Genomic DNA, 57,671 nt, shown 5'->3' with positions numbered 1-57,671 from the left:
ACAGGAGCCCGTCCAGCCATCGTCCTGGCAGTCGCCATAGTTCCGAATGCAGCGGCGCTTCCATTCGGGCAGTGCCGCGTTGTGGGAGTCGTCCGATTCGGCGGATGCATTGTCCGCTGCTTCCATGGCCATCTTGACGCCCGCCATGTGTGAGGCGGCTTCGCCCGCCGTGAGGCCGCACGCTTCGGGCATGCCCGGGTTGCGCTGGATGCAGCACGTGACGGTGTCAGTGCAGGTTGCCATCGCGTAGGCGTCGCGACGGCCCGCCGCTCCGGTGGCGCTGCTGGAGCAGCCCAGCATGGCAACCGCCAGGAGGCACCATAGGGAAAGGACATTGCTCAGCTTTGGCATGCCTGGGCTTGCCCCGGCTTCATGGACGAGCTCCACCTTAACACTGCTGTGTCAGGGGGAGGCCGAAGGGGAGTGTGCAACGAAGGGCTGGGCGGGCGGGGGCAAGTGCCGAATCGTGTGTAGGAGTCGGTCCGGATGCGTGCGGCCTCTCCGTTGCGCACGGGGCCACCGGTGCGCGAGGGTGTTGCCCGGGGGACATGGTGCAGGGCGGGCCAAGGAGCGACGGCTTGTTCCGGGCCGCCCCCACCTCCCGGGGCCGGTCGTTCGAGCCCCCAGGGGCTGGGGGACGCTCTCGCCTTGAGTGCGCTGTTGCACCCTGGTATCCGCAGGGCCCGCAGAGCCCTCACTCCACCTTAAGCAGGAAGGCCCAGATGGCCCAGAATTTCATCTTCACGATGCAGGACCTGCGCAAGGTCAAGAACGGCAAGGAGATCCTCAAGGGCATCTACCTCTCGTTCTTCCCCGGCGCGAAGATTGGCGTCATTGGCCCCAACGGCTCCGGTAAGTCGACGCTGCTGCGCATCATGGCGGGCGTGGACACGGAGTTCTTCGGGGTCGCCAAGCCGGACCCCAGCGCCAAGGTCGGCTACCTGGCGCAGGAGCCACAGCTCGACGCCTCGCTCGACGTGAAGGGCAACGTGGAGCTGGGCCTGAAGGAGATTCGCGCCACGCTGGACCGCTTCAACGAGGTCAGCGCGAAGTTCGCCGAGCCCATGAGCGACGCGGAGATGGAGAAGCTGCTGGCCGAGCAGGGCCGGCTGCAGGACGCCATCGACGCGGTGAATGGCTGGGAGCTGGACCGCACCATCGAGATGGCCATGGACGCGCTGCGCCTGCCGCCGGGCGACGCGGACGTGACGAAGCTGTCCGGTGGTGAGAAGCGCCGCGTGGCGCTGTGCCGCATCCTGCTGGAGAAGCCGGACCTGCTCCTCCTGGACGAGCCCACCAACCACCTGGACGCGGAGAGCGTCGCGTGGCTGGAGCAGGCGCTCAAGGAGTACAAGGGCACCATCGTCTGCATCACCCACGACCGGTACTTCCTGGACAACGCGGCCGAGTGGATTCTGGAGCTGGACCGCGGCGAGGGTGTGCCCTGGAAGGGCAACTACTCCAGCTGGCTGGAGCAGAAGCAGAAGCGCCTGGAGCTGGAGGAGAAGTCGGAGAGCCACCGCCAGAAGACGCTCAAGCGCGAGCTGGAGTGGGTGCGTGCCTCCCCGAAGGCCCGTCAGGCCAAGAGCAAGGCGCGCATCGCGGCCTACGAGGAGCTGCTCAACCAGACGCAGGACAAGCGCGACGCGACGGGCGAGGTCATCATCCCGCCCGGCCCGCAGCTCGGGGGGCTGGTGGTCGAGGCCAAGGGGCTGCGCAAGGCGTACGGCGACCGGCTGCTCATCGAGGACCTGAACTTCAAGCTTCCGCGCGGTGGCATCGTGGGCGTCATCGGTCCCAACGGCGCGGGCAAGACGACGCTGTTCCGGATGATGACGGGCGTGGAGAAGCCGGACGAGGGCGAGCTGAACATCGGCGAGACGGTGAAGCTGGCCTACGTGGACCAGAGCCGCGACGCGCTGGACGGCGACAACTCGGTGTTCCAGGAGGTGAGCGGCGGGCTGGACCACCTGGACCTGGGCAAGGCGGGGCAGGTGCCCAGCCGCGCGTACCTGGCGGGCTTCGCCTTCAAGGGACAGGACCAGCAGAAGCGGGTGAAGGACCTGTCCGGTGGTGAGCGCAACCGCGTGCACCTGGCGAAGATGCTCAAGAGCGGCGGCAACCTCCTGCTGCTCGACGAGCCCACCAACGACCTGGACGTGGAGACGCTGCGCAGCCTGGAGGACGCGCTGCTCGGCTTCGCGGGGTGCGCCGTGGTCATCAGCCACGACCGCTGGTTCCTCGACCGCATCGCCACGCACATCCTGGCGTTCGAGGGCGACAGCAAGGTGTTCTTCTTCGAGGGCAACTTCGAGGACTACGAAGCGGACAAGAAGAAGCGCCTGGGCCCCGAGGCCCTGGAGCCGCACCGCATCCGCTACCGCCCGATTACGAAGAGCTGAGCCGCTGACAGTCCGGAGCCACCGTACCGGCAAGGTGCGGTGGCTCGACGGCACTTCACCTCAGCAGGCGTCGATGCACTCCACCGTGAAGAACGGCGTCACGTCCTCGGTGGCGTGGCAGTCCGGGTTCGCGCAGGAGCAGTGCAGCGTCATCACGTACTCCGTGAGCGCCTCGTCATTGTAATACGTGTATGTACACGCCAGCCGGGACGACTGTGCCTCGGCCGTGGGCGTGTAGCCCAGACCGCCGACGACAACGCCAGCGGGGGCCGCCAGCACCGCGAACGTCAAGAGCAGCTTCTTCATGTCACTCTCCTGTGTCAGGGCCGGTATTCCCAGTGCCAGGGCTCGGACGGGACGGTGCGCACGAAGCCGAAGTTCTTCGCGTTGTTGGCCAGCCACCGGTACGTCGAGGTGCCCGTGCCGCCCGTGTTGATGTCCACCGCGATGCCGCCCTGGTGGTTGGAGTAGCCCGGAGCCGCGGCCAGGTTGCCCGTGCCGTTCTTGTACGCGCGGTACAGCGCTTCCTGCTCCGCCATGCTGCGGAAGCCGCTGTTCACCTTCAGGGTGATGCCCTGCGCCCGCGCCGCCGCGTGCATGCGGTTGAACGCCGCCGCCGCGTCCGAGCGCATCTCCTTGCCGTTCGGGACCGGCGAGAGCGAAATCTGCCGCGGCTTCCCGTTCACATAGCCCGTGACGACCCGACCGCCACCGCCACCGCCCGGGTTGGTGACAGGGCCCTTCACGTTGATGCCCAGCTTGTCCCACGTCTTGGGACCGACGATGCCGTCCGCCACCAGACCGCGGGACTGCTGGAAGGCCTTCACCGCCGACTGGGTCTTCGGACCGAACACGCCATCCGCCGTGCCCGACTTGAAGCCCAGCACGTTGAGCCGCTGCTGGAGCGCACGCACCGGCTCACCCCGCGCGCCATTGCGCAGCGTGGGACCCGAGCCGCCCGTTCCGCCCGCCGAGTTGAGCGCGTTCCACGTCTTGGGACCGACGATGCCGTCCACCTGGAGCCCACGCGCACGCTGGAAGGCCTGCACCGCCGACTGCGTCTTCGGACCGAACACGCCATCCGAGGCGCCTGGATTGAAGCCCGCGGCCCTGAGCTTGTTCTGGAGTTGCGTCACGGCCGCGCCGCGAGCGCCGCTGCGCAGCGTGGGCGAGGCGGAGCGAGACGCGCTGCTGGACGCAGCCGCGGAGGTGCGGGCAATGGCTACCATGGGGGGCTCTTCCCTTGAAAGAAGAATGGAGTTGGAGCCATTTTCCCAACCGCTCAGAGAAAGTTGCCTGGGATTCCGTCAAAAACGCGTGTCAATCCAAGCGCGCGCTCATGATTGAGCTGTGTTTCGTGGCGTGACAGAAAATTTGCGCCAAGGTGACAGTGGACAGATGGGATTTGTGGCATTCATTGTTGTGGAAATATTCTGCCTTCGCCGTCTTGTTTGTGATTGGCTGACGCGTCAGGGGGGCGGTGGAGTCGCATGTTGGGCGCCCGGGACGCACCCCTGGTGTGGCGCCGCATGCGCAAGCCCCAGGCACCCAACCCGGCGGCCGAGCGAGCCCTGGGGAAACCCCCGTCACGGCCGTTTCATAGAGAAAATCTCAGGTTCCTGAAGGAACAACCTTGGGAAGTGCCCCGTCGGAAGGCTGTTCTAGTCGGGTCGGGACAAGAAGTGGCCGACGAAGCTTGCATTCGTCCCACCCTGCTGAATGTTGTCCCCAAGGTTTTTTCTAGGGAGAGAGAGACTCATGAAGGGAAGCTTCGCCAAGCGCATCACACTTTTCGTCCTGACCAACCTCGCGGTGGTCGCGATGCTGGCGATCGTCGGACAGCTCATCGGGGTGGAGAACCTGCTCGCCCGCCGCGGCGTGGGGCTGAACCTTCCGGGCCTGCTCATCATGGCGGCGGTGATGGGCTTCGGCGGCGCCATCTTCTCGCTGCTCATCTCCAAGCCCATGGCCAAGTGGAGCACGGGGGCGCAGGTCATCACGTCGCCGCGTTCGGAGGACGAGCGCTGGCTGGTGGAGACGGTGCACCGGCTGGCCCGCGACGCGGGCATTGGCATGCCCGACGTGGCCATCTACGACAGCCCGGACATGAACGCCTTCGCCACGGGCGCCAGGCGCAACAGCGCCCTGGTCGCGGTGTCCACCGGCCTGCTCCATGGCATGAAGCGGGACGAGGTGGAGGCCGTGCTCGGTCACGAGGTGGCCCACGTGGCCAACGGTGACATGGTGACGCTCACGCTGCTCCAGGGCGTGCTCAACACCTTCGTCATCTTCCTCAGCCGCGTGGTGGGCTTCTTCGTGGACCGCTTCCTCAGCCGCTCCGAGGATGGCGAGGAGAGCGGCGGCTCGGGGCCGGCCTACTTCATCACCAGCATCGTGCTCCAAATCGTGTTTGGCATTGGCGCCAGCATGATCGTGGCCTGGTACAGCCGCCGGCGTGAGTTCCGCGCGGATGACGGGGGCGCGCAGCTGGTGGACCCGGGCGCCATGGCGCGGGCGCTGAACCGGCTGCGCATGCAGCAGGGGGAGCCGGCCATGCTGCCGTCCAACATGCAGGCGTTCGGCATCCGGGGCGGCGGGATGATGGCGCTCTTCTCCAGCCACCCGCCGCTGGAGCTGCGCATCCAGCGCCTGATGGACGGCAGCTGGAAGCGCTGACGCGAGCGCGGTGGTCGTCACCCCGGCGCATGTCACGAACAGGTGACATGCGCCGGGCTGTTCTGTGACGCGGCGACGGGGCCTGTGACGGTGAGGCAAAAACGAGGGCCCGTGCGTTGCGGTCGTTCATTCCGTCCTGTAACGGGACTGCAAACTCGAGTTCGTGCGCGCTTTCGCGCGCTGCTGGCAGTTCCGCGCCGTCATGACCCCCACTGCTTCGTTCCGCGCTGCTCTCCAGGTCTTGTTGTCCGGCTCCGCGCTGCTTCTGGCGCCCCTTGCCCACGCGCAGCAGGACGAGGCCGCGCCCTCGTCCGCCACCGAGCAGCCTCCCGCGTCAGCGTCCACGCCGACGCCGGTTCCCGAGGCGGCGATGCCCGAGTCGGAGGCGAAGCCCGAGGCGAAGAAGGAGGAACGGGCCTGGTACGACCGCATCCGCATCCGGGGCTATACGCAGTTCCGCTACAACCGGCTGCCCAGCTTCCGGGTGAATGACGAGCTGATCAACGACCAGGGCGACCGCTTCCTCGGCAAGAACACCGGCTTTGGCATCCGGCGCGCGCGCCTCGTGCTGTTCGGTGACGTCCACGACCGCGTGTCCATCTACCTCCAGCCGGACTTCGCGTCGGTCATCGGGGACCAGTACAACGTCACCATCATGCGGGACTGGTACGCGGACATCTTCCTGGACGCGAAGAAGGAGTTCCGTCTGCGCGTGGGCCAGTCGAAGGTGCCGTTCGGCTTCGAGAACCTCCAGTCCAGCCAGAACCGCCTCGCGCTGGACCGCAACGACGCCATCAACAGCGGGCTCAAGGACGAGCGCGACCTGGGCGTCTTCTTCTACTGGGCGCCCGACGAAATCCGGAAGCGCTTCAAGTTCCTCGTGGACAACAACCTGAAGGGCTCCGGCGACTACGGCGTGGTCGGCCTCGGCGTCTTCAACGGTCAGACGGCCAACCGCGCCGAGCGCAACGACACGCCGCATGGTGTCGTTCGCGTCACGTGGCCCTTCCTGTTCGGCTCGCAGTACGTGGAAGCGGGCGTGGGCGGCTATTACGGCCGCTTCAATCTCAATGCCTCGCCGCGTGACGGCGCGCCCTACGCGCTCGCCCGGGGCTCCGACATGGTGGACGCGCGCGCCATCGTCAGCCTGGTCATCTACCCGCAGCCGCTGGGCCTCCTGGCCGAGTTCAACCTGGGCCGCGGTCCCTCGCTGGGCGAGGGGCCCGTCGAGGGCCTGCTCATCGACAGCCGCCGGCTCCGGGGCGGCTATGCGCAGCTCATGTACAAGCTGGACGGCGTGCTGGGCGTGTCCCTCATCCCCTACATCCGGGGCACCCTCTACGACGGCGGCAAGAAGTTCGAGACGAACGCGCCGCTCTACGACGTGCGGGAGCTGGAGATGGGCGCCGAGTGGCAGCTCAACAAGGCCCTGGAGCTGACGGGCACCTACCTCATCTCGGACCGCACCTCGTCCCGCTATCCGTATATCCAGGAGCAGGGACACGTGACGCGCATCCAGCTCCAAGTCAATTATTGAGCAAAGCTGGATGCTGCCGGGGGACTGTCACAGTCCTGTGACTGGTGCGGCGCGTCAGGGTTTGTTCATGCGTGCTGGATTTGAACACCCTGGCTGTTGTTTGGCGGCTTGCGCAACTTTCGGATATTGATCCGGAAAATCATGGAGGCGTCTGACTTACTTCGCCCCCATGGAGCCGCTGATGACGGGTAGCAACTCCTATCGAATCCGCCAGGGTGATTCGCTCAGCGCCATCGCCCGGCGCAACAACACGACGGTTGATGCGCTGGCGCGAGCGAACAACCTCCAGAGCCCGGACCGCATCATCGCCGGGAAGACCCTGATCATTCCGGGCGCCAACGATGGTTTCGAGGCCCATGCGCCGCGCCCGGCCAACCGGCAGACGGGGACGTCACAGAGCCGTGACAGCTTTGAGCCTGGCACCGCGCAGGGCACCGTGGCGCAGGGCGTCACGCCGGCGGGGACCGCTGGGGTGTCTGGCACCCAGAATGGCTATCGCAACGTCGACCTGACGGCCTTCCGCCAGGGCGGGTCCAACTCCGAGTCCGCCATTGTCGTTGGCACCTCGGAAGGCAACCGCACGCCGAACGGCGGCTTCACGGAGAGCTACGGGGGCCACACCGACCCGGGCAATGCCAAGCACAACCGGGGCTCGTTCTCCTACCAGGGGGGCGGCGCGAGCTCTCCGTCGCACGCGGACGAAATCTGGAACCGCGAGCTGGGCCGCGTCACGCCGCAGTACCAGCGCGCCGCCGAGCGCGCGGGCCTGGACCCGAACAACGCGCTGCTGGCCTCCACCTTCTACGACCTGCACACGCAGTCGCCCCGCGCGGCGCAGAACTTCCTCAAGCGCGAGCTGCCCAGGCTGGCGCAGGACCCGCGTGGCGTGACGCCCGAGGCGCTCGTCGACGCGCGCGTGAATGCGTACCGCACGGACAACGGGCAGATCAGCGCCTCCGGCTTCGACCACAACGAGCAGCGCCTGCGCGCCGACCAGACGCGGCGTGAGACGGCGCTGGTCCGGGCCCTGGACGCGCGCGGCTACCGCGACGGTGGTGGTGCGGTCGAGAACGCGCCCATCCCGCGCCCGCGCCCGGAGAACCTCACGTCGGGCACCACGGCGCTGCCCGCCGAGGTCCCCATCCCGCGCCCGCGCCCGGAGAACCTCACGTCGGGCACCACGGCGCTGCCCGCCGAGGTCCCCATCCCGCGTCCGCGCCCGGAGAACCTCCAGGCCTCCAACACCACCGGGGGCGCGACGCCCACGGACTTGAACGACACGGCGGAGATTGCCCCCGCGGCGGACCGCCCGGCGGTGCAGACGGCCACGCCGTGGGTCAGCCAGTACAACGCGTCGAAGGTGGAGCGCGCCGGTGACAAGGCCTGCTTCCGCGCCGCGGTGGTGATGGCCGCGGGCGCCGGGGCCACCGTGACGGGGCCGGACAACCGCATCCAGGTGGCCACCGGGGATGACCCGAACGGCGGCGTCACGGTGAACGCCGCGGCGGCGCGCCGGGGTCGTGAGTACATCGATGGCCAGCTCGACGCGGGCAAGCCCGTCGTCGTGGGCGTGGACCACCGCTCGGGCCAGAACTCGGACAACGTGGACGGCATCACCGACCACTTCGTGGTGATTACGGGCCGCGGCACGGACGAGCAGGGCCGCACGTACTACACGTTCCACGACCCGGCGACGAACCACCAGCAGCGCGGCGCGGACACCAACCCGAACAACCGCTTCTACGTGGACCAGGACACGGGCAACCTCTACCGGGAGGGGCCCACCACGGGCAACGTTGTCCAGCGGCACTTCGAGGTGTCGATGGTCCGGCCGAACGCCTAGTCGTTCCGCTGAGTGATGGGCAGGGGGTTGGGGAGCCCGGATTCCAGGCGCACCCGGGGCGGGGAGGAGTGACTTCCCGCCTCCGGGCGTTCAGTCAGGAACTGGGCGCGGGCGCGCGGCGCGATATGGTCGCCTGTGCCCCGAGGAGCCATGAACTTCGTCTTCATCTCCCCCCACTTCCCTCCGCATTACCTTCACTTCATCTCTGCGCTGCGGGAGCGGGGCGTCACGGTCCTGGGCATCGGTGACGCGTCCTACGAGTCGCTCCGTCCCGAGTTGAAGGCGTCCCTGCGCGAGTACTACTTCGTCCCCAGCCTCATGGACGAGGATGCGCTCACCCGCGCGGCGGGCTACCTCACGTGGCGGCACGGCCGCATCCACCGCATCGACTCGCTCAACGAGTCCTGGCTGGAGGTGGAGGCGCGCTTGCGTGGGGACTTCAACGTGCCGGGCCTGCAGCCGGAGGACATCCACCGGCTGCGCTCCAAGTCCGGCATGGCGGAGGTGTTCCACGAAGCGGGCGTGCCGCACCCGGACCTCATCCGCGTCCGGGACGCCGCGCAGGTGAAGGCGTTCGCCGCGCGCGTGGGCTACCCGCTGGTGCTCAAGCCGGACGTGGGCGTGGGCGCCGCCAACACCTTCAAGGTGGCCAGCGACGCGGAGGTGGACGCGGCCCTGTCCCATCCGCTGCCCACCACCTACGTGGCGCAGCCCTTCGTGCGCGGCACCATCGTCACCTACGACGGCATCGTGGACCGGCACGGCGTCATCGTCTTCAACCTCAGTCACGAGTACAGCGACGGAGGCATGGAGACGGTGGTGGAGCAGCGCGACATCTCCTTCTGGAGCCACAAGGAGATTCCCCCCGCGCTGGACGTGCTGGGCCGGCAGGTGGTGGCCGCCTTCGGCCTGCGCGAGCGCTGGTTCCACCTGGAGTTCTTCCGTCTGCCGGATGGCCGCTTCATGGTGCTGGAGGCCAACCTGCGGCCGCCCGGCGGCTTCATGGTGGACATGATGAACTACACGTGTGACATCGACGTGTACCGGCTCTGGGCGCGCGTGGTGACGGGCGACCCGGTGGCGGACTTTCGCTTCACGCCGCGCTACCACGTCTGTCACAGCGCGCGCCGCAAGTCCCGCCGCTACCGGCACCCGCACGCGGACGTGGAGCAGAAGCTGGGCACGTCGCTCATCCTCCACCGCGAGCTGCCGAGCATCTACCACAGCCTCCTGGGCGAGGAGATGTACCTCACCCGCCACGCGGACATGGACGCCCTGCGGGACACGGTGCGCTTCATCCAGGACAAGGCGTAGCGCGCTCAGCGCTCCGTCCAGGTGAGCTGGTAGGTGGTGCTGTCCGCGTCCTCGTGGATGCGCGCCACGCGGGGGGACTCGGCGCCGCCCAGGCGCAGCAGGGATTCGAAGAGCGCCTCCGCGTAGCCGGGCGCGTCCACCCGCGAGTTCATCCGCATGGCGTAGGTGGTGGGGCCCTGCTCGGTGAGCTCCACCTCCGTGTAGTTGTCGGTGGCGCGCAGCGTCTGCGGCAGGCGCTGCACCAGGCGGCGGGGGCCCAGCAGCCGCATGACGCCGTACACCGCGCGGCCCACGACGGTGCGCCCGTAGCCCTGCACGTGGCGCTCGGCGAGCTGGCGGAAGGCCTCCTCCCGGGGCAGGCCCGGAAGGGTCTCCTCGACGATGACGTCGAGGCACTTTCCCCACAGGAGCACCGGGTAGCCCGGCAGCAGTGGCCGGTCCAGGTCGATGCCCGCCTGCCGCAACCGGTGCTTGAGGCGGGGTGACACGCTGCCGCGCAGCCCGTGCTCGAGCAGGCCCTCCACCACCTGGACGTAGACGAGCCGCTGCTCCAGGGGAACCGCCCCGCGGTGCTTCATTCGAAGCGCCTCACCCCAGCAGCCAGCGCATGGCGTGTGGCAGGCGCCGCTGCCAGTCCCGCTCGTGGTGCCCGCCGTGTGGATCCAACACCAGCGCCAGCTCGTGGTCCGCGTAGCCCAGGTGCTTGAGGTGCTCGTAGAAGGCCCGCGTGGATTCGCCGTAGTAGACGGGCACGCCGCTGGCGTCCGTGTACTCGTGGGTGCCCGCGTCCAGGTAGATGCGCGTCCAACGGCGGCTGTGCGCCGACCAGGCGCCGAAGAGCTGGCTGGCGCCCCACGTCACCGTGGGAGACAGGGCGCCGATTCGGCCGAACACCTCCGGATAGCGGCACCCGAGGTAGAGCGAAATCAGGCCACCCAGTGACGAGCCCATGGCGCCCGTCCACTGCGGCTCCGGCCGGGTGCGGTAGGTGCGGTCCACCAGCGGCTTGAGGTGCTCCACCAGGAAGCGGCCGTAGGCCTCGCCGCGCGCGTGCATCGGGCTGCGCGGTTCATTCCACGGCGAATAGTCGTGCATGCGCCCCGCGCCCGAATCCACGGCGACGATGAGCCACGGCTCCAGGCTTCCTTCGCCCACGCCGTGCTCCAACGCGAGGTTGGCGCACCAGGTCTCGAAGAGGGCGGATTCGGGGTGGGCGAACACGTTCTGTCCGTCGTGCATGTACAGCACGGGGAACCGATGGCCCGGCATCGCATCGTATGCGTGGGGGGTGTAGACGCGCACGGTGCGCGCGAAGCCCTCCTGGGGGGAGGGGAGGTCTCGGACGATGTGGACGTGGCCCATGGGAACCGGGTGCCAGCATACCTGGAGGGGGTGACCGGTCGGGAAGCGCTGGCCCCGGGGATGCACAGGCGACGGGCGGACCGCGCGGTGCTCCCAATCTGCGCGGAATGCTGTTTAATCTGGAGTTACCCCATGGAGCTGGAACACCCGCACCTGGCGGTCCTGCTGCTCACCACCGAGGCCGACCTGCGCGAGGCGCGCGAGGCCTTGGATGGCAGCGAGGAGTCACGCCTTCGCTACGTCGCCGCGGAGAGCCGCGCGGAGGCCGCGTACTTCCTGGCGTGGGACCTGCTGGAAGTCGACCCGCGCATGGGCCGGGCCTGAGCGCCTGGTACGCGTGTCCCGCCTTTGGACGGCGCGTCCGCGTGCCGGACGACCCGCGGGCAGGGCGCTGCTGTAGGGAATCGTGGTCCCGGATGTGCACAAGGCGCGGTGCGTGCGTCGGGTGCTCTGGGTGGGATGGTGTTTGGGTTGGTGGTTGGCGGGCGCGCTGCCCGTGCATGCCGCGCCGTATGAAGTGGAGCCTGAATCCGTGGGCGCGCAGGACCTGCTCGCGCTCGTGGAAGAGGGCGCCATCTCCGCCGAGACACTCTCCGCGCTGCTGGCCTTGCGACGGACAGGCGTGGACCTGGGGCTGGCGTCGCGTGCCTCGCTCTACGGCTTGCCGGGGCTGACGTACTCGGACGTGGACGTGCTGCTGCGGTCGCGGGGAGAAGGCAGCGCCGCGGGTGGCGCGTTGACGGAGGCGGCGTCGCGGCGGCTCGCGCCGTTCCTGGACGGACGCACGCCAGGGCGGTTGTCGGGTGACGCGCGGTTGATGATGGCCTTCGCGGCGTCGGATGGGCTGCCGCCACCGCTGGCGTTGCAGGTCCGCGCTGGAGGGCTCGCGGGGCTTCGGGTGGGACTGATGACGACGCTGGCCCGGCGGACGCTGGCGCCTCCGCGCAGGGACGCGCGGCGGCGTGCCTTCGTGGTGGAGGCGCCCGGGACGTCCGTCACGCTGCCCAAGCTGTACGTGCAGTGGACGGGAGCGCGCGCGTCGCTGCTGGCGGGGACGTACCGGCTGGGCTTCGGGCAGCGGCTCACGCTGGACACCACGGCGCTGCCGTCACCGGACGGGTTCCTTCCTGACGATGACGTGCGTCCTCCGGCGGGCTTGGAGCGCTCGTGTCTGGTGGGCAGCGCGGGTTGCGAGCCCGAGGAACGCCTGTCGGACGTCACCCCGGACTTCCGCTGGGACGAGGGCTTCCGGGGCGTTGCGGGCACGGTGCGAGGCCCATTGGGGACGTGGGCCGCGCTGTCGCTCACCGGCTTCGGCTCGTATCAGTCCCGTGCATTGGCACGGCACGCGGTGCTGGACCGCTCGCTGTGTCCGTCGTCCGCCCGTGGCGTGTGCAAGGCCCCTGATGTCTGGGTGTCCGTGGCGGAGGGCCGGTGGGAGAAGCTCACGGCGCGGACGCTGCCGGGGATGTTCCGAGAGCTGGCGGGCGGTGGCAACGCGACGCTGGCGCTGTCGTCGCGGAGCCATGTGGGGCTCACCGGTTGGATGGCTCGGCCCGCGTGGGGCCAGGAGGGGGCGCAGCTCGACTTCCAGCCCAACGCCCGCTACCCGGCGGGCGGTGCCTTTGGCGCATTCGGGCTCGATGCCGCGTGGGGGCGTGGCGCGCTGGACGTCTTCTTGGAAGGCACGCGCAGCTTCGATGCCGCGCCGGGGGGGGGCGGGGACTTCGGTGCGGTGCAGCGCACCGTGCTGTCAGGGGCGTCGCGCGAGCTGGAGCTGTCGCTGCGCTACTACGGGCGCGGTTTCGCCAATCCCTACAGCGGCGCGCCGTCAGGCCCGGATGCGCTGGAAGGCCTGCGCGTTCGCAACGAGCTGGGCGCCCGGCTGCGCTACCTCCACCGTGAGGAAGGCGCATGGCGGCTGCGAGGGCAGGTGGACGCCTGGACGCTGCCCGCGGATGGGGCGGTGTCCGGGAGCGCGGGCACGTTGCACGCGCGTGCCTCGGTGCGCGGGGACCTTCGGGTGCGGCCCTGGTTGCAGCCCTCGCTTCAGGTGGAGGTGCGTGACAACGGCGTGGGCGGGATGGGGGCGTGCGCGGATGACTCGCTGTCCGAGCGAGAGGTGGCGGACCTGTGCGCCAGCGCGCGGTACGGCGTCACCGCCCGGGTGCGCTCCGACGTCGCGAAGGGGGTGACGGTTTCGCTCCAGTACGGACACGCGCGCGTGCAGGCACCCGAGACGAAGGGGCTTCGCTACGACGCGCAGGCCGTGCTGGATGTCCGCGCCCAGCCGCTTTCGTCGCTGAAGTTGCATGGGCGATTGGTGTGGAAGGACCAGGACCTCTCCGAGCGCAGCCGGCTCCAACAGGAGCTGCGGACCGCGCTGGATGTCGCGTGGAGGGTGTCGAGCGCCGTGTCCGCCCGGGGCCGGTACGCGTGGGTGCTCGACTTGAAGGACGCGCGCGTGGCGCGTGTGCCTCCCGAGCCGCCGCGCCACCTCTTCCACCTGGAGTTGGAGACGCGCTTTTGACGGAGCTGAATGTGAGGGGGCAGGGAATGAAGGGCTGGGGCAGGTACTTGGGGTGGGGCTGGTTGCTGGGGTTGGCGGGCGCGTGGGCGTGTGGTGGCACGCCCCTGGACGAAGACGTGGACGCGGCGTGCGCGGGGCTGTTGCCCGGTGATGTCGCCATCACCGAGTACCTCAACGACCCGGTGGGGACGGACACGGGCCAGGAGTACGTGGAGCTGCACAACCCCACGCGCGGCCCCGTGGACCTGTATGGGCTGACGCTCTACGCGTCCCGCGCGGATGGCTCGCAGGAGACGGCCTATGCCGTCCTCGAGGCGCTGACGGTGGCGGCGGGAGACTACCTGGTGCTGGGCGACGTGCGCGACGGGCCGGTGCCCGCGCACGTGGACCACGCCTATGGCGACGGGCTGGGGGCGTTGGGGAACTCGGGCGGACGGCTGGGCATCCGGTGCGGAGAGCGGGTCCTGGACGAGGTCCCGCTCTCCGCGCCCGCGAAGAGCGGGGCGTCGCGCATCTACGACGGCCGCCTGGTGCCGGACATGGCGGGGAACGATGACCTGGCTCGCTGGTGTGACTCGCCCGACGCCGGTGCCGGCGGGACGTTCCAGGGGAGTCCTGGCGCCGCGAACGCACCCTGTGGCCCCATGGGTGATGCGGGTGTCCCCGAGGACGCGGGCGTGGTGGCGACGTGCAGGCCCGCGGGCGCCGAGGCCGTGAGACCTGTCCTGCTTCCGGCGCCTGGAGACCTGGTCATCACCGAGGTCATGGCCAATCCGCGTGGCGACGACACTTTGGGGGAGTGGGTGGAGCTGCGAGCCACGGCCCCCGTGGACCTCAACGGCGTGACGCTGGTCGCCGAGGCGGGGGAGGCGACGGTGAAGGCGGAGGGGTGCCTGTCGCTTTCCGCGGGGGAGTACGCGGTGCTGGCCCGTCGCACGGATGCCACCCTCAACGGAGGGCTTCCTATGCCCATGGCGACGTTCAACATGGACCTGCGCAATGCGGGCGGCCGGTTGCAGGTGAAGGCCGGGGGCGTGGTGCTCGACGCGGTCGATTACGGTCTGGCGGTGGATGGCGTGGCCACGCAGGTGTCCGCACCGCTCGCGGATGCTGCCCGGAATGACGCGCCCTCCGCGTGGTGCGCAGCCACGGCCGCCTATGGCTCGCGCGGCAACGTGGGGACGCCCGGTCGTGGGAATCGTGTCTGTGAGGGCGACGGGGGCACGCCGGGCGGCGTTGGCGACGGTGGAACCTCCGATGGCGGCGCGGATGCCGGGACGCTCGAGGACGGATGTATTGACCGGACCACCGGAAGGACGCGCGCGCGCAGGGGGCCCGATGGGGGCTCGCTCGTCCTCACCGAATTCATGGCGGACCCTCAGGCGGTCGCGGACGCCATGGGGGAGTGGGTGGAGGTGCTCGCGCTGCGCGACGTGGACCTCAATGGTGTGTCGCTGTCCAACGAGAGCGGAGGCCGCTCGACGTTCGACTCGGCGCTGTGTCTGGCCGTGAAGGCAGGAGGCCGCGCCGTCCTGGCGCGAAGTGAGGACGCGTCCCTCAATGGCGGGCTGCCCGCGGTGCTCGGCACCTTCAACTTCAACCTGGCGAATACAACGGGCAGCCGGAAGCTCGAGCTCTCGGTGGACGGGCGCGTGCTCGACGCCGTGTCGTGGACCGGCGCGGCCATCCCGGGTGTGTCCTCACAGCTCGACCCCGGGCGCAGTGACCCTCAACGCAATGACTGGCCCGGGAGCTTCTGTCCCGCCCCCGAGTCGGCCCGTTATGGCCGGGGAGACCGGGGCACGCCAGGAGGGGTGAACCGCGCATGCGCGCTTTGATGAAATGTGCGTTGGCCTGTTGGCTGGCGGCCTGTGGTGGAGGTGACGCGGAAGTCTCTTGCGGCCCCGCTTCAGGACGGGTGGCGGAGGTCCTGGATGGGGACACGGTCGTCCTGGAGGGCGGCGAACGTGTTCGCTACCTGCTCGCGGATGCACCGGAGCGCACGGGCGCGGGCGGTGACTGCTTCGGTCCGGAGGCGCATGCCTTCAACCGGGGACTCGTCGAGGGCAGGCGGGTCGCGCTGACCTATGGCGAGGCGTGCGAGGACCGCTTCGGCCGGCTCCTCGCCTACGTATCCGTGGATGGGCGCGAGGTGAACACGCTGTTGGTGGAGAGAGGCCATGCCTGCGTGCTCCACGTTCCTCCCGCGGGCCGTTCGAGACGCGCGGAGTTCCAGGCACTGGAGGCGCAGGCCCGGCTGGCGAGGCGCGGCGTCTGGGGGGCCTGCGCGCCCGTCCCCTGTCAGCGGTGAGCCACCTGTCGGACGAGGCTCCGCCGTGGCTGTCTCTCCCGCGAGGCATCATCCGAGCCCGACTCGGAGACGGGCAGTCCCGCCGGAGGATGGGATGTATCCCAATGATAACAGCCACGCGCGGCCCGCATGGAGATGGCGGGCGTTCCTGGTTGGGGGGCTGGTGAGGACATGCCAGGGCAATCATCGACCACGAAGGCGCGCGCATGAGTCCAAGCGTCACGCCGACGCTCTCGCTGCCGGACGTCTTGGATGTCCTGCGGGAGGACATCACCCGGCGCCTGATAGCGGGGGTGGGCGCCGCGCTCGGAGCGCTCGCGCCGCTGGCAATCGCGGAGGCGGGGGCCCTCCACAAGCTCGTGGGACGGCTCGGGGCGCTGCTCCGAGCCCCCTCCATGGCGGCGCGACTGGCGGAGGCTCGCACCCTGGGCCGTGAGTATGGACGTGAGCGCTACCTGGCGGGCTTCGGCATCAGCTCGCTGGTGCTCGAGTATGGCGCGCTGCGCGAGGCCATCCTCGAGAGCCTGGAATCCGTGGGCTGGGTCCCCGAGCTCGCGGGGCTGCGCGCGCTGGCCCAGGTGCTCGACGCGGGGCTGGCGGAGGCGGTGGGCCAGTCCTCGCTGGAGGACGAGCGCACCGCGCGGGCGACGGGGGCCTGGCTGCACGGGCTGCTCGACCACGCGCCGACGCTCATCTACGCCAAGGACACGGCGGGCCGGTACCTCTACGTGAACCACGGTTTCGAAAGGGCCTCCGGCAAGCTCCGGCGCGATGTGATGGGGCGCACCGACTTCGACCTGTTCTCCGCGGAGGTCGCCAGCACCTTCACCGGCAATGACCGGCAGGTGCTGGACTCCGGCCAGCAACTCACCATTGATGAGCACGTGCCGCTCCTCGACGGGCTGCACGTCTTCCAGTCCCTCAAGTTCCCCCTGCCGGACGCGGAGGGGCGCGTCGTTGGCGTGTGTGGCTTCTCCACCGACTTCACCGAGGCGAAGCGGCTGGAGCGCGAGCGGGACGAGGCCCGCGAGCACCTGCGCCGCATCATCACCCAGTTGCCCGTCATCCTCTGGGCCACGGACGCGCAGGGCATCATCACCCTCTTCGAGGGCGAGCGGCTGAGCGCGCTGGGATTGGAGCGAGGCGCCTACGTGGGACGCTCCGCGTTCGACGTGTACCGCGACCGGCCGGACCTCGTGGCCGCCACGCTGCGCGCCCAGGAGGGCCAGTCCTTCACCCTGGAGGTGGAGATGGCGGGCTCCTATTTCATGACGGGTGTCTCCCCCGTCATCGGGCCCGACGGCAGCGTGGTGAGCGTGGCGGGCGTGTCGCTGGACATCAGCGAGCGGCGGCGCGCCGAGGAGGTGCTGCGCCAGTCGGAGATGCGCTACCGGCTGGCCACGCTGGCGACCAGCGACGTCATCTACGACTGGGACCTGGACGCGGGGACCATCGAGTGGAGTGAGCTGGCCGCCGTCCAGTTCCGGCTGGCCTCGCGCGCCCCGCCGCGGGACCTCGCGTGGTGGGTGGAGCACATCCATCCGGAGGACCGCGAGCGGATTGCCCGGGACATGCAGGCCGTCATCGACCAGGGCGCGAGCCATTGGGCGGACGAGTACCGCTTCCTGCGCGGGGATGGCACCTGGGCCGTGGTCGCCGACCGGGGGCAGGTGGTCAGGGACGCCGAGGGCCACGCGGTGCGCATGGTGGGCGCCATGCAGGACATCACCGAGCGGCGGGCCACGGAGCTGGAGGCGAAGCGGCGCGCGGAGTTCGAGCAGCTCCTCATCGGCATCGTCAGCCACGACCTGCGCAACCCCCTGGCCGCCATCAGCATGTCCGCCACCGCGCTGCTGCGGCGGGAAGGACTGGATGAACGGCTGCGCAAGGGCCTGGGCCGCATCCTCTCCAGCGCGGAGCGCGCCACGCGCATGCTGAGGGATTTGCTCGACTTCACGCAGGCCCGGCTGGGCGGTGGCATTCCCATTGAGCCCCGGTGGCTGGACCTGCACGAGCTGACTCGGCAAGTGGTGGAGGAGGTCCGGCTCACCCGTCCGGAGCGGACGCTGAAGCTGGAGTGCCGGGGAGACGGCTACGGGCTGTGGGACGCGGACCGGCTGGCCCAGGTCATCACCAACCTGGTCAACAACGCGCTCAGCTACAGCCCGGAGCACTGCCCGGTGCGCATCCGCACGCATGGACTGCGCGACGACGTGCTGCTGACCGTCCACAACGCGGGCGGGCCCATTGAGCCGGAGCTCCGGGCCCGCATGTTCGAGCCGATGAAGCGCCCGGAGCGCAAGGGCGCCCGGGGTGGCGGACTGGGGCTGGGCCTCTTCATCGTGAAGCACATCGTGGATGCCCACGGCGGCGTGGTCCGCGTCCACTCCACGGAGCAGGAGGGAACCACGTTCCAGGCCCGCCTGCCCCGCCAGCCCATGCCGCCTGCTCGCCCGGACGTCGACGCTCCGTGACACCGTGACGCTTGCTCCAGGGGGCCCAGCCCGGCTAGCACTGGGTCCGTGGTGACACGTTTTCCCTGGAGGGTTTCATGAAGAAGGTCCTCATCGGACTGGGCATCGGCTGCGGTGTCTTCATCCTGGCGGGCATCGGCTTGATGCTGGCGGGTGGCATCTGGGCCAAGAACAAGTTCGGCGGCAGCATCGAAGCCATGCAGGCGATACAGGCCCAGGAGCAGGAGCTGACACAGCTCAACGCCAGCAATTCATTCAAGGCGCCCCCGGAGGGGCAGGTGCTGCCGTTGGACGAGCAGCGGCTGCTGGCCTACCTGACGGTGCGCGAGTCGGCGCTGCCGGCCTTCAAGGCCTTCGAGGCGAAGTCCAAGGAGTTCGAGGCCCAGCACGCGGGCGACGGTGACGAGAAGCCGGGCTTCAACGCGGCCGTGGACGCCGCGAGCCTGTTCATGGGGCTGATGGCGGACGTGCGCAAGGCGTACATCGCCGGCCTCAAGGCGCAGGAGATGTCGCCCGCCGAGTTCCAGAGCATCACCACCACCGTCTACGCCTCCATGGTGGCCGACAGCCTGGACCAGATTGGCGCCGCGGCGGCGCAGGGCTGGAAGATGATGGTGACGCAGCTGGCCGAGGTCGACAAGCGGCTGGCGGACGACTCGCTCGCCGACGAGGAGCGCGCGCAGTTGGAGGAGGCCCGGGCGCAGCTCCAGGAGACGCTGGACGCGATTGAGGAGCCCGGCGCGAACGAGGAGCAGCCGCTGTCCGAGGCATCCAAGAAGGCGGCCGCCGCCAACGTGGAGCTGCTGAAGAAGCACAAGGAGCGCGTGGAGCTGATGGCCAACGTGGCCTTCGACGGCTTCGTGCTGGGCGGTGCCGGCGCCGACGGTCAGGCCGCGGGCCTGGAGTAGCCGTTCCGCTGTGTCAGGGGCGTTCCCGGCTCAGGCTTCCCGTTCCACGGGGCGCCGGGCCGGGACGCCGCCGCCGCGCGTGCCTCCCTCCGCCGCGCGGGCTGGCCCACACCGCCCCTGTGTTGAGCTTGACGATGAAGGACCTGTCGTGGCCCGCCTGTGTCACCGGCGGTCGCCTGGCGATTCAGCGGAAGACCGTGTCGCCGGACTGCTCGGCCAGGTCCATCGCGAGCAACACCCGCACCACGCCCTGAAGGCAATCCACATCCAGGGCGGCACGCTCCGCAGGGCGGAGTCAACCGATGCATGCCTGCCTCCGCGCGGGCGCGCGCACCCGGGTTGTGCGCCGCGTTGCAGTTGCAGGCGTTTTTCACATGCGCAATGGATTGCGCCCGCCAAAGGTAGGCGTGTGTGGCCTTCCATCCACCCGGCCTCTCCCTTTGCGGCCAGCCCTCCGTGAGATATGCAAGCCATTGAACATGTCGAAAGTCACTTCGCGCGGGGAGGGGCGCGTGAACCTGTGAGGAATGGAGTTGGACGTCTGATGAACAAGGTCATCTTCGCCTGTGTACGCAACGCTGGCCGCTCGCTGATGGCGGAGGCGTTCTTCAATGTGATGGTAGACCCCCAGAAGGCGCGCGCCGTCTCCGCGGGGACGCAGCCTGGCGACAAGGTGCATCCCGAAGTGCTCGCGGCCATGCGGGACATCGGCATCGACCTGCAGGACGTGAAGCCCCGCCTGCTCACGGACGACCTGACCCGGGACGCGCAATGGCTCATCACCCTGGGATGTGGCGAGGCCTGTCCCCAGGTGCCGGGGCTCCAGCGCGAGGACTGGCCGCTGGAAGACCCCCAGGACAAGTCGGACGTCCTGGTCCACCGCATCCGCGACGAGCTGGCCGCCCGCGTGGCCGGACTGCTGGAGCGCGAAGGGTGGATGCGCGCCGGCTAGCGCGGCTTCGAACGCGCGCTCATTCCAGGTGGTAGTTGAAGGGCAGCTCGACAGTGACCCGGTCGCCGAGCGCCGGCGGTGGCGGTGGAAAGGGCGCGGCATGCCGCACCGCCTCCTGCGCGGCTTCGCACAGGAGGGGGTGGGGGCAGGGGCCCAGCACCCCCAGGGCCACCAACTGGCCCTGCACGCCCACGGAGATGCGCAGCACCAAGGACCCTTCGATGCCCGCCATCCGCGCCTCATGGGGATAGGGAACGTCCTCGAAGCGGTCGCGGAACATCTGTTCGAAGTAGCGCCGGGCCATGTCCTCGCGGTTGTCGGGGGCCGTGGCGGGCGGCGGCTCCACGAGCAACCCCGGGAAGCCGGGCCCCAGGGCGCGCTGGGTGATGCCCGCCGCGGCGCGGCCCGCCAGGCTGTCACGGTCATGGGCTGGGATGCCGGCGGGGCGCCCGACGGACAGCGGCTCCGCGAGCTCGGAGGCGCGTGGTGCCGCGGCGGGGCGCGGCGGTGAGGGGGCGCGCGAGGGGCGAGGCCTGCGCGCGGTCCGGGGCCGAAGGGGCGCGGGGGCTGGCCCGGTGACGTCCCCCTCCGGGGCCGAAGGTGGCAGGGCGGTCAGGCGGAGCACGAGGACTTCTCCCCGGGTGGTTTCGCCTTCGAGCCGTCGCGGCGTGCCGTGCCAGAAAGAGTCCGCGCCGATGAGCGCCGCGGCGTGCAGACCGATGACGGCCAGGACCAGCATCAGCGTGCGTTGACGGCTCCGGGCCTCTGTCTCGTGGTCACGGAAGGCCGAGGCGAACAGAGCATTCTCAGGCGCGCGGGCCTTCGCTGGTGCGTCCGGCATGGTGTGCCCCCTCTCCCGCCCGCGTCTCGCCACGGGATGGGGGTAGTGGCGTGCGTGCCGGGCGTGAAGGGTTCCTGGGCCGCGGGCGTGTGCGGCGGTCCGCACTCCGCCGGCGCGGTGTCAGGCGGCCTTCAGTGCGGGGACACCGGAGGCCGGGGTTTGCGGAAGACCACGGTGAGGTTGTTGCTGGGCATGTCCACCACGCGCTCACGCTCCAGGCCATGCAGGGCGGCCTCGGCGGTGACGGCCTCCAGCGACCTCACGCCCCACGTCGGGTTCCTGGCGCGGAGGGAGGCGTCGAACTCCAGGTTGCTGGGGGCCGTCTCGCGGCCCTCGACGAAGTAGGGGCCATACAGGACGAGCAGACCGCCGGGAGGCAGCACCCGGCCCGCGCCCCGCATCAAGCCCTGGCAGGCCGTCCAGGGGGCGATGTGAATCATGTTCACGTTGAGGATGACGTCCGCGGCCGTCTCCGGCCAGGACTCCGCGCTCGCGTCGAGCCGGCGCGGCGGTAGCAGGTTGGGCGGGCCTTCCTCGGTGCGCCACGCCTCGATGCTCTCCAGCGACTCCGCGTCCACGTCGGTGGGCTGCCAGAGGAGGTGGGGGAGCGCTCGGGCGAACCACGCCGCGTGTTGGCCGGTGCCGCTGGCCACCTCCAGCACCCTGCCGGAGGCGGGAAGGACTTCGCGGAGGACAGCGAGCAGGGGCTCGCGATTGCGTTCCGTGGCCGGGGCGTGACGCTTCATCCCCCGGGTTTCGCACATCCGCCGCGTTCCGGGCGAGCGCCGCCCTTCGCCAGTGGACGACCTGCGCGCCGCCCCGGGAAGCGAGTGGGCGGGGCGGGGCGTGGGCCTCCTGCCGTGACTCCGGGTCCGGGCTGGAAGAAACGTTCCGTCCACGCCCGTTTGTTTCCCACCCGGCACTTCCCAGCCCCCCGGGTCGAGCAGGGGTGTCACCCTCAGGTGGTCCCTGGGGGGTACATTGGGGGCATGGTTCCACGGCAGGTGGACGGGTCGGGCGTTATCTCTGGCGTTACCGTCTCCCAAAGAGGAAAGTTCACCCAGGGCTCCCCTTCCTGCCGGGCGAGCGGGCACTGGGATGTACTCCTGCGCCCGCGGGTTACACTGCCAGGCGTGGGTCCCAAGCAGGGCGGGGCGCTTCACATGTGTGTACGGTCCCTTGTTGTCGCGGACCTGCCTGCCACACCTTTAGGTGGGCAGGCCTGAAACCCAATTCGGAGGAGAGTCACCATCATTCGCGAACAGAGAAGCAGCCGCGGCGGGAGCCGCGACCAGAGAACCAATCGTCGCATCCGTGCCCGTGAGGTCCGCGTCGTCGGGTCTGACGGTAGCCAGCTCGGGGTCATGCCTCTCGAGGCGGCCCTGGACCGTGCCCGGACCGAGGGGCTGGACCTCGTTGAAATCAGCCCCATGGCCAGTCCTCCGGTCTGCAAGATCATGGACTACGGCAAGTTCAAGTACGAGGAGAAGAAGAAGGCCTCGGAAGCGAAGCGTGCCCAGGTCACGGTCCTGCTCAAGGAAGTGAAGCTCCGTCCGAAGACGGAAGAGCACGACTACGAGTTCAAGGTCCGAAATACCCGCCGGTTCATCGAGGACGGGAACAAGGCGAAGGTCGTCATCCAGTTCCGTGGGCGTGAAATCACGCACAAGGAGCAGGGCACGGCCATCCTCGACGACGTGGCCAAGGACCTGAAGGACGTGGCCGTCGTGGAGCAGATGCCCCGGATGGAAGGGCGTCTGATGTTCATGATCCTCGCGCCCACGCCGAAGGTGGCGCAGAAGGCCCGCGAGCTGGTTCGTCAGGCCGCCACCGCCGCCAAGCGGACGCCTCCTCCGGGAGCCCCGGGTGCGGGCAAGCCGGCGGGCGCCAGCAGTGGCGCTGGGGAGAAGGCGGAGGAAGCGGACGAGGAGAAGAAGGAAGCGCAGGCCGCGCCGGCAGCAGCCGAGGCGCAGATCCCGACGGCGTCCTGAGGGATTGCCGCCACGCGGTGGGTCTGGGTTCCCACCGCGTGCGGCGCCTCTCGAACGTGGGGAAAGTGTGGCCGCCGCCACACGGGCAGGCAGCCAGGCGTGGCTCGCCGCCCACAGGTCCGGCGTGGCTTGCCAGGGAAAGGCCGCCCGAGAGGCTGGCAGGCGACTTGAAAAGGAGGGTACTGCTGCCGCAGTCTGTCCGCCCGCGAACGCTCGCGGACCTCCTTTCATCAAGGACGCGTGATGCTGCCTGTCCTCCTCGCCGTGCTGCTGGCGCAGACGCCCGCATCCAATCCCCGTCAACAGGGCGTGCCCATTGGCAAGGGCAAGACGCTCCCTGTCGTCACCCTGTCCGCGCCGTCGGGTGGATGGACGGTGGACCGGATGATGCTCATCGAGGGCACCGTCAGCGACACCACCATTGACCCGGTGGTGGTGTCCATCAACGGCGACCGCTACCTGATGCGCACGTACCGCGGGCGCTTCAGCCGCAAGTTCCCCGCCGCCAGCGGCAAGAACGTCGTCACGGTGATGGCCACCAACCAGGCTGGCACCGCGCGCACGCAGGCCACCAGCTACGCGCAGATTCCGCCGGTGCCCTTCAAGGTGGTGCTCACCAGCGACACCGACGGCGTCTACACCGACCTGCACCTGTACGAGCCCACCGACGCCAGCGCCAAGGACGGCACCCTGGACGTGCGGAAGATGGCGCACGTGTACTGGGCCGACACCGCGAGCCCCTCCGGTGGCACCTTCTTCCTCAACTCGCAGGGCGGTGACTTCGACCAGCCCGCGTATGGCCCGTACCTCTACATCCACCGCTCGCCGCCCAAGGGCGTGTATCTGGTGGCCACCAACTACTGGCCCAGCGGTGACAAGGCCCACACCGTGGCCACGCTGAACCTGTCGCTCTTCGAAGGCACGCCGAACGAGATTCGCCGCATGGTGCGCATCCCCCTGGCCACGCCGGGCACCACCCGCGTGCTGGCCTGGGTGAACATGCTCGGGGATGGGCAGGCCGAGGTGTTCGTGCCCTCGCAGGACCCGCGTCCGAAGCACGCCGCGTGGCCGAAGAACCTGGATGAAGCCCTCAAGGCGCTCCAGTCCAATGGGGATGGCGGCGGCGAAGGCGAGTACTGACGCCTTTGTCGTCCGGGGTCTCCATGTCCATGCGCCGCGTCCTTCCCGTGCTCCTGCTGCTCCATGCGCCCGCGCCTCTGGCGAACGGAACGGTCGGGGTGCGGCCGCTCGTGTCGGCGCCGTCGGCATCGGGCGCGAAGCCGCACGACGCGGAGGCACCCACGGCGCCCGAGACGCGCGACGTGCTGCTCCGCCGGTGGGTGGCGCGCGTGGCGCTGGCCCAGGTCCGCAAGCAGGACGCCGCGTGGCATCCGGACCAGCGTGACTGCGCGGGCCTCATCCGCTTCGCCTTCCGTTCCGCGTACAAGCAGGTCGCCGCGGAGCGCCTGTCCACGCCGCTGTGGCGTGACGGCCGGGGCCGCCCGTCCGACTTCGCGGACGCGGAGGTGCTGCTCCAGCACAGCTTCCAGTTCCTGGGCCGCGACGACGCCACCCGCGAGTCGCTGCGCACCGGCGACCTGCTCGCCTTTCGCCAGGAGCAGGACGCGGGCCCCATCTTCCATCTGATGCTGGTGGTGCGCCCGGAGGACCGGGCCCATGCGCCCGCGCGCGTCGTCTACCACCCGGGGGAGAAGGGCGCCGCGGTGCGCACCGGCGTCCTCCACCACCTGGCCACCGAGGCGCCGCTGGAGTGGCGCCCGGTGCCGCAGAACGCTTCCTTCCTCGGCTTCTTCCGTTTCAAGGAGTGGATGTCATGACGTCTCCCAAGAGTGGCCCGCCCAAGGCGCTGCTCATCGGCGTGGTTACCGTCCTCGTGGGCGGCGCCGTGGCCGGAGCCTTCTTCCTGGGCCGGCGCAGCGGGCAGTCCGGCGACGGCGGTGGCACGGTCACGAACCTGCTCGGTGGCGAGCGCAAGGGCCCGCCCAGCGCGGGCGCCGGCGTGGAAGGCATGCCCGAGCCCGCGATGACGGCGCTGGAGGTGCCCGGCACGGCCGCGCCTTCCGCCCTCTGGGTGGACGTGCACCACCCGGGCAAGGTGCGGGATGCGCTGGCGGCCAACGTGTGGCTGCGCGACCAGCTCCAGAAGCCGCTGGGCCAGGGCTTCGTCGGTGCGTGGGCCGCCTTCTTCGGCTCCACCGGCGAGGACCTCCGGGCGGGCTTCAAGGGCGCGGTGCTGGACCTCTTCGCGGGGCAGTTGTTGGACGCGCCCTTCCGCGTGACGTGGTTCGCCGGTGACGCGCGCTCCAGCACGCCGGCCTTCATCCTCCCCAAGCCGGGCCGCGCCGCGACGTCCGCGTACGAGGCGCTGGACGGCGTGGCCAGCCGCGGCGGCATGACGGCGCCGCACTGCCCAGGCGGCGGCTCGGAAGGCACCTTCGAGATGAAGCGCTGGCTGGTGGCGGAGCAGACGCTGTGGGCGGGCCGGCTCAAAGACAGGCTGGTGCTCGCGCGCCACCCGGTGGCGGTGCTCCACGGCCTGTGCGCGGAGCTGCCGGCGCTGAAGGCGAAGGACGGCGTGGACGTGGAGCTGGGTTACGACCCGGAGGCCTACGGCCGCGAGGTGCAGCTCTTGTCGAGCGTGGTGGGCCTGGCCCCGGGCACGCGGCTCCAGTTCGGCGTGGAGGCGGGACGGCTGGTGGGCCGGGGCATCGCGGGCGAGCTGCTGGACGGCCCCGCGCGCCTGGACGCCGCGCCCCTATCCGACGACCTGTTGAAGCTGGTGCCGGAGGACACGCCGGTGCTGCTGGCCTTCCAGCTCAAGCTGCCGGAGTCGTTGGACCCCGAGACGCTCAAGGCGTACTGGGCGAAGGGCGGCGGCAAGGGCCCCACGCGCACGCGCCAGGTGGCGTTGGTGTGGACGCCGCGCGGTGATGCGAAGCTGCCCGTGGAGCTGGCCGTGCTGTGGGGCCGCACCGACGACGCGGTCGCGCTGGAGGGCCTGTTCTCCGGTGGCTACAACCGGCTGGTGCGCGGCACCCACTGCAACCACGTGGTGCTGGCGTCCAACGACGCGGAGCTGGAGCGCCTGCGCAAGGCGTGCGCGGGTCAGCAGCCCAACATGCTCAACGCCGCGGGCCCGGTGGTGGCGGGGCTGCGCGCGCCCACCTCGGTGGCGTTCGGGGTGAACACGGGCCGGCTGCTCAGCGGGCTCACCATGGATGGTTACCTGTCCGAGTTCCGGGTCAGCCGCAACGCGCCCATGCCGAGCGCGGCGCCCCCGGAGATCGAAGCGGCGCGGAGCGACCTGGAGTCGCTGCCGTACCTGGGCCTGCGCGGCACCGTGCAGGGCGATTCGCTGGTTCCTGGAGGTTTCGGGTCATGACGTGCCTCATCCGACTGGCGGCTCTGTCCGCGCTCCTGCTGTCAGGCGTGGCCCTGGCCAAGCCGCTCTACATCACCGTCCCGCGCTCCTATGGCACCCAGGAGCCGGTGGCGGTGGACGTCGCCTTCGAGGACAAGGGCCCCGTCGAGCTGCGCGTCCTCAAGCCGGAGAACCTGGACGCCTTCATCCGCGCCCAGGGAGATTTGCGTCGCGCGTACCAGACGCCGCCCACGCTGAAGAACCCGGGCCGCGCGCTCAGCCGTGGCTTCAACGCGGTCCGCACGCCGGGCATGTTCCTGCTCGACACGCTCAACCCCGCCTTCCGCGACGAGGTGGGAGAGGTGCTTCCCCGCGCGCCGCAAGCGTCGGGCTCCGGCGAGCCGCTGGCGAAGGTGGCCGAGGGACCGGAGCGCCTGGTGGGCGTGCCGCCCGGCTTCACGGTGACGCGCAGCCAGTGGCTGAACCTGGACCTGGGCGGCGCCGAGCGGGACTTCAACGTCCCCGGCTTCAACGCCAGTGGCCCCAGCGGCTTCCAGGAGCGCCGCGTCACGCTGGCGCCGCTGCCCGCGGGCACCTACGTGCTCCAGTTGGTGCAGGGCCGCGTGGAGGGACAGGTGGTGCTGGTCGTCAGTGACTTGACGGTGCAGCTCAAGCAGACGGATGGCCAGGTGCTGGTGCGCGTGGCGGGCCGCGACCAGAAGCCGCGCGAGGGCGCCGAGGTGCAGGTGTACCTGCCCAAGGGCAAGGGCCCCGTGGGGAAGACGAACGCGAAGGGCGAGGTGACGCTGGAGGTGTCGGAGCCGCGCGTCATCGCCACGGCGACGGCGGGCGGGGACACGGCCATCGTCGACACGGACTTCTACTCCGCGCTGGCGGTGGCGCCGGACGTGTTCATCTACAGCGACCGGCCCATCTACAAGCCGGGCCACGAGGTGAAGTTCCGCGGCGTGGTGCGCCAGCCGGACACCTTCCTGGCGCGCCTCTTCACGCCGAAGAAGCGCCAGGTGCAGGTGAAGCTCGTCTCGCAGGAGGGCCGCGCGCTCACCACGCGCGCCTCGGTGGACGAGTTCGGCGCCTTCCACGGCACGCTGAAGGTGCCGGAGGACCTGGGCACCGGCGTGCTGCGCGTGGAGGCGGAGGTGGACGGGCACCCGCACCAGGGCGAGGCCCGCGTGCAGGACTACGTGAAGCCGACGTTCTACCTGGAGATGGAGCCCGCGTCGGAGACGGTTGTGCCCGGCCAGACGCTGCGCGCGAAGGTGCGTGCCCGCCGCTATGCCGGTGGCACGCCCGACGCCACGAAGTACGAGGTGTTCCTCTACCGCAGCCTGCTGGACGCGCCCGCCTGGGTGGATGACGCGGGCAAGGGCGGTCAGGGCAGCGACGTGACGTACGGCAGCGCCTCCACCACGGAGGGCAAGCTGAGCGTGCCGGAGCGGCTGTACTCCTCCGTGGAGGCGCGCGGCGCGTATGAGGACCCGTGGTCCAGCGCCAGCGCCTTCGACGCCAACGGCGAGGCTGAAATCGAGGTGGCCGTGCCGGCGCTGGCCGCGGGCGAGGAGCGGCTGCCGTACCGGTACTCGCTCACCGTGCGCGCGCGCGATGACCAGGAGACCTTCGCCAACGCCACGTCCGCCTTCTTCCTGTCGAAGGTGGAGGTGCTGGGCCTGGCGCGCTACTCCGACGCGGTGGTGCCCAAGAGCGGCGACGCGACGCTGGCGGTGCGCGCCACCACGCTGTCGGGCAAGCCCTACGGCGTGACGCAGGGCGAGGTGGAGTTCGTGCTGCGCAAGGCGGATGGCGCGGAGAAGAGCCTGGGCAAGCGCTCCTTCTCCACGGCGGCGGATGGCACGCACCGCGAGAAGGTCCCCACCTCGGACGTGGGCACCGTGCTGGCGCGCGTGGTGGTGAAGGACAAGAACGGTGAGACGTGGCAAGGCGAGGAGTCGCTGCTCGTCATCGGCGGCGCGGACGAGCCGGTGGCGCGCGTGCCCAACCTGACGCTGGCCTCGCTGTCCGGGACGCTGGCGCCGGGAGACACCGCGAAGCTGGTGGCGCTGATGCCGGACAGCTGGGGCTCGGGTGGCCGTGACGCGGGCCCGGTGTGGGTGACGCTGTCGGGCGCCTCGCTCTACGACACGCAGGTGGTGGAGCTGACGGGCCGCACGCTGGTGCACAGCTTCAACGTGGAGAAGCGCTTCGGCAGCGCGGTGTACGCGTCCGTCGCGTACCCCACGGCCACGGGCCGCTGGGAGGAGCGCACGGTGGCCTTCCGGGTGATTCCGCGCGAGCGCACCCTCACGGTGGAGCTGCAGCCCCGCCGCGCGGAGGCCACGCCGCTCACCGAGCAGAGCATCGACGTGCGCGTGGTGGACCACGAGGGCCGCGGCGTGGTGGCGCAGCTGTCCGTGGGCGTGGTGGACAAGGCCGTCTACGCCATCCAGAGCGAGTTCCGGCCCAAGGTGCTGGACTTCTTCTACCCGCCGGCGCGCAACAACGTGTCCAACTTCTTCTCGTCGGAGTTCCAGGGCTACGGCTACGGCGAGGCGCTGGCGCGGAAGATGGCGGGGCTGCCGGACCACGCCTTCGCCTCCATCAAGCCGCCCAGCCGCCAGACGAAGGACCTGGAGCGCGACACCGCGCACTGGGACCCTGCGGTGGTGACGGACCGGGATGGCCGCGCCACGGTGCGCTTCACGCTGCCCTCCAACCAGACGCTGTGGGTGGTGACAGCCGTGGCGGCGGACACCTCCGGCCGCTTCGGCGAGGGCACCTCCGAGTTCGCCACGCGCGGTGGCCTCAACCTCTACGCCGCGCTGCCGCAGTTCCTCCGTGAAGGCGACGAGGCGGTCGCCTCGGTGCGCCTGTCGGCGGGGGAGAAGTCGCCGGCCAGCCAGCTGCTGGACGTGAAGCTGGCGTCGCTGGGCGCGCTGAAGGCGGACCAGTTCGAGCACAAGGTGGAGCTGGCGAAGGGCGGTGAGCAGGTGGTGCCGCTGACGCTGAAGGCCGCGTCCACGGGCGCCGCGCAGCTCGCCGTGAATGTGGCGGGCGGCAAGGACTCGCTGAGGGACCTCAAGCGCTTCGACGTGGGTCCGGCGGCGGTGGAGGACGTGGTGAAGGTGAGCGCCTGGGGCGGCGGCGCGCTGGAGGTGCCAGCGCCTCAGGAGGCGACGCTGGCGCGCGTGGAGCTGGTGCTCCAGCCGTCCATCGTGGACGCGGCGCTGTCCAACGTGCGCGAGCTGCTCACGTACCCCTACGGCTGCCTGGAGCAGCTGGTGTCCACCACCGTGCCCAACGTGGCGGTGTATCAGGTGCTCCAGAAGGCGGGCGCGCTGGCGAAGCTGGACACGGACACGCAGGCGCTGCTGGCGGAGGCGCGCAGCCGCTCCGTGCAGGGCACCGCGCGCATCCTCGACATGTCGGTGAAGGGGGGCGGCTTCACCTGGTTCGGTGGCTATGAGACGCCGAGCCTGCCGCAGACGCTCATCGCGCTGGATGGTCTGGCCTACGCGGCCGAGGCGGGGCTGGTGGACCGCGCCGACCCGCGCCTGGTGGAGAGCGCCCGCTGGCTGGAGGCGCAGGAGGGCCTGCCGCCCGAGTACGACGCCACGCGCGCCTACGTGCTGGCGCGGCTGGAGGGCTCCAAGCAGGCCGCGCGCGTGCGGGCGCTGGTGCAGGGCGCGGAGGGCGGGGACCTGTACCCGCTGGCCCTGGCGGTGCTGGCCGCGGAGAAGGCCGGCGTCATCAAGGAGCCCGCGCTCCAGACTCAAATCAACGCGCTGGTCGCGCGCAGCGCGCAAGGCTACGCCACGCTGGCCGCCCTTGCGCCGGGCCAGTCCCTGGAGCAGTCGGAGGCCTTCTTCCGCTTCCCGCTGCGGCGCGTGGGCATGACGGCCATCGCCGCGCATGCGGCCTCGTTCGGCACGTTGGACATCACCCGCGCGCGCCGCCGCATCCTGGAGCTGCTGTCCGAGCCTGACCTGTCCACCTTCGACCGGAGCACCACGCTGCTGCACTCGCTGTGGCTGCTGGAGCGCGACGCGAAGGCGATGCAGGGCATGAAGGCGCCCGAGGTGAAGGGCGTGAAGACGCCGGTGAAGTTCGCCCCGCGCGGCCTGGGCCTGGTGGCGGTGCTGGCGCCGGGCACGCGCACCGTGGACGTGGGCGGCTTCGACGGCGTGGCCACGCTGCGCGCCACCACGCGCACGCCGCTGTCCGCCGTGCAGCCGAAGGCGGAGGGCATGTCCATCCAGCGCGCCTACTACGTGCTGCGCGAGGGCGGGAAGGTGCGGCTGGGCGCGGGCGACACCGTGTCCCAGGGTGAGGAGGTCTACGTGGAGCTGACGCTGGACGCGCGCGGCGACAACCGCGTGCGCTCGGCGTACTACGTGGTGGAGGACGCGGTGCCCGCGGGCTTCGTGCCGCTCCAGGAGGACAAGGCCTTCCGGGGGCCGCCGCACTCGCTGCCGCTGGTGCCCGAGGCGCTCAAGCGCCGCGTGCTCAACCCGGAGCGGGCGACGTTCTTCTTCGAGGAGCCGGCCTGGTGGAGCGACAGCCCGCGCACCGTGGGCTACGTGCTGCGCGCGCAGTTCGCCGGCACCTTCTCCGCGCCGCCCGCGCACATCGAGGACATGTACGCCGCCAGCATCCACGGGCGGACGGCCGCGGACTCGCTGAAGGTGGTGCCCTCCAAGAAGCACCTGGGCGACCTGTAGTCCATGGGGTTGGCCGTCACGGTGGCCGTGCTGCTGGCGGCCACCCCCACCTTCGTCACTCGCGGCGACGTGACACCCGAGGCCGGGCTGCGCCGCGAGGCCGAGGCCGCCTGGACGGCGCTGGAGGCGCGTTACGTCCAGGAGGCCGGAGGCGCGCCGGCGAAGCCCCCGGCCTCCATCGTCCTCCAGAAGGGCGCGGCGCTGACGCTCCAGCGCAACGGCCAGGGACGCCCGGGGCTGGTGGAGCTTCGGCAGAACACGCCGGGCGTGCTGGATGAGCGGCTGCGGCTGGCGCTCCGGCACGAGCTGGCACACCAGTTCCTGTGGTGGGCGTGTCCCCAGTCCAGCGAGGACCGCCTCTTCCACGAAGCCTTCTCCGTGGCGGTGAGTGGCGAGCTGCCCTCGTGGAAGGAGGGGCCCTATCTGTCGTTGTCCCGCGCGGCGTCGGTGCTGGCCGGGGCGCCGGAGGTGGACACGCCCCGGGCCCGCCGCGCGCTGGCGCGGCTGCTGAGCGAGTCCCCGGGCTTTCCGCCGGCGCTGTCGCGCAGGCTTCGGCAGTGCCAGGACGGCGCGCGGTGGGCGTCGCCGCTGTCCATCGACGAGCTGGCGGGCGTGGGCGTGCGCGAGGCCCGGCCCGCGACGGTGGTGGTGAGCCGCCATTCGGGAGAGGTGTTGCTGTCGGAGGGCGACGTGCGGCGCGCGCTGCCGTACGGCTCGGTGCTCAAGCCCTTCCTGTACGCGGCGGGCGCGGAGCACCCGGCGCTGCCGCCGCGCCCGGGCGTGCCGGAGTGGGGCTGCGGCGCGGGGTTGCCGGCGAAGGTGGACGCGCGCACCGCGCTGCTGCGTTCGTGCAACGGCTACTTCCTGGACTGGGAGGCGCGGGGTTCGGCGCCCCGGGCCTTCGGCGCATGGGGGCCGGTGCTGGCCTCGGTGGGACTGACGGGCCTGCCGGAGGACATGGCGGAGGCGACGGGGCTTCGCTCCACACTGGCCGTGTCGCCCTGGGGCGTGGCGCAGGCGTACCGGCTGCTGGCGGAGGCTCGGCCAGATGTGGTGGCGCTGCTGGCGGACAATGCCGCGCGCGGCACGCTGGCGGAGTTGCCCGCGTCGAAGTCACTGGTGGGCGTGGCGACCAAGACGGGCACCGTGCGCGACGCGGCGAGCCGGCCCCAGTTCGGTTGGATTGCCGCCGTGGACCCGGATTTGGTGGCGGTGGTGGTGCGGCCCGGCGCCATGCCCCGCCAGTTCGCGGAGGAAGTGCCCAAGGCGCTGGCGCGCGCGCGCAAGCAGGCGGGCCTGGAGGCCGCGCGCGTGCAGGTGCTGGGGCTGCTTCCACCGGGGGACGTCGAGGCGCGGTGCTCCGGCGCGGGTTTCGCACTGGTGGAGGGTGTGCCGCGCGCGGGCGCGGAGACCTGGGCACCCCTGGCATCTCTCACCCAGCGTGGCGCGGCCGTGTGTCTGGGCGCGCCCTGGCGCGTGCGCTTTCCCGGTGGTCCCGCCGAGGGCCGTGACTACGCGGGCGTCTTCATCACCTCCGAGCCGCCGCCGTACCGGCCGCCGCCGGGCGTTCCCACCACCCCCAGCGCCATGAAGGCGCGGCGCGGCTCCGACTTCGTCTTCCGCACCACGCGCCTGCAATACGCGGCGGGCGTGGTGTCCGCCGAGGACGTGACGCTGACGGGCGAGGCTCGTGTGGCGCTGGCGCGGGTGGTGGCCCACAACGAGCAACATGGCCACAGCCGTCACCCGGGGCGCCCCGTCTGTGACACCACGCACTGTCAGGCCTTCCGCGGCACCGTGCGCGTGCGGTCCGAGGACGCGAAGGCCCTGGGACTGGCGCCGCTGAAGTGGCGCAAGTGGCTGACCTTCTCCCAGGGCGGGGAGGAGCCCTGGCGGCAGGCGCGGCCCCGCGCGGAGGTGGAGCGGCTGTTGGGGCGCGGGCTGGTGTCGCTGCACTTCAAGGCGGGGCGGGTGCACTACCTGCGCGCGGAGACGGAGGGCGACGCGACGTTCGACACCGCGCGCTCAATGCCGTGTGACTTGCTGCGCTCCGGTTTGAAGCTGCCGTCGTGCCCTCGCACCGCGTCATTCAATGGCGAATCACTGATGTTCGAGGGCCGTGGCCGTGGCCATGGCGAGGGCTTGGATGTCGAAGCCGCCAAGGCCGCGGGTGCGGGCAGCGATGTGATACTCGATGACGCATACGGGCAGTGAAGATAGACAAGAAAATTTTGATGCGTATAACTGGTTAAACAGTTTAAAACTGAATTGCATGAAATTGTGTCAGGGCTGGGCGTAGAGTGGCTTGGCCCGTCCTTCCCGGCGGGCCCTCATCGTTAGGAGTGGTCGCCCATGCGCATCACCCGTACCGCCTCTCGCAGAAAGCTGTTCGGCGCGCTGCTGTGTACCCTCTCTGTCGCGGCCTGCGGCCCGGCGCCCGAAGGAGAGCCCTCCGGTGAGAAGCCCCCCGAGACGGGTTCGCAGGAGCATCCCGTCGTCTATGGCACCGACAACCGCACGGACGTCTATGCCTATCCGGCGTCCGTGCTGCGGACCCGGGCCGAGAAGTCCACCGTGGCGCTGATGAATCCGTCGGACTTCAACACCTCCAATCCCAACAACGTCACCTTCAACGCCAGCACGCTGCAGAGCGCCTACAACCTCTGCTCCACGCAGCGCTTCCTGAATGACCCGACGCCGGCCTTCTGCTCGGGGACGCTCATCGATGATGACCTGGTGCTCACCGCGGGGCACTGCATCACCAGCGCGTCCGCCTGCGCCAACACGCGCTTCGTCTTCAACTTCTACCGCACGTCGGCGACGACGCTGCAGACGGTGACCACGGCCGACATCTTCTCCTGCCAGTCCATCGTCGCGCGCCAGCAGGGCACGGTGGGCGGCCGCAACCTGGACTTCGCCGTCGTCCGGCTGGACCGTCCCGCCACGCCGCGCTTCGAGCCGGCGCCCGTTCGTCCGGGCAACACCGCCCTGCCGCTGAGCACGGGCGTGTCCGTGATTGGTTCCGGCAGCGGCATCCCGTTCAAGATTGACGACGGTGGCTGGGTGCGAGACGCCCGCGCCGGCACGCTGGACTACTTCGTCGCCAACACGGACACCTTCGGTGGCAACTCGGGCTCGGGCGTGTACGAGAACAACAACGTCACCGTGGCCGGCATCCTGGTCCGGGGCGTGACGGACTACGTCAGCCAGGGTGGCTGCAACGTCGTGAACCAGTGCACCGACACGGGCTGCGGTGGCGAGTCCATCACCTACGTGCGTCCCGCCATCGACGCGTACTGCGCCGTCGCGGGCAGCATGCGCCTGTGCGGCACCACCGAGCCGCCCCCGCCCCCGCCGGTTCAGACCTTCACCTTCTCCGCGACCAACACCAACAGCGCGCAGCAGAACACCACCAACGTCAGCGTGACGCTGGCGGCTGGCCAGACGCTGTCCTTCGGCACCTGCTCGCTGCCGCAGGCCACGGCCACGGGCGACACCTACCTGCGGCTGTACAACACGGCGACGAACACCCAGGTGGCGGCCAACGACGACTCCTGCAGCCTGCTGTCCTACGTGTCCTTCACCGCGCCCGCGGCGGGCACGTACCAGATGCGCGTCGGCTGCTACTCCAGCGGCAGCTGCAGCGGCACGGTGGCCTACTCCATCCAGTAGCACCGCTTTGACGTGAGGGCGCGGGTGGCCCTGCCGCCACCCGCGCCCGTAGCTTCGCAGGCAACACCTCGCCTCCCCTTGTTGCTCGCGTGTCCTCGCGTTCCCCGTGGCCTCCCTCTGGAGCGCGGATGGAGCGCCTCCGGCACGCGCCGTGCTCTGGGCCTCCGCCGGGCCGAGCCCGGAGCCGGTCCCTCAACAAGGACGACGCGTTACATGAATCAGCGGAAACACACGAAACAGCTACGCCGCCAGCTGCGTTGGGCGGGCTTGTCCGCGACGGTGCTGGCCGCGCCCGCGAGCTTCGCGCAGGACTGTCCCAAGCCCACGTTGCAGCAGTGCGTGGACGCCGACTACCGCGCCAGCAGCTGCGGCAGCGTCCACGACGCGTACTGCCAGGGGGTCGTGGAGTCGGAGTGGAAGGCCGGTTGGGAGGCGGCTCCCAAGCGCGTGGCGCTGCTGCCCGAGGAGCTGGGGGGCGGGGTGGACACGGTGGCCTACGAGCCCCACGTCCCGAAGCACACGCGCTTCCAGGGCATGGACCAGAGCATCATGGGGCAGGTGCTCAAGGGGCAGATTCTCTACCGCAAGGGCCTGGAGAACCTGACGAAGGAGGAGCAGGCCTACCTGTCTCGGATTCGGAGCTGGGAGAAGGACGGCGCCCAGGTGACGTCCTGCCAGGAGTTCGTTGACGAGAAGTACCTCGACTTCAGCCGCTTCGAGCGGCAGGCGGGCCGGTACGGCGACGACTCCCGCGCCTTCTTCAACGGCGCCTTCGGCAAGGAGGGCATCGCGCACCGCGTGCTCTACAGCCGGGACCAGGAGAAGCTGGCGCCCATCTGGGACGGGCAGCGCACGGCGAAGAACGCGTACTTCCGTTTCACGCCCGGCCGTTACCCGAAGGGCACCGACGGCTATGTCTTCAAGTCCGAGGCGGCGCAGCTGGCCAACAACCTGGAGGCGCGCAACTGGGTCGCTCCGTCGGACGATTGGCACCAGAAGCAGGCCGAGCAGTTCAGCCACATCGCGGATGACGTGCTCGACCACTACCAGGTGGAGCAGGAGTCCTTCACCGCGCTGCTGCGTCAGCGCGACGCCGTCTACGCGGAGTGGGCGCAGGCCTCGAAGGTCCTCCGCTCGCGCGACCACCAGACGGTGGAGCTGGACAAGCTGACCGCGGAGCGGCTGTACGGGTTGGACCAGGCCATCGAGGAGTCGCTGGTCAAGGCGCAGAAGGACGGCTGCCTCGACACCCAGGGCCCCACGGTGTGTGACTGGAGCCCCCGCCGGTACAAGACGATGCTGGAGGCCGCCATGGCCCCGCGCCGCGAGGCCGACCTGCAGGCGTGCCTCTTCCTGACGGGCAACGACTTCGGTCCGGAGAGCTTCGTGCGCAACGCGGACAAGCTCCAGGTGAAGGGCCTGGACCGGAAGGACTACACGCTCTCCTCGTCGTTGCTGGCGCAGTACCTCGCCATCTACGGCGCCCACATCCACGGGCTGAACGAGCCGACGAACCCCTCCACGGGCGCCGTGCGGCACGGGGGAGAGGCCAGCGACAGCGGCTACGCGGGCGGCGACACCTTCGGCGGCGGCTACGACTACGTGGCCGGCTGGGAGTACGTCCAGCCGGGCTCGGGCCTGCGCACCAAGGCCCTGGGCGCCTGGTGTGACAGCGACGTGCGGCTCTACGGCGAGTTCAACGCCTATGCGAACGTGTTCGGCCCCACCCGGCACGAGATGGCGCACGTGAGCGGCGAGGCTGGCACGGAAGGCAATGGCGTCCGCCTCAAGCTGGATGCGCGCGTGCTGGGCACCTCCCTCTACAGCCACGACAAGCACTACCCGCTGCGCTTCACCTTCTATGAGGGCAAGCCCGTCTTCGACAGTGACGCCGCGAAGGCCTCCACGACCTTTGTCGTCGTGTTCGTCCCCGTCACCGTGCAGGGCGGCCTGTCCGCGGAGGCGGGCGTGAAGATGAACATTGGCGGCGCCGTCACGCGCAACTGCTCCGAAGACCTGCTGGGCGTGGACCTGTACGGGACCATCACCCCGTTCGCCTCGGTCAAGGGCTTCGCGTCCGTGGGCATCGGGGTTCCGGGCCTCCAGGTGGGCGTGAGGGGCGAGCTGGTCATCGCTCGCGTCAACGTGCCGCTCTACGGCGATATCGGCCTCTACCTGAGCTCGCCCTCGCACCCGACGAATCCGAACACGCTGTTCCTGCGGGCGTCGTCGAAGCTCGACGTCGAGCTGCGCTTCCTGGACGGCAGCATCAAGCTCTTCGGTGAGCTGCTCTTCCTGAAGGGCGAGACGACCATCGTGAGCTGGAGCGGCTTCGGCAACACCTGGAACATCTACAACGAGTCCAAGTCGCTGCCGCTGGTCCGCGTCTACTAATCCGTCGCACCCCCTGGCTCGTGTCTGACGCGAGCCGGGGCCCTTCGCCGCCGCGGTGTGCCCATCCGCCGCCGCGGCGGCGCTCCTCCCTCATTGTCTGGAGTCCTTCATGCGTCGCTCGAGGCTCGCCGTCCGCACGGCCGCGCTGACCAGCACCCTGCTGTTCGTGGGCGCGGTGCCCGTCTGGTTCTACTTCCACCCCGCCGCGCCGGAAGCCGTGGTGGTCGCCGCGCCCGTGAGCGCCTCCCGGCTGCCGCTCTACCGGTGGACCGTGGGGGAGGAGCGCACGTACCACTTCGTCTGGAATGACTTGCAGCGCGTGGCGCTCCCCGTTCCGCAGCAGGGGGAGGCCCCCCAGACGATGGATGGCACGCTGAGCCTGGAGGGTGAGCTGACGCTCCAGGCCCTGGAGGTCCGTGCGAAGGGGGCGCGCGTGCGGCTGGCGGTGAAGCGGTTGGACCGGCACGACGCGACGCTCTCCGGCCAGGCGCTCTTCCCTGACGCCGCGGCCGTGCAGGCGCACCTGCCTCAGACGGCTTCGGCGTGGCTGGAGCTGGATGCCCGGGGCGCGCTCGTGGCCGTCCGGTTCTCCGACGCGGAGCCGCCCCTGTTCCGCCAGGTCGCGCAGACGCTGGCGGCGGAGTTGTTCCCCACGGAGCTGCGCGACGCCGCCGAGTGGAGCGCCGTCGAGTCCACGCAGACGGGCGAAGTGGAGGCGCGCTTCCACTTCGACGGCGAGGACGCGCGCCTGACGCGCCGCCGCGCGCGCTACCAGTCCCTGCGGGCCGCCGCCACGGCGCCAGCTTTCCGGCAGTCACTGAGCTCCCTCACGCACTTCGACCGGGACCCGGAGGGCTTCCTGGCCGGGGTGTCCCACGACGAAATCCTGGATGCCACGCACACCGATGGCCGTTCGCTGATGTCGCGGCGCGTCCGCCTGCGCCTCGCGTTCTCCACGCGTCAGCAGAAGCCGCTGCCGCCGGCCACGGAGGACAAGCCCATTGTCCGCGCGCCGTCGCAGGTGGCCTTCGAGGGCGACGAGAAGCTGGCGCTGACGACCAGCCAGGCCGACGGCATGACGGTGGACGCGGCGCTCCAGGTGCTGGCGTCCGCCACCGACCCCGGCGCCATCCCCGAGCTGGGCACCTTCGCGCGGCGGGCCATCGCCGCGCTCGAGCTGGAGCCTCACCGGGCCGGTGAGCTGGGGCAACTGTTCCTCCAGAAGGGCAGGTCTCCCGCGATGCGCGAGCTGATGCTGGACCTGCTGGCCGGCGCGGGGCACGCCGAGGCCCAGGCCACGCTGCGCGAGCTGATTGTCTCCCCGGAGGCCCGCGAGCATGCCGGCGCGCATGGGCTGATGGTGCAGCGCGCGGGCTTCGTCCGCGAGCCGGAGCCCGAGACGGGCCGGCTGCTGGCGCGGATGAACACGGAGGCCCGGACCGCCGGTGACGTCGGCGTAGAGCGCGCGTCGGCCTACGCCCTGGGCGCCGTCGTCTCCCGCCTGCCCGCGGGCAGCCCCGAGGTGGCTGAGTTCCTGCGCCCGCTGGAGGACGCTCTGGCGCGCGCGGACAACGCCGAGTCGCTGGAGCACTCCCTGCGCGCGCTGGGCAACAGCGGCACGGCGCGCGTCATGGACCTGGCGTCGCCCCATTTGCGTGACGAGGCGCCCGAGGTGCGCTCCGCCGCCGCGGGGGCCCTGCGCACCGCGCCCCAGGAGGCCGCCACGCGCATGTTGTTGGACGCGTTGATGTCCGAGCCAGCGCGTGCCGTGCAAGGCGCGCTGCTGGACGCGCTGAATGCGCGCACCCTGGGCGCACCCGAGCTGGAGCGCCTGAGCGGCTGGGTCGTGGCGGGGCAACTGGCGCCGGGCGCCGAGGCCGCGCTGCTCAACGTCCTCACCCCTCGCATGGACGACAGCGCCGCCGTCCTCCGGATGCTCCAGGCCCTCTCGGTCCGTCCCGGCCAGCAGCCCGCCACCCGGGCCCGCGTCATGGCGCTGATGGCCCAGGCCTCGGCCAGCCGCGGCGGCTGAGCCCTTCGCTTCAACCCACCCACCGCAGTCGAGGTCCTCATGAAACGCAGTCTCAACGGGCTGTTGCCCCTGGCCCTGCTTGGCTTCTTCCTGGCGCAGGCCGCCCACGCGGACGTCGTGGACGACGTATGGCGCGGCACGAACATCCGGCTCAACGCCGCGCGCATCCGCGTGAAAGGCAATGACTACGCCACCGGCTACTGGCTGCTGCCGAAGGCGGCGAACACGCTGAACCTCAACGTGCCGGCGCGGCAGTTCGGTCTCAACTCGGACCTGGTGCTGCACATGTATGGCTCGCGCTCCGGGAACGTCATCACCTGGACCTTCGATGACACCTTGCCCAGCCGCTACAACCTGGGGGACTCCACCTACGTGACGCGGGTGCGGGGGACGCTCAAGGCCTACGCCCGGCAGGTGCGCGGCGCGGATGACCCCTTCTGTGACAGCGCCGCCTGCCCCCACAACGTGGAGCTGACCCTCGCGCCTGGCTCCAGCGCGAAGGTGAGCGGTTACAAGACCTTCATCTTCGACATCGACTTCACGGAGGACGTCCAGGTGAAGCAGTTCGTCGCGTATGGCGGCGTCCCGCGCCCCCGGCTGTCGTCGATGGCGGTCGTCACCCCCAGCAGCCGGTGCCCGTCCTCGGGGCCCAGCGAGCTGTCCGGCGACGTGGTGCTCAGCAGCCCCGCGCCCACCGGCGGCATCCTGGTGGACCTGATGAGCGTGGATGCGAGCGTGGGCGTGCTGCCCGTGCGAGTCCCCGAGGGCCAGCGCTCCGCGCGCTTCACGCTGCGCCTGCCGCCCTACTGGACGGGGCCCACCGTCGTCTACGGCGCGTCGGGCGGCGTCCGGAAGAGCGTGAAGGTGGGCGTACGCCCGTGCCTCGTACATGTCTTCCCCTTCGTGCGCTGGTACCTCATCGATTCGCTCTACGCCCCCGCGCACCTGCTCAACGGTGGGGCGGTGATTGCCCGGTACAAGGAGGCGGAGTCGGACGTCCTGCTGACGGGCAAGGGCGAGGCGTACTGGCTGAACGAGGTGCTCGGCGCGGAGCAGGTGCGCGTGGCGGGCGTCAACTCGACGGGGGACATCTTCGGAACGGCATACACCTCCAAGGGCCCCAACGCGTTCCTGCTCCGTTCGGAGGACGTGAAGGCGGGCGCGGAGCAGTGGCTGGAAGGCTGGGAGGCCGTGACGGCCAACGCACACGGCACGCTGCTGGTGCGTGACCCGAACGACGGCAAGAGCATCTACCGCGTGGACGAGGTGGGGCCCGCGCGGCACCCCGGCCTGTCCGAGCTGCTCCCGAGCCGCGTCCTCTTCAACGCGCTGGGGGAGGTGGCGGTGACGCTGGAGACGGAGAAGGGGCTCCGCGCCGCGCGCGTCTACGGCAAGGACGTGCAGGTGCTGCTGGACAACGAGTCCGAGGTCACCGCGCTGAACGACGTGGGGATGTTTGTCGGCACCGCACTCGATTCGGACAAGCGCCCCCGTCCTTTCATCTGGTCGCGGCAGGAGGAGGCCCGGTGGCTGCCGGTGCCCAAGGGCGCCGTGTCCGCGAAGGCCGTGGCCATCAACGACGGAGGCTGGGTGCTGGGGACCGCCACCTCCGAGGACGGCAAGACGCAGGTGCCCTTCCTCGCCTCGCCCGACGGGAAGACGGCCACGCGGTTGGATGAGGTGCTGCCGGAGGAGTTGAAGAAGGCCGGCTACCGCGTCCTGAGGGCGCTCGCGCTCGCCGATGACTTCAGCGTGCTGGTGCAGGCCCTGGATGGACAGGGGCAGCGCGTCCACCTGGTGCTGAGCCCGTGAGCCGCGTTCCGGCCAGCACGACTTCCACTCTTCCACAAACAAGGACCTTCCTCGTGAAATCGAACCTTCCCCTTCTTCGGGGGCTGATGATGGTGTTCATGGCCCTCCTGGCGGGCTGCGGCGGTTGCCAGAGCAGCTCATCGTCGTGTTCCCCCAGCCAGTATGGAACCAACGGCTGTGCCTGCAGGACGGACTCCGCCAGTTGCAACGCCGGGCTGGTCTGCCGCAGCGGCACGTGTGAGCCGTGTGGCAACGAAGGCGGCGCTTGCTGCGTCAACGCGGGCACCACGTCCTGCAGTGGCACGTTGACGTGTGTCATGGAGGCCGCGGGCGAGCGCTGCCGCAACTGCGGCGAAGTGGGCGAGGCGTGCTGTGTCTCGTCGGGGAACAGCCAGTTCTGCCGCGCGAACGCCGTGTGTGTCAGCGGGAGCTGCCAGTCCGTGGCGGCGCACACCTGCGACCCGAATGGCACGGTGTACACGGTGGGCATCCAGGACACGAACCTGTGCGCCCGGCGCGTGGTGGAGGTCCGCGCGAGCTCGCCCGCGAACGCGCTGCAATGTGCCAGCGCCAGCGGGATGCTGGCCGCGGATGAGACTGTCTATGAAATCCCCAACACGCCCATCACCGACTACGAGCTGTGCCTGGAGTCGCAGAGCCAGGGCCGGCGCACCACGAGCGTGCAGGCGTTCGAGGACTACCACGCGCTTCGCTGCGCGCGCTGGACGCGGTGTGGCGCCAGCGACCCGTGCACCAGCGTGACGCACGGCGCCTGCACGCCCTGAGGCGAGCGGGGACGGATGCGGGGCGGAGCGCGCGGAGGGGGACGCTCCGCCCCGTGTCATGTCGTGAGGAGCCGCAGCACGGCCTGGGCCGCGCGTTCGGTGCCGTCCACACCCTCCAGCGTTGCGGCCAGGGCGCGGGCCTTGGTGGCCACCTCTGGCTGGGACACCTGGGTGAGCGCGTGGGCGATGGCGTCGGCGCTCAGCGCGGAGGGCGGCACGGCGCGGCCCACGCCCAGCCGCTCCACGCGCCGCGCGTTCGCGAGCTGGTCGCCGCCGAAGGGCACGACGACCATGGGCCGCCCGGCCGCGAGCGACTCCTGCACGGTGTTGTTCCCACCGTGCGTCACCACCAGGTCCACCTTCTGAAGCAGGGGCACCTGGGGGACGCGGCGGAACACCTGCGTGCGCGGGCCCGCGCGGGCCTGGAGCCGTTCGAAGCTGGCACCCGCGCTGACCACCACGTCCACGTCGTGCCGCGCCAGCCCGTCCAGGATGGCGTGGAAGACGTGCGGCTGGTCGTTGAACACCGTGCCCAGTGACACGTAGACGTGCATGCGGCCGGGCCGGATGGCGGTGAGCGCGGGGTCATCCAGGCTCGCGGGCGTGGGCCGGGGCAGGCACGGGCCAGTCATCTCCACCGGGCCGGGCAGCGGCTCGAGGCCGGGCTCCAGCGCCGGCGTCGTCGCCATCAGGTTGAGGTCGTCGGAGATGGGCGCCGCGAGCAGTCCGCTCGTCTTCAAGGGGACGCGCAGGCGCTTCGCGGCACGGGCGACACGCGCATCGAACCAGCGCAGCAGCGCGAGCCCCCGTTGCTCGGCCTGGGTCCATGCGGCATCGCGGGGGGCGTCGTCCTCGAGCCCACTGCCAAAAGGCGCCGCGCCCTCCACGGGGAAGGGAAGGGCGGAGTGATACAGCGCCACATAGGGGCGCCGTGTCCTCCGGGCCGCGAGCAGGGCCGCGGGCATGAGGTAGTCCGCCAGCACGACGTCAGTCCCAGAGGCTTCGATTTCCTCGGCGATGCGCCGTGCGTGCCCCTCCATGCCGGTGGTGAACAGCCGGAGCGCCCACCCCAGCTCGTCGAGCCCCCGGGCCCGGGTGATGCGCGCGCCGTACCAGAGCGCGGCCGGAGAGGGGCGCAGGGGCACCAGCCTGAGCCCGTCCTGGCGCAGGGCTTCCGGAAGCTGGGCGGCGAAGCGCAGCGGCTCTGGCATCAGGCCGGGAAAGCGCGCCGGCGCCACGACCGTCGCGATGGCCAGGTCGTGGCCGAGCTCACGCAAGCGCCCACCAATGGCGCGCAGTGCGTTGGTGTGACCCGCCGTGGGGTGGGCCGCCATGAGAATCCTCGCCATGGCGCCCAGCGTAGCAGCGCGTGTCCGCCCGCCCGCCGGACAGGCACTCCTCCGTGACGCGCCGTGACGTGGGGCCTGGACAGCCCGTGTCGTTCGTGATTGTTGGTGTTCAAATCATCTCCCTCCGGATTTAGAAGGAAACGACATGCGCCGTGGCTTCGCCCTGCTCCTGATGTTGCTGCTGCCCCTGCCGGGCTTCGCGCTGAATGGAGGGCTGGGCGAGCCCCCAGTGGATGTGGACCGCCGCACGCCCATGGCGACAGCGGCGGGCTTCCTGGACGCGGCCCACGCGCGGGACGCGGCGCGCGCGCCCCACTACCTGTCGCTGTCCCACCTGCCTCCGGAGCAGCAGGCGGAAGAGGGGCTGCGGCTGGCGCGGCGGCTGGTGTTCGTGATGGACCGGATGCTGTGGCTGGACTACTCGAACATCAGCCAGAAGCCGGAAGGTGACCCGGCCGACCCCGTCTACGACTCGCTGGGGCAGATTCCGCTGCCGCGCGGCGCGGTGGACATCCGCCTGCAGCGTATGGAGCGCCCGGAGGGGGCCGTCTGGGTCTTCAGCGAGGACACGGTGCGCGCCATCGACACGCTCTTCACCGTGTACGGCTCGCCCGTGCTGGAGAAGCTGCCGCCGCTGCTCTTCGTGCGGCCGGTGTGGGTGCTGGAGCTGTGGCAGTGGCTGGGCCTGGGGGTGCTGCTGGTGGCGGCGTGGCTGGCGGGCCGGCTGGTGGAGGCGGTGGCGCTGCGGGTGGGCTCGCGGGCGACGGGCATCACGCAGTCGGGGTGGGACGACCAGTTGGTGGCGGCGGGGAAGGGGCCCTTGCGGCACCCGGTGGCGGCGTTGGTGGTGGCTTCCGGCACGCGGATGCTGCTGTTGCCTCCGCCCGCGCAGCAGGTGGTGGACCTGGTGGCGCGCTCGCTCGTCATCGCGTCGCTGGCGTGGTTCCTCATGCGCTTCGTGAAGCTGGCAGCGGGCTTCCTGGAGCACCGCGTGGGCACGGAGAGCCAGGACGTGGCGCGGGTGCGCGGGCTGCGCACGCAGCTGGCCGTCATGCGCCGGGTCATCGAGTGCACCGTGGTGCTGGTGGCGGGCTCGCTGCTGCTGCTCCAGTTCGAGGCGGTGCGCAACGTGGGTGTGTCGCTGCTGGCCTCCGCGGGCATCGCCGGCCTGGTGCTGGGCCTCGCCGCGCAGAAGTCCATCTCCACCCTGCTGGCGGGCATCCAGCTCTCCATCACCCAGCCGGTGCGCATTGGCGACACCGTCATCGTGGAGGGCGAGTGGGGCTGGGTGGAGGAAATCACCCTCACGTACATCGTCGTGAAGGTGTGGGATTTGCGCCGGCTGGTGGTGCCGATGAGCCACTTCCTCGACAAGCCCTTCCAGAACTGGAGCAAGGTGTCGCCGGACATCATGGGTACCGCGGAGGTGTTCGTGGACTTCCGCACGGACGTGCCAGCGGTTCGCGCCGAGCTGCGGCGCATCTGCGAGACGGACGGCGTGGGCCTGTGGGACGGCAAGGTGGCGGGCCTTCAGGTGACGGAGTGCACCGAGCGCACCATCAAGCTGCGCGCGCTGGTGAGCGCGCCGGATTCGGGCAAGGCGTGGGACTTGCGCTGCATGGTTCGTGAGAAGCTCATCGCGTTCCTCCAGAAGCAGCCGCATGGCCTGCCGCTGCTGCGCGCCGAGGCGACCCACGCGAACGTCCAGGATGGCGCCGCCGTCACGCTCGGCGTGGTGCCACTGTCCGGGCCCGCTGGCGCCAACGTCGTGGTAGCGGCCAAGCGCCAGGACTGAGTCTCGTGTTCACGGGGCCCCATGGGGAGGCCCCGCCGGGCAGGCCGTGTTTGCCGTGGGCGCCACGCGGCCCCCACCTTCGGACATCGCTTCGTCGGGAGGTGGACATGACTGGAAGGCTTGGCAGAGCAGGCGGCGTGGCGGTCCTTGCGGCCCTGTGGGGCACCTGCCCCCTGCTGGGGCTCACCGCCCGGGCGGAGGCGCCCCAGCAGGGGCAGACGCGAAACGTCTTGTCAGCGCGGGACCTGCTCCTGGGACAGCTCGCCCTCTTCGACGCGAAGGCCATCGCGGCAGGCAACCTGGCGTTGGAGAAGTCGGCCAACCCGCAGGTGCGGCAGTTCGCGTTGCGGCTGGTGGAGGACCACCGCCGGCACCTGCAGGACTTGAAGGCGTGGGGAAGCTCGCCGTCCATGGACATGGTGGTGGCGGACCTCACGCAGCCCCGGACCACGGCGGGGATTGGCGGCTCGGGGAGCAAGGACGGGGGCCTCATCCCGGGGCCGAGTCTGCCCATGCAGCGCGCGGACGCCCGCCTGGAGCAGGCCGTGGCGTATGCCCAGCAGCACCTGGACGTGCTCCGCAAGGCGCAGGGCCAGGACTTCGACGAGGCCTTCCTGAAGCGCGTCATCGAGGACCAGGAGGAAGGCCTGCGGCTCGTGAAGCAGGCGCAGGCGACGTACAAGAACGATGGGGCGTTTACCCTCATGCTCGACAGGACGGGCAACCTCGCGGACCGTCATCTGCAGCGGGCTCAAGGGCTGAAAGAGTCATTCGAGTGAACGCGCCATCCATTCGCCCGGCCTGCCGGGTTGACGTGACGCAGAGGGGGCGCCTAACTCCGGCGGCATGAGGACCGCCGCGAGGCTGCTGTGGGTGTACCTGGCCGGGGCCCTGTGCTCGTGCGCCGCGCCCGCGCCTCGTGTGTCGCCCGTGGCCCCCGAGGGCGCGACGCCCGTGGGTCCCTTCCTCCCCGAAGCCCGCACCTTGTTCGAAGGTTGCACGCCGGTGCCGGACCGGGCCGACTCGCGGCTCTACCGCTGCGACGGCGTGACGGTGTGGCTGACCGAGCGCGAGGACCTGACGCCCGAGCAGGCACTGATGGAGGCCCAGGCGCGAATCACCGAACGGCTGGGGCCCGGTGCCACAGTGGTGGAGGAAGCGCTGCCGCTGGCGGGAAGTCCGTGGCCCTCGGTCCGTGTCGAAGCGTGCGAGGCGGAGGACTGTCGCGCCGCCGGGTATGCATCCGCTGTCACCGGGGCGCTGGGGCGGGTGCGGCAGCTCGGGTGCGTGGTGCAGGCGCCCGTGCGGCCCCTGCTGGCGCGCTGCCTGGAGTTGCTCGAGTCCCTCGCATCGAATGGCAGCCCCGAGGGCGAGACGCTGGGACGCGAGTCGCTGCTCGTTCCTCCGCGCCTGCCATGGCGCGCCCTGGCCGTGCCGGATGGATGTCAGCTCGCCGCGTCCACGGCGCGCGCGGGGCGCATTCGCTGCGAGGGGGCATCGCTGTCGTGGAGCCTCTACGAACCGGCCCAATCCCAGGTGACGGAGCGCTGGCGCTCGCAGCGCGTGGCGGAGCTGGTGGACGCGCTGCCGGGAGCGGGGCCCGTTGAGGAGGTGCCCTGCCGACTGGAGAACCTGGACACGCGATGCGCGCGCTTCATGGTGCCTTCTTCCGAGGGGCCGCTGCGCGTGTGGGCCGCGGCCGTGACGTGGGAGGACCGGGCGCTCTTCGCCGCGTGCAGCCACCGGGCCTCCGAGCCGCCGTATCCCGCCGTCTGCAACGGCGCGTTCACCCTGCCTTGATGCAGCGAAGGACGACATCTCGTGTACGAGCTCCAGGACGTCTCCAAATGCTACGGGGCCACGCAGGCCTTGCATCCGCTCAGCTTGAGCCTGCCGACAGGACGCACCACGGTGCTGCTGGGGCCGAGCGGCTGTGGCAAGTCCACGCTGCTGCGCCTGCTCAACGGGTTGCTGCCGTGTGACACCGGGCGCGTCCTCTTCGATGGCAAGCCGCTGCCCACGGGAGGAGATGCGCTGCTCGCGGTGCGCCATCGCGTGGGGTACGCGCTCCAGGGGGGCGGCCTCTTTCCGCATCTCACGGGCGAGGAGAACGTCACCCTCATGGCGAGCCACCTGCGCTGGCCCGCGGCGAAGACGGGCGAGCGGCTGGAGGCCTTGGTGGAGCTGACGCGCTTTCCCACGGACGCGCTGGCGCGCTATCCCTCGCAGCTCTCCGGTGGCCAGCGCCAGCGGGTGGCGCTGATGCGCGCGTTGATGTTGGACCCGGACGTGTTGCTGCTGGACGAGCCCCTGGGCGCGTTGGATCCGCTGGTCCGTCACGAGCTGCAAGGTGACCTGCGCGGCATCTTCGCCCGGCTGCGCAAGACGGTGGTGCTGGTGACGCATGACCTGGCGGAGGCGGGCTTCCTGGGGGACAGCATCCTGCTCATGCGGGAGGGGCGCGTGGTGCAGCAGGGACAGCTCGCGGATTTGGAGGCGCGGCCGACGGATGACTTCGTCACCCGGTTCATCCAGGCGCAGCGGCCTCTGCCTGGCGGTGGGCTGGGAGGCGCGGCGTGAGGGTGGGGCTCCTGGTGTTGCTGCTCGTGGGGGCGTGTGGCGGGGCGTCCTCGTCTGGGGACGGCGTGCCCCAGGTGCGCGTGGGCTCCAAGAAGTTCACCGAGTCCGTCATCTTGGGGGAAGCGGTGACGCAGCTCGCGCGGAGCACCGGTGCGCGGGTCACGCACCGGCGGGAGCTGGGCGGTACCGCCGTGCTCTGGGAGGCGCTGCGCCGGGGCGAACTCGACGTGTACCCCGAGTACACGGGCACGTTGCGACAGGAGTTGCTGTCCGGGCGCGACCTGCCGGACGACGCGGCGCTGCGTGCGGCCCTGGCTGAGTCTGGGCTTCGGATGAGCGAGCCGCTGGGCTTCAACAACACGTATGCGCTGGGCATGAAGGAAGCGGAGGCCGAGCGGCTGGGCATCCGCCGCATCTCTGATTTGCGTGCCCATCCTTCGCTGCGCTTCGGTTTCAGCAACGAGTTCATGGACCGCGCGGATGGCTGGCCCGCCTTGCGAGACAGCTACCGGCTGCCGCAGCGGGACGTGCGCGGGCTGGACCATGATTTGGCGTACCGGGGCATGGAGAGCGGGTCGCTCCAGCTCACGGACCTGTACTCCACGGATGCGGAGATTGAGGCGTATGGGTTGCGTGTGCTGGAGGACGACCTGCGCCACTTCCCCGCGTATGACGCGGTGCTGCTGTATCGCGACGACCTGGAGGCGCGGGCGCCCGAGGCCCTGGCCGCGATGCTGCGTCTGGAGGGCCGCGTGTCCGAGGAGGACATGGTGAAGCTCAACGCGCGGGCCCGGCTGGAGCGCGTGTCGGAGGGCCGCGTGGCGTCGGGTTTCCTCGCCACGGCGCTGGGAGTCACTTCGGAGGTACGCGGGGACGGATTGGCCGCGCGCGTGTGGAAGCGTACGCGTGAGCACCTGTTCCTGGTGGGGGTGTCGCTGCTGGCGGCGATGGCGCTCGCGGTGCCCTTGGGCGTGCTGGCCGCGCGGCGGCCTCGGCTGGGGCGCGGGGTGCTGGGGCTGACGGGGGTCATCCAGACGGTGCCGTCGCTGGCGCTGCTGGTGGTGATGATTCCGCTGCTGGGAATCGGCTCACGTCCGGCGATTGCCGCGTTGTTCCTCTACAGCCTGTTGCCCATTGTCCGGAACACAGCGGCGGGGTTGGCCGGAATCCCACCCGAGGTTCGCGAGTCCGCGGAGGCGCTGGGCCTGCCCGCGCTGGCGCGGCTGTGGCGCATCGAATTGCCCATGGCGGCGCCGTCCATCCTCGCGGGCATCCAGACGGCCGCGGTCATCAACGTGGGCACCGCCACGCTGGGCGCGCTGGTGGGGGCAGGGGGCTACGGTCAGCCGATTCTCACGGGCATCCGGTTGGATGACGTGCGGCTCATCCTCGAGGGCGCGGTCCCCGCTGCCGCGCTGGCGCTGCTCGCCAGTGGCCTGTTCGACGCCGTGGAGCGTGTGGTGGTGCCTCGGGGGCTGCGGCTGGGCGCGGCGGCGCGTTCGACGCGTTAGTCTTGCTCGTCGAGCCAGAAGAATCGGTTGCCGCTCGCGAGGGAACGCGAGCCTCTCCTGGACCCTTGATGTTGAGGTCGGTCCGTTCTACCGCGAGCTTGCCCAGGTCCAGTTGGACGCTTTCGACGAACCGTAACGAGAGCTGCCGCACGGCAGCCGTCGTGCTCCTGTCGTAGTCATGGCTCCTCTGTCATGTCTTCGAGCTGGCCTTCTGCTATCTCGCGATAGAGGGGCACCACTTCGATGGCGAGCACCTCCCGCATTTCCTGGCGGGCGCTGTCGAAGTCCCCGGCTTTTCGGTGACGCTTGGCACGGTAAAGCGCGTCGACAATGCGGTCGGAGCCTTCCTTGATGCGGCGCGCACATTCCAGCAGAAGGGCCTCGGCCTTTTCGGCCGTGGCAAGGGCTGCTGCCGCGTCGGCTTTGCCGATGCCTACCTCCGGCGCGGTGCGTTCCAGCATTTCCCTCACCTCCGCCGTGAGCGTCAGGCGTTCACCGTCCCGCACGCGCCGCGCGAGGGCTCGTACAGGCTCCCACTCGAGTTCATCCGCCATGCCCTGTTACCTCTTGCCCCGGCGGGGGCGGCACTTGTTGATGGGCCATTCCTGCTGGCCCTCGCAGTAGCGGAAGCAGGCGTAGCAGGAGCCCTGCCAGTCGTCGTCCTTGCACTCGGCGTAGGTCGCGATGCAGCGGCGCTTCCACTCGGGCAGGTTGGTGTTGTGGGCGTCATCGACGTCCGGCGCGTCGGCCTCCGCCGCGATCTGGGAGCCCGCCATGAGCACAGCGGCCTCGGTGGCGGAGAGGCCACACGCATCCGGACCGAATCGCTGAATGCAACATGTCGCGCTGTCCAGACAGGCGGCTTGCGCGTACGCGTCTTGAGGGGCCATGTCGCGACGGCTGGAAATGCCAGTGGCGCTGTTGGAGCATCCCAGTGCAAGTGCCGCGAGCGCGTACGCAAGGGAAAGACGGGTGTTCCGATTGGACATGACGGCCGCATGTATCGGGTTCGTCACCCTGCGCGTATCACCCTGGATGAGTACTTCGGGGCGGGGCGCCCTCCGCCCTTGCGCCCGATAACGGCGAATGCCGTCAGACGGGCTCGGCGCTCGAAGCAGGCGAGGCTTCCGCCACCACCCGGGGCGCATCCGCCGCCAGGCCCGCCGCGCACAGCACCACCGCCGCCATCCACACGAAGTCCGCCAGCAGCAGGTGCACCAGCTGCATCCACACCGGCGCCAGCAGCAGCAGGTTGGTGACGCCCGCGCCCAGCTGCACCGCGTAGAGCACGGTGATGGCGGAGGCCGCGCGCCGCACGTCCTCCGACGGCCGCACCCGCGCCACCCACCGCGACGCCAGCACCAGGAACGCGCCCACGCTCACCGCGAACAGCGGGTGCAGCACCCGCAGCTTGATGAGGATGTGCGCCGTCTCCGAAATATCCTGGCGCAAGCCCTCCGCCAGCGTGGTGGACGGGAACAGGGTGTCCCCCAGCGCCGCGATGGCGCCACTCACGCCCAGCACCAGCAGCCCCAGGATGCTCAGGCCCATCAGCGCGCCCGGCAGCCCCTGTCCCCGCAGGCTCAGGGGGGCGCGTCCCCGGGAGAACCAGATGACCAGCGTCTGCGCACCCACCAGCAGGAAGGTGTTCACCAGGTGCACGCCCATCCACAGGGCCCGGCCCACGGAGGCGTTGTCCGCCACGTACTTCAGCAGCACGATGCCCGCGCCGACGAGCGCCTCCGTCATCATGAAGAACAGGGCCCAGGCCGCCGCGCTCCGCACCGGGTGGCCCTTGGCGTGCCCCTTCCGGGCCCAGACGTAGAGCGCCACCGCCAGAATCATCGCCAGGCCGCTCGTCAGCCGGTGCGTGTATTCGATGAGCGTCTGGACGCTGGGGTCCCGGGGGATGACCTCGCCGTTGCACACCGGCCAGTGGTCTCCGCAGCCAGCACCCGAGCCCGTGGCGCGCACGAAGGCACCCCACAGAATCACGACCAGCGTGAAGGCAAGCACCCCCAGGCTGAAGGCCTGGAACCGGCGGGACGAGGCAGCGTGGGTCATCACGCTCCCCTTAACCCACTTCCACCCCCCGCCGCTGTCCCACACGTCCCTTGGGCGCTCACCCCGGCCATCAGCGCGGCTGCTCGGCTGTCGGGCCGGCTGGACATCCAGTGTATCCGGAATGATTCAGATGGATGCTGTCCTGCATCCATTGGATATGCCCGCCCCCTGTCCGGGCGCGCGGATGATTTCCATTTGAGTCAATCCGCCTTCCGGGCACTGGCACGCCGGGTGCTTAACACCCCTCACAGTGCATCTGGTGCCGCGGTGGGCGCTGGAGACACACATCTTTCGCATGAGGCCGCTTCGGTGGCCTCGGCACCCCGGGTTGGAGTTTCCCCCCTCTTCGACCCGTGGGTGTGTTCTTCCAGAGACGTGGACGCACGCCTCTCTGGAGTCGCTTCCCACAGGGGTGTGGGGAAACAGGGTGGAGCGCATCGCGGGCTGAGGCCACGCTTCTGGCTTCAGCCCGCGATGCGCATCTGCTCCGCGCCCAGCACCGCGGGGAACGGCCCGTAGGCCATGGACCGCTCAATCACGTTGCGCAGCTCGCGCACGTTGCCGGGCCACGGGTGTGACATCAGCGCGGCGATGGCATCCGGCCCCAGTTGCGGCGGCTCCATGCCCTCAGGCGTGAGCTGCCGGACGAAGTGCCGGGCCAGCGCCACCACGTCCTCGCGCCGCTCGCGCAGCGGGGGCACGCGCACCGGCACCACCTGGAGGCGGTAGTAGAGGTCCTCGCGGAAGCGGCCCTCCCGCACCAACTGGCCCAAATCCCGGTGCGTGGCCGCCACCACCCGGACGTCCACCTCCACCGGCCGCATCTCTCCCAGCGGGAAGACTTCGCCGTTCTCCAGGAAGCGCAGCAGCTTGGGCTGCACCTCCAGGGGGAGCTCGCCAATCTCATCCAGGAAGAGGGTGCCGCCGTGCGCGGCGCGGATGACGCCGGGGTGGTCCGTGGCCGCGCCCGTGTACGCGCCGCGCCGGTAGCCGAAGAGCTGTCCTTCGAAGAGGTCCCGGGGCACCGCGGCGCAGTTGAAGGCCACGTAGGGCCGCTGCGAGCGCGTGGACAAGGCGTGCAGCGCCCGCGCCACCACCTCCTTGCCGGAGCCGGACTCGCCGGTGACGATGACGGTGGCGCGGCTGGAGGACAGGCTCGCCAGCTCCGAGCGCAGCCGCCGCATGGCGGACGAGGCGGCGATGAAGCCCGGCACGTCCGCGTCCCGCACGTCCGTGTCCTCACTGGCGAGCGCGGGCACGTCCACCTGGGCGAAGCCGCGCAGGGTGGCGACCTCCAGCGCGAAGCCGCCCAGCCGGGACAGCGCCGTCAGCAGCGCGCGGCCGTCCGGAGGCAGGTGACCCGCGACGCCCAGGCGGAGCCGCCGGCCACAGCCGTCCCCGAACTCCACGGCCTCGGTGGCGGGCACGGAGGTGTCGCCGCCCAGCGGCGTGGCCCGGCCCTGCGAGTCCAGCTCCTCCAGCCGGGGCGCGCCGTGGGGGAAGAGCCCCTCCACCACGGCCAGCAGCTCGCGCTGGATGAGGGGCGCGCCCATGCCGCGCACCGACAGTCGCTCGAAGGGCACCACCAGGGCCTCCGCGCCCAGGCGGGGCGCGCCCTCGGCTTCGCGGGCGGCGGCGTGGGGCTCGCGGGCGACGTGGTGCACGAAGTGCTGCGGGTGCACCACCATGCCCACGCGGCGCAGCTCCGCCTCGCTGGCGGCCAGCAGCTCGCCGGCGGCGGGGTCGCCCTCCATCCGCGCCAGCAGCGCCAGCAGGTGGCGCGTGTAGACGGACATGCACAGGTCGCCGGTGAGGCTGAAGGTGCCCAGCGCGGCCTCCAGCAGCGACCGGGCCTCGGCGGTGCGCCCGTCCAGGACGTGCAGCAAGGCCTCGAAGCGGTGGAGCAGGGCGGAGTGCCACGCGGAGGGCATGCGCTCCAGGAAGGCGCGCGCCCGCCGCAGCAGCACCAGGCCCTCGTCCCGCTGGCATGCGTAGACGCGCGCATACGTCTCATACAGCAGGCATTCGCGGCGCAGGTAGGGCCAGCCGCCCAGCTCCATGGCGCGCTGTCCGGCCGCGGCGAAGCCCTCCGCCGCGCGATGCGCGTTGCCCTCGGCGAGGTCGCCCAGCGACTCCGCGAACTGGGCATAGGCCCCGGTGAGGGCCCGCTGGATGGTGCCGTCGTAGGCCGCCAGGTGCCGCGCCAGCTTGCGCAGGCCCGGGGCCCGGCCACTGAGCAGGTACAGCCGCGCGCGCGTCACCGTCAGGTACAGCGGCGTCCAGCGCAGCTCCTCCACCACCGCGTCCGCTTCATCCAGCACGTCCTCGGCTTCCGCGAAGCGCGCCAGCCGCAGCAGGGCCTCGGCCTCCGCGCGCGCGGCGAAGATGAAGGAGAAGCCGCGGACCATGCGCCCGCCATACGCGGCCTCCCGCGCGCGGCGCACCAGCTGGAGCGCCTCGGATGGCTCGCAGGCCTCGTCCAGCCGGCGCTGGGCCAGGAAGGCCAGGTTGCGCGCCTCCAGGAAGGCGTAGCCCATCCGCGCCGCGCCCTGCGCCACCTCGCGGAAGCGGCGCGTGGCCAGGGTGGCCTCGCCGCGCAGGGCCGCCTCGTGGGCGCAGGCGTCCTCGGCGAGCAGTCGCAGGGCCGGGTCCTTCACCCGCACGAGCGCATCCTCCAGCCGCCCGGACCCGTGGGTGATGCGCTCCGCCTCGCCCAGGTAGAAGCCGCAGGCGACCTCGGCCATGCGCAGCTGGCAGCGCACCTCCGGGTCGTCGTGGTTGGCCAGCAGCGCCTCCGCGCGCGCCACGTACGCGGCGGACTTGTTCGCGTCGAACAGCTTCCCGTCCGGTGACGCGTAGAGGTTGGCCGCCATGGCGAGCACGCGCAGTTCCACCTCTTCGGGAAGGATGCCGGCGTCCGCGAACGCCAGGTGGGGCAGCAGCGTGGTGAAGGCGCCCCGGCTGTCCTCGCGGCCCCAGCGCTGGAGATAGGCCAGTCCCACGGCGGCCATGGCCCGCGCGCCCGGGGTGCGCAGCAGGCCCGAAGCCAGCAGTGACAGCAGCTCCTCTTCGGCGGCTCGCCACTCGGCCCGCGTCAGGTGGGTGACGCTGGGGAGGATGCGCGCCAGCTCCTCGGGATGCAGCTCCTGCCGCTGGGACGCGGAGACGACGGGCGTGGGGGCCTCGCCTCGCGCGGCGAGCTGGCGGAGCGCCACGGCCACGCGGCCTCGCGGACGGCGGGCCTGGGGGGCTTCGCTCGGCAGCTCCCAGCGGTAGACGGTGAGAGGGGTGACGCCCAGCAGGCGGGCAAACGCCGCGCGGCTCTGCTCACCTCGCAGGGCGCGGATGGTCTCGGGTTCCCACCCGGCGCTCTCCCCCTTCGCCTCCGGTAACTCCACGGCACCTGCCCCCTTTTTTCGCCCCCGCCAGCGCACATTCTCTACGGAGTTTCCCAGGGCGAATGCAAACGGTTGAGCATTTCCGTTTGTTGCACCGTGCATATGCAGCAGGCGACGAATGGCGCGCATTCCCTCCCAGCGGGGACGTGTCGTCGTTATCGTCACCCCGTGCCTCGCGGACGTCCCCAACCTCCGGTTTCCCCACCTTCCCGTCTCCAACATGAACGCCTGCTCAGGTTGGAAGACGCGCTTTCAGAGGGCCGTGCGCGTGAGGACGCGGCGGTGGAGGCCTGGGTGCGCCGCACCGGGCAGATGCCGCCCCGGAAGATTCGCCGGAAGTGGGAGAAGCAGTGGCGGCGGGAGGCGAAGCGCGCCGCCCGTCGCGCTGAACGGGAGGTGCTGTCCAACCGCTCTCGCAACCCCGCGCGGGGCGCCGCCTACGTCGCCGCGTCGATAACGTGCGTGTTGATGGCCCTGGCGCAGCCCCGCCGGCTGTGGTGGCTGGTCTTCGTGGCCCTGGGCTTCTTCCTGGCTTCGTTGAAGCACCTGGAGCGTCCCCGGCGTGACGAGGGCCGCGCGCGCGACGTGCGAACGCCAACGCCCGTGGGTGCCTCGGAGGTGGAGGCGGACGCCCGGGTGGCGAAGGTGGACGCCCTCTGCGCCCGGCTGATGGAGGCCCTGCGCGAGGGGCCCGCGGTGCTGCGCGAACTGGTCCATGCGCCGGAGCGCACGGTGGAGGCCCTGCGGCAGGGGTGTCATGCGCTGGTGCGCCGTGAGCGGGAGCTGCGAGCGCTGGCGCCACCGGATGAGGCCCAGCGACTGGACGCCGAGCGGGACGCACTGGCCGCGCGGGTGGCTTCGGAAGAGGACGCAGTGGTGCGGGAGCGGCTGGCCGGAGCGCTGGCCGCGCTGGAGTCGCAGCGGCGTCAGCGCGCGGAGCTGGCCACCGCGGCGGCGCGGCTCGAGGCGGAGCACATGCGCCTCTACTACACCCTGGAGAGCCTCTACGCGCAGGTGCTGCGGGTGCGCTCGGCGGACACCGCGGGAGAGGACATCGCCGGGCTGGGGCTGCGGCAGAGCGTGGAGCAGCTCGGTGCGGAAGTGGAAGCGGTGACGCAGGCGCTGGAGGAGGTCCACGCCGCGCCCGGCGGTGATGGCCGGACGCGGACGCGGTAGACGCCTGGCGCTGGGGCGTGGGCCACGCCAGTCCCTTCAATCTGGCAGCAACCGGTGAACGGTTGCTTGTCTTCAGCGGTCGCCACGGTGGCGACGCAGGCCATGCGCATCGCCGCGCGGATGGACCCGTGCCGGATGCGAGAATCAGGTGTGAAGATGGACTGCGAGAGGGGCGAGAATCTCAGGCCCAGTCCTCGCCCCTGGCACTCAGCGGACCTCGGGGCAGACCCAGACGTTGCGCGTGCCCAGGGTGCGGCAGGTGCAGACGTAGTCGGACCAGATGCCATCCGTACACTGCTGCGTCGTACCCGGGCCGGAGCACGACGTGTAGTGGAGGTTCCAGCAGAACTGGAGCAGCGGCGGCCGGCTGGCGTCGGCGGCCTCCTGGCTCACGAGCTCCTCCGGGTCCACGTCCACCGACAGGTCCTCTGAATTGAAGTCGGACGAGGCGAACGCGGGCAGGGACAGGGACAGGGCGATGAGGAAAGCCTTCTTCATGGGACGGACTCCAAGGGGTGAGAGGGATTGCAGCTGGAGACGAAGCAACTCGAATCCTGGGGAGGCACCGCTATCGCTACCGGTGTGAGGCGGCGAGCGCCTGGGGCTCCTCCTGCGGTGCCTCGGAGGTGGCGGGAAGCAACGGGCCCCCCTCGTATTCCACCCCCTTGGGATAGGGGAATTCCAGGCCATTGGCGGTGAAGGCCTCGATCAGCAGCCGGTTGAGAAGCCGCTTCACGTCGAAGTGTGTCCCTGGCTGCACCTTGGCTTCGATGCGCATGGTCATCCAGCTCTCGTCCATGCTCTCGATACCCAGGAGCTTGGGGATTTCGGACACCTTCCCCTGCGACAGCATGGGCACCTGCTCGCACACCTGGCGAATCACATCCATCACCTTCTTCAGGTCGCTTTCGTAGGCCACGGCCATGTCCACGATGGCCAGCGTCCAGCCGCGGCTGTAGTTGATGACATTCTTGACCTCGCCATTGCGGAGGATGTGAAGGCGCCCGAAGCGGTCGCGAATGCGGGTGATGCGAGGCGTTATCTCCTCCACCACGCCCTCTGTATCGTTGATGCGGATGTAGTCGCCGTTCAATATCTGGTCTTCGAAGAGCAGGAAGACGCCGTTGACCATGTCCGTGACGATGGCCTGCGAGCCCAGGCCCACGGTGAGGCCGACGATGCCGGCGCCAGCGAGGATGGGAGTGGGGTCCACGCCAATGTCGCTGAGCGCCATCATCCCCACCAGGAAGTAGACCAGGTATTTGGAGGCGCTCTGGATGAGGGCGACGAAGGTGTTGCGCCGCCGGGTCGCGTCATCCGGGTTGGGGCCGTCCACCTTGAATGCCCGCGCGATGAGCAGCCGGACGAACTCCACGACGACGCTGGCGGCGAAGAACAGGGCGATGACGCGGATGAGCACCGGCCCGTATGGCGCAAAGAACTCCAGGCCCTGGAACCGGCGGATGACGAGCGTCGCCACCGAGATGTAGACGATGGCCTCCAGGCTCTTCTGTCCCACCGGGAGCAGCCGGCCGAGGGCCAGGAAGTACTCCTCGTACTTCGTGGCCGTGCTCTTCGCCGCCCAGGTCCCGACCAGCCGCTCTGACGCCAGGTGCAGCAGGGACACCGCCAGCCGCCCGCCGCTGATGGCCAGCAGCACGAAGAGGGTGGTGCCAATGAGCCAGTCGAGCACGGCCGGGAGTTGCAGCGAGGCGAGCGCCAGGCCCACCGCGAAGTAGGCCAGCAGCAGCTTGATGAAGCCGGGCCCCAGCTCCATCGCCTTCTGGGCATGTGCCCTTTGCTCCGGGGGCAACGCCCATTCGTTCAACCTGCGTTCGATCCGC

General features: G+C 70.4%; 43 protein-coding genes (2 of these 43 only partly in view). 29 read left to right on the top strand and 14 right to left on the bottom strand.

The window, feature by feature from the left end; genetic code table 11:
* Positions 1 to 351, bottom strand: the 5' portion of a protein-coding gene (locus tag BLU09_RS05305) for a hypothetical protein (protein WP_090486331.1). The gene continues 84 nt to the left of window position 1, outside the view; 351 of the gene's 435 nt are visible here — the first part of the coding sequence; its start codon is at positions 349 to 351; its stop codon lies beyond the left edge, outside the window.
* A 371-nt stretch (positions 352 to 722) separates the two neighbouring features.
* Here BLU09_RS05305 and ettA point away from each other — a divergent pair, with 371 nt between their 5' ends.
* Entirely contained in the window at positions 723 to 2,402 is a 1,680-nt protein-coding gene (ettA, locus tag BLU09_RS05300; RefSeq protein ID WP_090486328.1) for an energy-dependent translational throttle protein EttA, read from the top strand.
* A 60-nt stretch (positions 2,403 to 2,462) separates the two neighbouring features.
* Here ettA and BLU09_RS05295 read toward each other — a convergent pair whose 3' ends face one another.
* Together BLU09_RS05295 and BLU09_RS39830 are read right to left on the bottom strand one after the other, a co-directional pair.
* The gene (locus tag BLU09_RS05295; RefSeq protein WP_090486325.1) at positions 2,463 to 2,708 is read right to left on the bottom strand and encodes a hypothetical protein; all 246 of its coding nucleotides are present in this window, start codon (positions 2,706 to 2,708) and stop codon (positions 2,463 to 2,465) included.
* 14 nt (positions 2,709 to 2,722) lie between these two features.
* A complete protein-coding gene (locus BLU09_RS39830; RefSeq protein ID WP_090486322.1) occupies positions 2,723 to 3,631 on the bottom strand; it encodes a peptidoglycan-binding protein in 909 nt (302 codons plus the stop codon).
* A gap of 529 nt (positions 3,632 to 4,160) precedes the next feature.
* Here BLU09_RS39830 and htpX point away from each other — a divergent pair.
* The 4 genes from htpX (at position 4,161) to BLU09_RS05270 (ending at position 9,772) form a co-directional block, all read left to right on the top strand.
* Positions 4,161 to 5,078 (top strand): protease HtpX, encoded by a 918-nt coding sequence (htpX, locus tag BLU09_RS05285; protein WP_090486319.1) that lies wholly within the window; start codon positions 4,161 to 4,163, stop codon positions 5,076 to 5,078.
* Between the two features lie 202 nt (positions 5,079 to 5,280).
* Positions 5,281 to 6,615, top strand: coding sequence for a porin (locus BLU09_RS05280; RefSeq protein WP_186818037.1), 1,335 nt, complete (start codon positions 5,281 to 5,283; stop codon positions 6,613 to 6,615).
* 181 nt (positions 6,616 to 6,796) lie between these two features.
* Positions 6,797 to 8,458: a LysM peptidoglycan-binding domain-containing protein gene (locus BLU09_RS05275; protein ID WP_244171428.1), complete on the top strand. Its 1,662-nt coding sequence runs from the start codon at positions 6,797 to 6,799 to the stop codon at positions 8,456 to 8,458.
* 150 nt (positions 8,459 to 8,608) lie between these two features.
* Positions 8,609 to 9,772, top strand: coding sequence for an ATP-grasp domain-containing protein (locus tag BLU09_RS05270; protein WP_186817970.1), 1,164 nt, complete (start codon positions 8,609 to 8,611; stop codon positions 9,770 to 9,772).
* Between the two features lie 5 nt (positions 9,773 to 9,777).
* Here the strand turns inward: BLU09_RS05270 and BLU09_RS05265 are convergent, their stop codons facing one another.
* On the bottom strand, positions 9,778 to 10,350 hold the full coding sequence (locus tag BLU09_RS05265) for a DUF2378 family protein (protein WP_090486304.1): 573 nt from the start codon (positions 10,348 to 10,350) through the stop codon (positions 9,778 to 9,780).
* A 10-nt stretch (positions 10,351 to 10,360) separates the two neighbouring features.
* Positions 10,361 to 11,134 carry an alpha/beta hydrolase gene (locus BLU09_RS05260; protein ID WP_090486299.1) on the bottom strand — a complete coding sequence of 258 codons (774 nt, stop codon included), beginning with the start codon at positions 11,132 to 11,134 and terminating at the stop codon, positions 10,361 to 10,363.
* 132 nt (positions 11,135 to 11,266) lie between these two features.
* Here BLU09_RS05260 and BLU09_RS05255 point away from each other — a divergent pair, with 132 nt between their 5' ends.
* From BLU09_RS05255 to BLU09_RS05220, 7 genes are all read left to right on the top strand, one after another.
* Positions 11,267 to 11,458: a hypothetical protein gene (locus BLU09_RS05255; RefSeq protein WP_090486295.1), complete on the top strand. Its 192-nt coding sequence runs from the start codon at positions 11,267 to 11,269 to the stop codon at positions 11,456 to 11,458.
* Between the two features lie 112 nt (positions 11,459 to 11,570).
* On the top strand, positions 11,571 to 13,664 hold the full coding sequence (locus BLU09_RS05250; RefSeq protein WP_244171427.1) for a hypothetical protein: 2,094 nt from the start codon (positions 11,571 to 11,573) through the stop codon (positions 13,662 to 13,664).
* A gap of 26 nt (positions 13,665 to 13,690) precedes the next feature.
* A complete protein-coding gene (locus tag BLU09_RS05245; protein WP_090487047.1) occupies positions 13,691 to 15,502 on the top strand; it encodes a lamin tail domain-containing protein in 1,812 nt (603 codons plus the stop codon).
* 80 nt (positions 15,503 to 15,582) lie between these two features.
* Positions 15,583 to 15,975, top strand: a complete 393-nt coding sequence (locus tag BLU09_RS05240; RefSeq protein ID WP_244171426.1) for a thermonuclease family protein — start codon at positions 15,583 to 15,585, stop codon at positions 15,973 to 15,975.
* Positions 15,976 to 16,181: 206 nt separating this feature from the next.
* On the top strand, positions 16,182 to 18,449 hold the full coding sequence (locus BLU09_RS05235; protein WP_090486286.1) for a PAS domain-containing sensor histidine kinase: 2,268 nt from the start codon (positions 16,182 to 16,184) through the stop codon (positions 18,447 to 18,449).
* A 77-nt stretch (positions 18,450 to 18,526) separates the two neighbouring features.
* Positions 18,527 to 19,357: a hypothetical protein gene (locus BLU09_RS05230; protein WP_090486283.1), complete on the top strand. Its 831-nt coding sequence runs from the start codon at positions 18,527 to 18,529 to the stop codon at positions 19,355 to 19,357.
* Between the two features lie 544 nt (positions 19,358 to 19,901).
* Positions 19,902 to 20,309 carry an arsenate-mycothiol transferase ArsC gene (locus tag BLU09_RS05220; RefSeq protein WP_090486280.1) on the top strand — a complete coding sequence of 136 codons (408 nt, stop codon included), beginning with the start codon at positions 19,902 to 19,904 and terminating at the stop codon, positions 20,307 to 20,309.
* Positions 20,310 to 20,328: 19 nt separating this feature from the next.
* On the opposite strand, the gene BLU09_RS05215 is transcribed toward BLU09_RS05220, so the two are convergent.
* Together BLU09_RS05215 and BLU09_RS05210 are read right to left on the bottom strand one after the other, a co-directional pair.
* Positions 20,329 to 21,150: a TonB family protein gene (locus tag BLU09_RS05215; protein ID WP_090486277.1), complete on the bottom strand. Its 822-nt coding sequence runs from the start codon at positions 21,148 to 21,150 to the stop codon at positions 20,329 to 20,331.
* A gap of 131 nt (positions 21,151 to 21,281) precedes the next feature.
* A complete protein-coding gene (locus BLU09_RS05210; RefSeq protein ID WP_090486275.1) occupies positions 21,282 to 21,896 on the bottom strand; it encodes a DUF938 domain-containing protein in 615 nt (204 codons plus the stop codon).
* Positions 21,897 to 22,400: 504 nt separating this feature from the next.
* Between BLU09_RS05210 and infC the strand changes: the two genes are divergently transcribed.
* The 11 genes from infC (at position 22,401) to BLU09_RS05155 (ending at position 41,954) form a co-directional block, all read left to right on the top strand.
* Positions 22,401 to 23,141, top strand: coding sequence for a translation initiation factor IF-3 (gene infC / locus BLU09_RS05205; protein ID WP_090486272.1), 741 nt, complete (start codon positions 22,401 to 22,403; stop codon positions 23,139 to 23,141).
* A 243-nt stretch (positions 23,142 to 23,384) separates the two neighbouring features.
* Positions 23,385 to 24,281, top strand: coding sequence for a DUF2135 domain-containing protein (locus BLU09_RS05200; RefSeq protein ID WP_090486267.1), 897 nt, complete (start codon positions 23,385 to 23,387; stop codon positions 24,279 to 24,281).
* A gap of 29 nt (positions 24,282 to 24,310) precedes the next feature.
* The gene (locus BLU09_RS05195) at positions 24,311 to 24,979 is read left to right on the top strand and encodes a DUF1175 family protein (RefSeq protein WP_090487043.1); all 669 of its coding nucleotides are present in this window, start codon (positions 24,311 to 24,313) and stop codon (positions 24,977 to 24,979) included.
* Positions 24,976 to 26,544: a hypothetical protein gene (locus tag BLU09_RS05190; RefSeq protein ID WP_186817969.1), complete on the top strand. Its 1,569-nt coding sequence runs from the start codon at positions 24,976 to 24,978 to the stop codon at positions 26,542 to 26,544. The genes BLU09_RS05195 and BLU09_RS05190 overlap by 4 nt, the downstream gene beginning before the upstream one ends.
* Complete coding sequence (locus BLU09_RS05185) at positions 26,541 to 31,259, top strand: alpha-2-macroglobulin family protein (RefSeq protein WP_090486261.1); 4,719 nt, start codon at positions 26,541 to 26,543, stop codon at positions 31,257 to 31,259. The genes BLU09_RS05190 and BLU09_RS05185 overlap by 4 nt, the downstream gene beginning before the upstream one ends.
* 3 nt (positions 31,260 to 31,262) lie before the next feature.
* On the top strand, positions 31,263 to 33,473 hold the full coding sequence (locus BLU09_RS05180; RefSeq protein ID WP_090486258.1) for a SpoIID/LytB domain-containing protein: 2,211 nt from the start codon (positions 31,263 to 31,265) through the stop codon (positions 33,471 to 33,473).
* A gap of 138 nt (positions 33,474 to 33,611) precedes the next feature.
* On the top strand, positions 33,612 to 34,931 hold the full coding sequence (locus tag BLU09_RS05175; protein WP_090486255.1) for a trypsin-like serine protease: 1,320 nt from the start codon (positions 33,612 to 33,614) through the stop codon (positions 34,929 to 34,931).
* Between the two features lie 213 nt (positions 34,932 to 35,144).
* Entirely contained in the window at positions 35,145 to 37,325 is a 2,181-nt protein-coding gene (locus BLU09_RS05170; RefSeq protein ID WP_244171425.1) for a hypothetical protein, read from the top strand.
* Between the two features lie 109 nt (positions 37,326 to 37,434).
* Positions 37,435 to 39,357 (top strand): HEAT repeat domain-containing protein, encoded by a 1,923-nt coding sequence (locus tag BLU09_RS05165; protein ID WP_090486249.1) that lies wholly within the window; start codon positions 37,435 to 37,437, stop codon positions 39,355 to 39,357.
* 39 nt (positions 39,358 to 39,396) lie between these two features.
* Positions 39,397 to 41,169 (top strand): hypothetical protein, encoded by a 1,773-nt coding sequence (locus tag BLU09_RS05160; RefSeq protein WP_090486245.1) that lies wholly within the window; start codon positions 39,397 to 39,399, stop codon positions 41,167 to 41,169.
* 53 nt (positions 41,170 to 41,222) lie between these two features.
* On the top strand, positions 41,223 to 41,954 hold the full coding sequence (locus BLU09_RS05155) for a hypothetical protein (protein WP_244171424.1): 732 nt from the start codon (positions 41,223 to 41,225) through the stop codon (positions 41,952 to 41,954).
* 56 nt (positions 41,955 to 42,010) lie between these two features.
* Here BLU09_RS05155 and BLU09_RS05150 read toward each other — a convergent pair whose 3' ends face one another.
* Positions 42,011 to 43,303 (bottom strand): glycosyltransferase, encoded by a 1,293-nt coding sequence (locus BLU09_RS05150; protein ID WP_244171423.1) that lies wholly within the window; start codon positions 43,301 to 43,303, stop codon positions 42,011 to 42,013.
* Positions 43,304 to 43,448: 145 nt separating this feature from the next.
* On the opposite strand from BLU09_RS05150, the gene BLU09_RS39825 reads away from it, so the two are divergent.
* The 5 genes from BLU09_RS39825 (at position 43,449) to BLU09_RS05125 (ending at position 49,189) form a co-directional block, all read left to right on the top strand.
* Positions 43,449 to 45,098: a mechanosensitive ion channel family protein gene (locus BLU09_RS39825; protein WP_090486238.1), complete on the top strand. Its 1,650-nt coding sequence runs from the start codon at positions 43,449 to 43,451 to the stop codon at positions 45,096 to 45,098.
* Between the two features lie 137 nt (positions 45,099 to 45,235).
* A complete protein-coding gene (locus tag BLU09_RS05140; protein WP_244171422.1) occupies positions 45,236 to 45,877 on the top strand; it encodes a DUF4142 domain-containing protein in 642 nt (213 codons plus the stop codon).
* A gap of 67 nt (positions 45,878 to 45,944) precedes the next feature.
* Complete coding sequence (locus BLU09_RS05135) at positions 45,945 to 46,898, top strand: hypothetical protein (protein ID WP_186817968.1); 954 nt, start codon at positions 45,945 to 45,947, stop codon at positions 46,896 to 46,898.
* Between the two features lie 21 nt (positions 46,899 to 46,919).
* Complete coding sequence (locus BLU09_RS05130) at positions 46,920 to 47,678, top strand: ATP-binding cassette domain-containing protein (protein WP_090486229.1); 759 nt, start codon at positions 46,920 to 46,922, stop codon at positions 47,676 to 47,678.
* Complete coding sequence (locus tag BLU09_RS05125) at positions 47,675 to 49,189, top strand: ABC transporter permease/substrate-binding protein (protein ID WP_090486227.1); 1,515 nt, start codon at positions 47,675 to 47,677, stop codon at positions 49,187 to 49,189. Before BLU09_RS05130 ends, BLU09_RS05125 begins: the two co-directional genes overlap by 4 nt.
* A gap of 176 nt (positions 49,190 to 49,365) precedes the next feature.
* On the opposite strand, the gene BLU09_RS05120 is transcribed toward BLU09_RS05125, so the two are convergent.
* From BLU09_RS05120 to BLU09_RS05105, 4 genes are all read right to left on the bottom strand, one after another.
* On the bottom strand, positions 49,366 to 49,743 hold the full coding sequence (locus tag BLU09_RS05120) for a DUSAM domain-containing protein (protein ID WP_090486224.1): 378 nt from the start codon (positions 49,741 to 49,743) through the stop codon (positions 49,366 to 49,368).
* 6 nt (positions 49,744 to 49,749) lie between these two features.
* Positions 49,750 to 50,178 carry a hypothetical protein gene (locus tag BLU09_RS05115; RefSeq protein WP_090486221.1) on the bottom strand — a complete coding sequence of 143 codons (429 nt, stop codon included), beginning with the start codon at positions 50,176 to 50,178 and terminating at the stop codon, positions 49,750 to 49,752.
* Between the two features lie 103 nt (positions 50,179 to 50,281).
* A complete protein-coding gene (locus BLU09_RS05110) occupies positions 50,282 to 51,253 on the bottom strand; it encodes a COX15/CtaA family protein (protein ID WP_090486218.1) in 972 nt (323 codons plus the stop codon).
* A gap of 464 nt (positions 51,254 to 51,717) precedes the next feature.
* Complete coding sequence (locus BLU09_RS05105) at positions 51,718 to 54,651, bottom strand: sigma-54-dependent transcriptional regulator (RefSeq protein WP_090486215.1); 2,934 nt, start codon at positions 54,649 to 54,651, stop codon at positions 51,718 to 51,720.
* Between the two features lie 237 nt (positions 54,652 to 54,888).
* On the opposite strand from BLU09_RS05105, the gene BLU09_RS05100 reads away from it, so the two are divergent.
* Entirely contained in the window at positions 54,889 to 55,827 is a 939-nt protein-coding gene (locus BLU09_RS05100) for a hypothetical protein (RefSeq protein WP_244171420.1), read from the top strand.
* 207 nt (positions 55,828 to 56,034) lie between these two features.
* On the opposite strand, the gene BLU09_RS05095 is transcribed toward BLU09_RS05100, so the two are convergent.
* On the bottom strand, positions 56,035 to 56,325 hold the full coding sequence (locus BLU09_RS05095; protein ID WP_244171419.1) for a hypothetical protein: 291 nt from the start codon (positions 56,323 to 56,325) through the stop codon (positions 56,035 to 56,037).
* Positions 56,326 to 56,401: 76 nt separating this feature from the next.
* Positions 56,402 to 57,671, bottom strand: partial view of a mechanosensitive ion channel family protein gene (locus BLU09_RS05090; RefSeq protein WP_244171418.1) — the 3' portion only. 410 nt of this gene lie beyond the right edge of the window; the window shows 1,270 of its 1,680 coding nt (coding positions 411-1,680); its start codon lies beyond the right edge, outside the window; its stop codon occupies positions 56,402 to 56,404.

It is taken from the genome of Myxococcus virescens, from assembly GCF_900101905.1.
GTDB lineage: Bacteria > Myxococcota > Myxococcia > Myxococcales > Myxococcaceae > Myxococcus > Myxococcus virescens.
The sequence above is the reverse complement of the archived record's forward strand: the minus strand, read 5'-3'. Positions and strand labels throughout refer to the sequence as shown.

What these genes read in the sequence shown, in the direction of transcription:
- BLU09_RS05235 (WP_090486286.1), top strand. Translation starts at nt 16,182, where the DNA reads ATGAGTCCAAGCGTCACGCCGACGCTCTCGCTGCCGGACGTCTTGGAT.
- BLU09_RS05195 (WP_090487043.1), top strand. Translation starts at nt 24,311, where the DNA reads ATGCGCCGCGTCCTTCCCGTGCTCCTGCTGCTCCATGCGCCCGCGCCT.
- BLU09_RS05150 (WP_244171423.1), bottom strand. Translation starts at nt 43,303, where the DNA reads ATGGCGAGGATTCTCATGGCGGCCCACCCCACGGCGGGTCACACCAAC.
- ettA (WP_090486328.1), top strand. Translation starts at nt 723, where the DNA reads ATGGCCCAGAATTTCATCTTCACGATGCAGGACCTGCGCAAGGTCAAG.
- BLU09_RS05265 (WP_090486304.1), bottom strand. Translation starts at nt 10,350, where the DNA reads ATGAAGCACCGCGGGGCGGTTCCCCTGGAGCAGCGGCTCGTCTACGTC.
- BLU09_RS05120 (WP_090486224.1), bottom strand. Translation starts at nt 49,743, where the DNA reads ATGGCGGATGAACTCGAGTGGGAGCCTGTACGAGCCCTCGCGCGGCGC.
- BLU09_RS05110 (WP_090486218.1), bottom strand. Translation starts at nt 51,253, where the DNA reads ATGACCCACGCTGCCTCGTCCCGCCGGTTCCAGGCCTTCAGCCTGGGG.
- BLU09_RS05175 (WP_090486255.1), top strand. Translation starts at nt 33,612, where the DNA reads ATGCGCATCACCCGTACCGCCTCTCGCAGAAAGCTGTTCGGCGCGCTG.
- BLU09_RS05275 (WP_244171428.1), top strand. Translation starts at nt 6,797, where the DNA reads ATGACGGGTAGCAACTCCTATCGAATCCGCCAGGGTGATTCGCTCAGC.
- BLU09_RS05255 (WP_090486295.1), top strand. Translation starts at nt 11,267, where the DNA reads ATGGAGCTGGAACACCCGCACCTGGCGGTCCTGCTGCTCACCACCGAG.
- BLU09_RS05180 (WP_090486258.1), top strand. Translation starts at nt 31,263, where the DNA reads ATGGGGTTGGCCGTCACGGTGGCCGTGCTGCTGGCGGCCACCCCCACC.
- BLU09_RS05210 (WP_090486275.1), bottom strand. Translation starts at nt 21,896, where the DNA reads ATGAAGCGTCACGCCCCGGCCACGGAACGCAATCGCGAGCCCCTGCTC.
- BLU09_RS39830 (WP_090486322.1), bottom strand. Translation starts at nt 3,631, where the DNA reads ATGGTAGCCATTGCCCGCACCTCCGCGGCTGCGTCCAGCAGCGCGTCT.
- BLU09_RS05280 (WP_186818037.1), top strand. Translation starts at nt 5,281, where the DNA reads ATGACCCCCACTGCTTCGTTCCGCGCTGCTCTCCAGGTCTTGTTGTCC.
- BLU09_RS05190 (WP_186817969.1), top strand. Translation starts at nt 24,976, where the DNA reads ATGACGTCTCCCAAGAGTGGCCCGCCCAAGGCGCTGCTCATCGGCGTG.
- BLU09_RS05185 (WP_090486261.1), top strand. Translation starts at nt 26,541, where the DNA reads ATGACGTGCCTCATCCGACTGGCGGCTCTGTCCGCGCTCCTGCTGTCA.
- BLU09_RS05200 (WP_090486267.1), top strand. Translation starts at nt 23,385, where the DNA reads ATGCTGCCTGTCCTCCTCGCCGTGCTGCTGGCGCAGACGCCCGCATCC.
- BLU09_RS05260 (WP_090486299.1), bottom strand. Translation starts at nt 11,134, where the DNA reads ATGGGCCACGTCCACATCGTCCGAGACCTCCCCTCCCCCCAGGAGGGC.
- BLU09_RS05245 (WP_090487047.1), top strand. Translation starts at nt 13,691, where the DNA reads ATGAAGGGCTGGGGCAGGTACTTGGGGTGGGGCTGGTTGCTGGGGTTG.
- BLU09_RS05160 (WP_090486245.1), top strand. Translation starts at nt 39,397, where the DNA reads ATGAAACGCAGTCTCAACGGGCTGTTGCCCCTGGCCCTGCTTGGCTTC.
- BLU09_RS05165 (WP_090486249.1), top strand. Translation starts at nt 37,435, where the DNA reads ATGCGTCGCTCGAGGCTCGCCGTCCGCACGGCCGCGCTGACCAGCACC.
- BLU09_RS05135 (WP_186817968.1), top strand. Translation starts at nt 45,945, where the DNA reads ATGAGGACCGCCGCGAGGCTGCTGTGGGTGTACCTGGCCGGGGCCCTG.
- BLU09_RS05220 (WP_090486280.1), top strand. Translation starts at nt 19,902, where the DNA reads ATGAACAAGGTCATCTTCGCCTGTGTACGCAACGCTGGCCGCTCGCTG.
- BLU09_RS05170 (WP_244171425.1), top strand. Translation starts at nt 35,145, where the DNA reads ATGAATCAGCGGAAACACACGAAACAGCTACGCCGCCAGCTGCGTTGG.
- BLU09_RS39825 (WP_090486238.1), top strand. Translation starts at nt 43,449, where the DNA reads ATGCGCCGTGGCTTCGCCCTGCTCCTGATGTTGCTGCTGCCCCTGCCG.
- BLU09_RS05115 (WP_090486221.1), bottom strand. Translation starts at nt 50,178, where the DNA reads ATGTCCAATCGGAACACCCGTCTTTCCCTTGCGTACGCGCTCGCGGCA.
- htpX (WP_090486319.1), top strand. Translation starts at nt 4,161, where the DNA reads ATGAAGGGAAGCTTCGCCAAGCGCATCACACTTTTCGTCCTGACCAAC.
- BLU09_RS05215 (WP_090486277.1), bottom strand. Translation starts at nt 21,150, where the DNA reads ATGCCGGACGCACCAGCGAAGGCCCGCGCGCCTGAGAATGCTCTGTTC.
- BLU09_RS05230 (WP_090486283.1), top strand. Translation starts at nt 18,527, where the DNA reads ATGAAGAAGGTCCTCATCGGACTGGGCATCGGCTGCGGTGTCTTCATC.
- BLU09_RS05270 (WP_186817970.1), top strand. Translation starts at nt 8,609, where the DNA reads ATGAACTTCGTCTTCATCTCCCCCCACTTCCCTCCGCATTACCTTCAC.
- BLU09_RS05095 (WP_244171419.1), bottom strand. Translation starts at nt 56,325, where the DNA reads ATGAAGAAGGCTTTCCTCATCGCCCTGTCCCTGTCCCTGCCCGCGTTC.
- BLU09_RS05295 (WP_090486325.1), bottom strand. Translation starts at nt 2,708, where the DNA reads ATGAAGAAGCTGCTCTTGACGTTCGCGGTGCTGGCGGCCCCCGCTGGC.